This is a genomic window from Rhodoplanes sp. (genome assembly GCF_013377085.1).
In the GTDB taxonomy this organism is placed as follows: domain Bacteria; phylum Pseudomonadota; class Alphaproteobacteria; order Rhizobiales; family Xanthobacteraceae; genus Rhodoplanes.
Genome location: NZ_JACAAX010000034.1, coordinates 1 through 55533 on the forward strand (window position 1 = coordinate 1; position 55533 = coordinate 55533).

Consider the following 55533-nt stretch of genomic DNA (forward strand, 5'->3'; position numbering starts at 1 on the left):
TCCTGAGCGCCGCCGGCCAGCTCGCCGGCGAGAGCAACCGCCTGCGGCTCGAGGTGGGGAAGTTCCTCGCGACCGTCCGGGCCGCCTGACACCGGCCCTCACTGGCTTCGCCCCCTCGCATCATGGCCGGGCTTGACCGGCCATCCATCAAGCTACTGAAAATAGTTATTCTAGAGATGGATACGCGGGTCGAGCCCGCGTATGACGAGTCGGAGCATGTGACGGCTGGTACGGCACGGCACATCAGCACACCTGCACATCAGTCGTCGACGCGCGGTCCGGTCACCCGGGGCCGCGCGCATCGCGTCGGGCGCGTCTCGGACCTCGGTCGTCTGACGAAAGGCGCAAGGACACCGGCGGCTGCGCAGCGGGGCTCTCGTCTCGCGAGGGCTCGGAGCGCTTCAAGCGGAACGCACATCGGTTCGCGTGACGAATGCGCTCTGCTTCTGAGCTCCCGCAGCACGTTCGAGGGCAGTCGTGACACCACGTTTGCTGAACGCGTTCTAGTGCTTCGGAGCGAGGCGCGTCGGAAAGGCTTAGCAGCGATTACGGATGTGACCGAAATATCGATATTCTTTTAGTGTAATTAAGACTTCTCCCGGATCCTGTTGACCGTATTTCCGACCGTCCGCTCGCCTGTTCACCGATGCTTCTGCCGACGCCGGATCCGGCATGGCCGAAGCGTAGATCGACTGATCTCGCGTCCGGTCTCAGCAGACCTGGACGACGCGGGTGGCGGTATTCATCGAACCGGAGGCGACATGATGCTCGCGCGACTCCATATGACGATCGGTCTACGGATCTATGTGCTCCTCGGCCTGGCCTTCCTCGGTCTGCTCGGCGTCTCGCTTCTCGACTCGCAGGAGCTGGCCGCGAGCCTGAAGCAGCAGAAGCAGATCGAGCTCCGTCATCTGACCGAGCTCGCGGTCGGCATCGTCAAGGAGGAGCACGCGGCCGTGGCGTCGGGCGGAGTGGCCGTCGAGGAGGCGCAGAAGCGGGCGCTCGGCCGCGTCGCGGCGCTGCGCTACGGCGGCAACGAGTACTTCTTCATCCAGGATCTGAAGGGCCGCATGCTGATGCATCCGGTGGCGGCGCAACTGGTCGGCCGGGACGTGACCGACACCAAGGATCCGAACGGCAAGATGATCACGATCGCGATGCTCGACGCGGTCAAGCGCGACGGCAGCGGGTTCGTCGATTATGTCTGGGCCAAGCCAGGTGCCGACAAGCCGCAGCCGAAGCTGTCCTACGTGGCCAGCTTCGCGCCGTGGGGGTGGATGCTGGCGACAGGAGTCTACATCGACGACCTCGACGCACAGACCTGGATGTCGACCCAGCGCTCGCTGATCGCGGCGGCGCTGGTGCTGCTGATCACGCTCGCCGTGTCGATCGTCATGGCGCGGCGCATCACCAAGCCGATCAAGGCCATGACGGCGACCATGGGCGAGCTCGCTCATGGCAAGCTCGATGTCGCCATCCCGGGTGTCGGCCGGCACGACGAGATCGGCGAGATGGCCGAGGCGGTCGTGGTGTTCAAGACAAACGCGGTCGAGCGGGTTCGCCTCGAGGCCGAGCAGAAGGCGGCCGAGCTTCGCACCGCCACGCAGCGCAAGGCCGACATGGTGCGGCTGGCCGACCAGTTCGAGTCGGCGGTCGGCGGCATCATCGGCACGGTGTCGTCGGCGGCGACCGAGCTGGAGGCGACCGCGACCACGCTGACCCGCACGGCCGACACGACCCAGCAGATGTCGGCGACCGTCAGCGCCGCATCGGAGGAGGCCTCGACCAACGTCCAGGCCGTCGCGGCGGCGACCAACGAGATGACGTCGTCGGTGCACGAGATCGGCCGCCAGGTGCAGGCGTCGAGCCGCATCGCCGACGCGGCGGTGAGCCAGGCGGCCAAGACCGATGCGCGCGTCGGCGCGCTGTCGGTGGCGGCCAACAAGATCGGCGACGTGGTCAAGCTGATCACGGCGATCGCCGAGCAGACCAACCTGCTGGCGCTCAACGCCACCATCGAGGCGGCGCGCGCCGGCGAGGCCGGCCGCGGCTTCGCCGTGGTGGCCAACGAGGTGAAGGCGCTGGCCGCTCAGACCGGCAAGGCGACCGGCGAGATCGGCGCCCAGATCTCCGGCATGCAGGCGGCGACCCAGGAGTCGGTCGCGGCCATCAAGGAGATCAGCGGCACCATCGGCCAGATCGCCGAGATCGCCTCGGCGATCGCGGCGGCCGTCGAGGAGCAGGGCGCGGCGACGTCCGAGATCTCGCGCAACATCCAGCAGGCCGCCGCCGGCACCACGCAGGTGGCCGAGAACATCACCGAGGTGAGCCGCGGCGCCGAGGAAACCGGCGCAGCCTCGGGCGAGGTCCTGAGCGCGGCCGGCCAGCTCGCCGGCGAGAGCAACCGCTTGCGCGCCGAGGTGGAGAAGTTCCTCGCGACCGTGCGGGCGGCGTGAGGCGTGTCGCTGGGCTCACAGGCCGCCTGAACCGCCGAGTCGCCCGAAGACCGGCACGGGCGGTCGCGGCCCCAAAACGAAAAACCCGCCTCTCGGGCGGGTCAACGCAGGCCTAAGTCTTTGAAAGAGTTGGCTCCCCGGGCCGGATTCGAACCAGCGACCAACCGGTTAACAGCCGGTTGCTCTACCACTGAGCTACCGGGGAACACCGCCTCACGGCTCAGGCAGGTCGGCGTATAACAAAACCCAGGGCGAATTGCCAAGCCGAATTCGGGGTCGAAGCCGGCAACGACATCCGCGGGGCAGGACAGGGCGCCAGCTTGCCGGTGCGATCGCACGCTGGGCGCTGCCGGCTTACCGCCCTTCACTGGGCGCGAGCGCCAGACGTTGGCGCTTGGATCGCCTGGGCCCATAGGCCCGGGCGCGGCCGCCGGAGGGCGGCCGCAACGCCGAGATCAGCGATTCCAGCCCTTCACGGCGATGCGCGGCAGATCGGCGCGGGTCAGCCCGAGGGCGGACAACTGGCGGTCGGTCTTCATCGCCAGCATCTTGTAGCGCGACACCAACTCCAGACCTTCGCGGACCGCAGCCGCGCATTCGCGCAGGAACGACAAAGCACCATGCCGGGCGGATTGCCCGGCCGAGTACGAATTCGACATGATCTCACCTCTGAATCTCTGTTGGTCTTGATATAGCTCGATTATCGCCCTCGACCCAGGGGGTGTGCTGCATAGCAGCATAACGCTCAGGCATGGCAGACCCGGTCTGCGTTATCGGTCTGTTTACCAGCCCTTGCGCGTGGGCGTGCTCCGCACGGCCCGATGGCGCCAACGAAATCGTCGCCTTTCTGGCGCGTATCGATGACCATGCGCGCCGGGTAGCCCGCCAGCGGTCTCGCCTCGCGAAACGTCGAATCGGGATGTCGGGGAAAGATGAGGGGAAGCGGCAGCCGGACTTGAACCGACGGCTTTTCCCGAGAGCAACAGCTTGACGACCACGGTCCGGCGCCGCCGGCCGGCGGCACTCGGCGGCGCATGGATGCACGGCGGGCCGCGTGACGACCGGGGGGTCGTTCGGCTGTCGTGACCTGGGGCCGATCAGAGTGCCCCGTACCCCGTTTTTCTCTCTTCCTGAAGCGCGCGCCCAAGTGCTTCGATCGTCGACTGCACCGTGACGAACTGCACTCTCAGGCCCTCCGCGCCTTCGGCCTGCTCGGTATTCGCGAGCGCGACGACCATCTCGCGCCGTTCGTCGACAAGCTGCTTGATCGCCTTCTGGATGGCAGTGACGTGTTGGCTCAAGGCTCGCTCCTGCTCGGTGATGCGGCCTGATGTCCGCACGCGCAGCGGCGCACCAGCGTCACGCCGGCGCAGTGTGCTGCGCGGCCCGGCCTGCCGACCTTACGACGCACCGCCTTTCCAGGTCGTGCAGTCGCAGACGAAAACGACGGGGCAGATCGGCCGGGACAGTCGCCGAAGAATTCTGCCGACGAGGAAGAATTCTCCCGCGTCAGGCTGCAGGACGCCGCAGAGGGCGGCGACCTCGGCCGCACTCCTGATTCCGGCTCGGTAATGATTCGTTAACCACGCCGCGCCATCATATGGCTCTAGATCGTGCCCCGCGGACGAACGCCTCCGGCTCGGCCCTGTATGCTCGCCGGAGGCGTCTTTTTGTCTGCAGCGCCATCGGCCTCCGGATTGCGATTGCGGGCTCCGCGAAAAGGCGGAGCTGCCTCTCAGTTCAACCGGACGACCTCGACGCGCCGGTTCTTGGCGCGTCCATCCTCCGAGGTGTTGGGCGCGGTGGGCGATACCATTCCCACTCCTGCGCTCTTGAGCCGGTCGGCCGCGACCTGAAAGCGCTTGACCAGCGTCGCCACGACGGCCGCGGCGCGGCGCTTGGAGAGGTCGATGTTGTAGTCGAACGCGCCGACATTGTCGGTGTGGCCGACGATCACCACCGCGAGCCCGGGATGCGACTTCAGCAGCGCCCCGATCTCCGTCAATGCCGCATCGGACTCCGGCTTCAGCTCGGCCTTGTCGGTATCGAACAGGATGCCGTAGAGCGCGACACGTCCGGCGGTGTCGATCACCTTGGCCATCTCCTCGGCCCTGACGACCACCATCTTCTTGTCGCGCGCCTTCGGCTCGATCACGTGGACGATGGCCACCGTGCGGTTGGTGAAGGCGTTGCAATATGGACCGCCGTTCGCGATCGTGAACGTCTGGACCGCGACGTGGGCGTCGCCGCCGTCGACCGGCAGGCGGCCCGAGAAATAGCGCTGGTCGGCAATGGTCGAGGTCACGGCGCAGGCCCCGTTGGAGAAGGCGGGGTCCTTGAGCGTCTTCTCGGTGAAGAAGTGCATGGTCAGGCTGGTCTCGCCACCGCCGCCCGCCGCGGACCGCCGCGACGAGCCGCCGCAGTCGTCGCCCTTGCACTGCCAGAGCACCTCGCCGCCGGCCTTGGTCACGGCGTCCTGATAGTTGCGCAGCACCTCGAGCGGAGACCGGCTCTCGGGCAGAAGATAGACGAGACGTGTGAGCTGTCCCTCCAGGTCGCGCGAGGTCTTCGGCGCGAACACGTAATTGTTGGAGGCGTCGAGCCTGTCGGTCTTCTCCAGGATCGACAGCGGGAGGTTGAAGTCGGTGAACTGCTGGTGCTCGTAGCCGACGATGAACGAGCCCTGGTAACGCGGCAGCAGGCGGCTGTCAGCCGCGCCCTTGACGTCATTGGTCGGACTTGTCGCATCCGCCGCGGCGAGCGAACAGGTCAGCAGCAGACCGCCGATCGCGACCCCTATGATTTTCCGAAAACGCATTCGAGATCCCTCATTGGAAGGCACGACAGATCGCCCGCCCGTAAGCCGCGGGCCACCGTGACCACGACGTCGGCCCCGCGGAGATTCAGCCGTGAATGTGCCGGAAATCAAGCCGGCCGGCGGCGACGACTGCCTCTCCCCGAATCCCGCGCGCGGCGGGCTGGCCGCCCACTCGCCCTTGCTCATGTCTTCTTGAGGAATTCTGTTTTCAGCACGAGGCCTTTGACCTGCTTGGTGTTGCATTCGACCTCACCAGGATTTCCGGTCAATCGGATGCCTTTCACCGGCGTGCCACGCTTGATCGTCTCCGACGTGCCTTTGACTTTCAGATCCTTGATCACCGTCACCGAGTCGCCGTCTTTGAGCTGATTGCCGTCGCTGTCTCTCACGATGTCTTCGCTCATGGTAGTTCTTTCTCGATCTCGCCCCGGCATGCCGCCGTTCTCGGGGATGAATTCCACGTCGGCCGATTCAAGGGCGGCCTCACCTGGCGCGACTATCGCTTCGGCTTCGTGCCTCGCAGATCGCGGAACTCTTCGGGACCCTTGAGCAGCCGATGCTTGCGCCGCTGCCGGTCTTCGGTTGTCGCCGATGGATCGACGAGACGCTCGATCTGACGTTCCGCAAGCTCGGCGGCTTTCTCGACCTTTTTCTTGCTGAACCGCCGCGCGGACGATGTCGAGGCGAGCCCGAGCTCGACGAGTCGGCGAATCGCTTCGGGGCGCGACGGCGCGTCGTCCTGCCGCTTGATCCAGGAAACGACTGCGGCGAGGAGATCCGGAAGGAGTCGGACGCCAATCAGCGTGCCGGTTCCGGTGGACGTCGGACGCCCGCGCTTTTTATTGTTATCAGTAATTTTTTTCGGCATAGATTAATGATAACACGATAGCGGCCCGGCGAAAAGGTGCGAAAGCCGCGGTCTTTGACGTATCGGGTGGGGGGAGCGGCGAGGCGAGGCGAGGCGAGGAGAGGAGAGGCGAGGTTCATCAGACGCCCAGCCAATGCCTGCGTGCTCTCCATCACAGATCGGGTGCGAGACTTACGGCATGTCTTGATCACTTCCGATGGTCGGAAGGTTCAGGAAAGGCCGCGTCATGATCCGCTCCGTTCTCATTCGTGCCGTTGTCGTCGCAGCGACGCTCGGCATCGTCTCGACCTCGGCAAGCGCCGCATGCAAGTATGTGAAGATCGATCCGAAGTGTTGGGGCGATGTGTGTCCCACGAAAAAGGTCTGTAATCCGTTCGATAATCCCGTCGCGATCAAAAAGCAGCAGTGCTCCTTCTCTCGCCGCTGCTGACGAGCGGCAAGGGATCGACGCGACGCCCCGGTGACCGCCTCGCTCATCATTTCCACCGGACGCGGTAACGCCGCACCCTCTGCGGGCATCACCCCGCCGCTCGTCGCGGACCGGCGCATCGGTCAATACAGCTCAGTCTTTCCATGACGATGTGTGCATTCTGGCTTCACGGACACGCCGAATGTCCGGCTTTTCCTCCTTTTGACCTTGGCGCCGCCCTCGTGAGGCGGCGTTTTTTTGGGCGATTGCAGTGCGCCTCTGCGAGCGCGGCTCATCGCGTCCGCCGCATGCGTGTCGGATCGAACGGCCCGGCCGTCTCCACACGATACCGGAACGCGGCCTTCGTATCGTCCGGCGTCTCGGCGTCGCCGCGGTCGGCGGTCGAGGTCGGGAACAGGTGGACGGACCAGCACCATCGCCACGCATTGCCGGCGAGTGAATGACCGGTCGGGATCTCGGTGCGGCGGAGGGCGAATTTCGTGGGCGAGATTCGTGGACGAGACTCTTGGGTTCGTCTTGAAGGGCCGGATCACTGATCCCGGCGTGACGAACGTGCGGACCATGAAGTCGCCGCACTGGCGCCGGTAGGTTCTGCGAGGCGAACCGGTGCGTCGTGCATTTCACGTCGTTTTCGGAATACGAGACCACGCAGGGTCGACCCGTGGAGGCGCGGTGTCGCCGGCTGTTGCGGAAGGACCACACGCCCGCTTCTCGTCCATAACCTAGGCTAATTACTGACTACATCCGGTCGTGGGGATGGTACCTTGCGACCGTAAGGTGAGGAAACGACAAGGATGCAGCGTTAGCTCGGACTGTGCCCGAGTTCACTGTTGAACGAAAACGAATTGAAGGTTGCGCCGTCCGAACCGATCCGAGCCCGCCCGTGCGGGTTCCGTTCCGGCTACGGGCGGCGTTTTCGTTTGAGAATTCACGCCACGCGAACGCCGGCACCGGCACGGTGGCTCGCCAATGGTCGACCGGCCGCACCGCCTCGTGGTGGCAGACCTCGCACGTCACCGACAGCGACCGCTCGCCGGGGTCATCGCCACATCGCAGCGCTCGAAAAAACCATGTCGATGGAGGCAGCGTGTCCGCCCATGTCCAGGGACGCCGGCACCGCGAGGTCGGTGGTGGTGACCGTCCTCGTCGACGCCGGAGACGAGAGCGGCGCGTCAAGAGCGACGCCGCCGATGAGTGCGATGATCGCGGTGTAGCCGATCTTCCTCATGGGGACCTCCCGCCGAAGGGCCGAGGCCCGCTCTCGAAAAGAACAATGCCGGGGATGCCTGTTGGCCGATGTGAGCCGGGTCACACCGGGCGAGCCGCAGGCGGGAGGGCGGAGGCGGGGGCGCCAGCGGCGGTGTCCCCAGGGTGTCCCCAAGGGCCATTTCACACCTGGATCTTCTGATCCTTGAGCCGCTGCTAAGTCTTTGAAAAGGTGAGTGGAGGCCACGGCCGGAATTGAACCGGCGTAAACGGTTTTGCAGACCGCTGCGTAACCACTCCGCCACGTGGCCTTTTGGCCGGGATCCCCGGCTTGCCGAAATCCGGACCGGCCGGGTTGCGGCCGGCTGGTCCCGGGCGAGCCGGATTCGGCGAGCGCATGTTTAGCGCCACCGGCCGAACATGCAACCGCAAACGCGGGGCGGCGATTCGCATCCCGGCCACCCCCGGGGGGGCGGGCAAGGCTCGGCCCGTGCCGCGGCGGCGGACCGGCGCAGGGGTCGGCTCCCGGGGAAATTCACTCGGTCCTGCCGCGCCCTTGACCATCGCGGCGGGGGCGGGCCACACTCCGTAGAAATGCCGATACGGCGGATCGCGTCGGCGCGTCGACACGTCGCGCGTCGGACACGGCGCACGCCTGACATGATGCGCACCCGCCAGATCGCGACCAACTCGCTCGAGGAGGTAGAATGCCTGCCGTTTCAATGACGGTGAACGGGAAAGCCGTCCGCGCCGAGGTCGATTCTCGCACCCTGCTGGTGCAGTTCCTGCGCGAGACGCTGCGCCTCACCGGGACGCATGTGGGGTGCGACACCTCGCAATGCGGCGCCTGCGTCGTCCATGTCGATGGTGTCGCGGTGAAGAGCTGCGCCATGCTGGCCGTGCAGGCCGAGGGCGCCGAGGTTTTGACCATCGAGGGCGTCGCCACCGGCGAGGCGCTGCACCCGATGCAGGAGGCGTTCCGCCAGAACCACGGCCTGCAGTGCGGCTACTGCACGCCCGGCATGATCATGACGGCGCTCGATATCGTGCGCCGCAAGGGCCACGAGCTCGACGACCAGACGATCCGCGAGGAGCTGGAAGGCAATCTGTGCCGCTGCACCGGCTACCACAACATCGTGAAGTCGATCGCGGCCGGTGCCCGCGCCATGGCCTCGGGCGATCCCGCCCTGAAGGCGGCCGAGTAGCGACGGGCGGCTGAGAGACCGCCGGCGCAACGGCGCCGGCGCGAGGGACATCCTGCTCTCGGAGGACGCGCATGAGCGTGACGGGAATCGGCGCCCCGGTGCGGCGCAAGGAGGACTTCCGCTTCATCACGGGTGCCGGTCGGTATACGGCCGACATCGGCTTGCCCGGCCAGGTGCATCTGCACTTCCTGCGCTCGACCCATGCGCATGCCCGCATCACCCGCATCCAGGCCGGCCACGCCTCGCGCATGCCGGGCGTGCTCGCCATCCTCACCGGGGCCGACATCGCCGCCGACAAGCTCGGCCCGCTGGTGTGCGGTTGGATGATCCACTCGACCGACGGCTCGCCCATGAAGATGGCGCCGCATCCGACGCTGCCGATCGACACGGTGCGCTATGTCGGCGAGCCCGTGGTGGCCGTGATCGCCGAGCGCCCCGACCAGGCGCGCGACGCCGCCGAGGCCGTGGTGATCGACTACGAGGAGCTGCCTGCCGTGGTCGATCCGGCGACCGCGCAACGGGACGGCGCGCCGCAGATCCACGAGATCGCGCCCAGGAACGCGATCTTCCACTGGCAGCTCGGCGATGCGGCCGCGGTCGATGCCGCGTTCAAGCAGGCCGCCAGCGTCACCAGCCTCGACATCGTCAACAACCGGCTGGTGCCGAACGCCATCGAGCCGCGCGCCGCGATCGCCGAATACGATCCCGGCACCGAGAGCTACACGCTGTGGAACACGTCGCAGAACCCGCATGTGGCGCGCCTCGTGCTCTCGGCCTTTGTCGGCGTCGCGCCGGAGCATCGGCTGCGCGTGGTCGCGCCCGACGTCGGCGGCGGCTTCGGCTCGAAGATCTTCATCTATGCCGAGGAGGTGGTGACGCTGGTGGCGGCCCGCCGGGTGCACCGGCCGGTGCGCTGGATCGCCGACCGCTCCGAGGCGTTCGTCGCCGACGCGCACGGGCGCGACCATGTCACCAAGGCCGAGATGGCCCTCGACCGCGACGGAAAGATCCTCGGCCTGCGGGTGAAGACCATCGCCAATCTCGGCGCCTACATGTCGACCTTCTCGTCGTCGATCCCGACCTATCTGTACGCGACGCTCTTGTCCGGCCAGTACGCGATTCCGGCGATCCATTGCGCGGTCGATGCCGTCTACACCAACACGGTGCCGGTCGACGCCTATCGGGGCGCCGGGCGGCCCGAGGCGACCTACGTGGTCGAGCGGCTGATGGAGGTCTCGGCACGGCGCCTGGGCATCGACCCGGCCGAGCTGCGGCGGCGGAATTTCATCACGAGCTTTCCGCACCAGACGCCCGTGATCATGTCCTACGACTGCGGCAACTACGCCGCCTCGCTCGACAAGGCGCTGGCGCTCGCCGACTACGCCGGCTTCGGAGCCCGCAAGCGCGAGTCGGAGGCGCGCGGAAAGCTGCGCGGCATCGGGCTGTCGGCCTATATCGAGGCGTGCGGCATCGCGCCGAGCCAGGCGGTCGGCTCGCTCGGCGCCGGCGTCGGCCTGTGGGAGTCGGCCGAGGTGCGGGTGAACCCGACCGGCTCCGTCGAGGTGCTGACCGGCAGCCACAGCCATGGGCAGGGCCACGAGACGACGTTCGCGCAGCTCGTCTCCGGGCGGCTCGGCATTCCGATCGAGAGCATCTCGATCGTGCACGGCGACACCGACAAGGTGCAGTTCGGCATGGGGACATACGGCTCGCGCTCGGGCGCGGTCGGCATGTCGGCGATCGTCAAGGCGCTCGACAAGGTCGAGGCCAAGGCCAAGAAGGTGGCGGCGCATCTGCTCGAGGCGGCCGAGACCGACATCGTGTTCGAGAACGGCAAGTTCACGGTGGCCGGAACCGACAAGTCGGCGACCTTCGGCGAGGTGGCGCTCAACGCCTATCTCGCCCACAAGTTCGTGGGCGCCGACCTCGAGCCAGGCCTCAAGGAGGGCGCCTTCTACGATCCGGTGAACTTCACCTTCCCGGCCGGCTGCCATGTCTGCGAGGTCGAGATCGATCCCGAGACCGGCCGTGTCACGGTCGCGCGGTTCACGGCCGTGGACGACTTCGGCGTGGTCATCAATCCGATGATCGTCGAGGGCCAGGTGCATGGCGGCATCGCGCAAGGGATCGGCCAGGCCCTGATGGAGCAGGTCGTCTACGACGAGGGTGGCCAGCTCGTCACCGGCTCCTACAACGACTATGTGATGCCGCGCGCCGCCGACTTCCCGTTGCTCGCCGTCGACACCACCGTGACGCCGTGCCCGGGCAATCCGCTTGGTATAAAAGGCTGCGGCGAGGCGGGCGCCATCGCGGCGCCGGCCGCCGTGATGAACGCCGTGACGGACGCGCTCGGAACCGAGGACGTGCCGATGCCGGCCAACCAGCTCACGGTGTGGACGGTGCTGCAGCGCGCGGCGCGGCAGCAGGCGGCGGAGTAGCGATGCTTTGATGCGCCGCGCGAGGCGCGTCGACTCTCTCTCCCCGCACGCGGGGAGAGGGTCGGGGTGAGGGGCTGCCAGTTGCAGATCGAGGCGCCCCCTCACCCGACGTCCGCTGGACGCGGACGTCGACCTCTCCCCGCCAGCGGGGAGAGGTGAAGGGCGGCAAAGGCGCGTCGCGAGGCGAGTGAACGGAGACGAGGGATGTACGAATTCACCTATCACCGCGCGAGCGGCCTGCGCCAGGCGACCAATCTGCTCGGCAAGCACGAGGAGGCGAAGCTCATCGCCGGCGGGCAGAGCCTGCTGCCGATGATGAAGTTCCGGCTCGCCTCGCCGTCCGATCTGGTCGACCTCAACAAGATCGAGGGGCTGAACGGCATCGAATTGACCAGCCGCGCTCTGGTGATCGGCGCGCTGGCGCGGCATGCCGAGGTGCATGTGTCGCCGGAGGTGCAGCAGGGCATTCCGGCGCTCGCCGCACTCGCCGGGCTGATCGGCGATCCGGCGGTGCGCCACCGCGGCACGCTCGGCGGATCGTTGGCCAACAACGACCCGACCGCCGACTATCCGGCCGCGGCGCTCGCTCTCGGCGCCACCATCGTCACCACCAAGCGCAAGATCCCGGCGGACGAGTTCTTTGCCGGCCTGTTCGAGACCGTGCTCGAGGCCGACGAGATCATCACCAAGGTGAGCTTCCCGCTCCCCAAGAAGGCGGCCTACCAGAAGTTCCGCAACCCGGCGTCGCGCTACGCCATCGTCGGCGTGTTCGTGGCCAAGCGTCCCTCCGAGGTGCGCGTCGCCGTCACGGGCGCCGGGGCGTCGGGCGCGTTCCGCGTGCCGGAATTCGAGGCGGCGCTGCAGAAGCGCTTCTCACCGAAGGCGCTCGACGGCCTCAGTGTGCCGGCCGAGGGCTTGGCGAGCGACATCCATGCCAGTGCCGAATACCGCGCCCACCTCGTCGGTGTGATGGCCCGCCGCGCCGTGGCTGCGGCGAACGGATAGGGTATATTCGTCATTCCGGGGCGCCGCGCAGCGGCGAGCCCGGAATCCATACTCCCAGACAGGGATGGGTTCCGGACAGCCTCGTTTCACGCGGCTTCCGGAACGACGGCGCTGCGGCGAGGGCTGACGCCCCGCAACAAAGGACGGTCCTTTGACCAAGCTCCCCGCGTCCATCGACGCGACTCTCGAACTCCTCGCACAGGCCGACTATCTCGCCGACCGCTCGCTGGCGACCGTGCTGTTCCTGGCGCTGCGCATGGGGCGGCCGATTTTTCTGGAAGGCGAGGCCGGCGTCGGCAAGACCGAGATCGCCAAGGTCTTGGCGGCGACGCTCGGCCGAAAGCTGATCCGGCTGCAGTGCTACGAGGGGCTGGACGTCGCCAGCGCCGTCTACGAGTGGAACTACGCGGCCCAGATGATCGCCATCCGGCTCGCCGAGGCGGAGGGCCATGTCGACCGCTCGCGGCTCACCCACGACATCTTCTCGGAAGAATTCCTGATCAAGCGACCGCTGCTGCAGGCCCTCGAACCGGACACCGGCGGCGCGCCCGTGCTGCTGATCGACGAGCTGGACCGCACCGACGAGGCTTTCGAGGCGTTCCTGCTGGAGGTCCTGGCGGACTTCCAGGTCACGATTCCCGAAATGGGCACCGTGAAGGCCGCGCATCCCCCGATCGTGGTGATCACGTCGAACCGCACCCGCGAGATCCACGATGCGCTGAAGCGCCGCTGCCTCTACCACTGGGTCGACTATCCCACCGCCGAGCGCGAGACCGCGATCGTGCGCACCAAGGTGCCGGGCATCTCGGCACGGCTCTCCGACGAGATCGTGCGCTTCGTCCAGGCGCTGCGCCGCGAGGACCTGTTCAAGTCGCCCGGCGTCGCCGAGACGCTCGACTGGGCCGGCGCGCTGACCGAGCTCGACGCCGTGGCGCTCGATCCGGCCACCGTCTCGGACACACTCGGTGTTTTATTGAAGTACCAGGACGACATCGCCCGCCTGCAAGGCTCGCGCGCCGGCGAGCTGATTGATCGCCTGCGCGCCGACATGAAGGCGGCGGAGTGATCGCCTCGGGATCGCCAATCATGCGTTCGTGGCTCACCCCCCTCCCTGTCCCTCCCCCACAAGGGGGGAGGGAACGCCGGAGCCGCTATACCGGTGAGTTCAGCCGGTCCGCTGGTCGCGCGGCGCTTGCGCCTGTTGCTGGGTCCTGGAGTGCCCGCTTGCCGCAGCCTGCTCCCTCCCCCCTTGTGGGGGAGGGTTGGGGAGGGGGGTACAGCGCCCGATGACCGACGAGCGGCGCGCCGATGGAGAAGACGGGCAAACCGGCCGGCTCGCCGACAACATCGTCTATTTCGCCCGGGCGCTGCGGCGCGCCGGGTTGCCGGTGGGGCCGGGCGCCGTGATCGATGCGGTCGAGGCGCTGCAGACGGCGGGCGTCGGCACCCGCGAGGATTTCTACTGGACCCTGCACGCCGTTCTGGTGAAGCGGCACGAGCACGCGCTGGTGTTCGACCAGGCGTTCCGGATCTTTTTCCGCCGGCGCGGCTATCTCGAGCAGCTCATGAGCCTGATGATGCCGCAGGCGCCCGGCGCGCCGGAGGCGCCCAAGCCGGCCTCGGCGCGCGTCCACGATGCGCTGTTCGATGCGCTCAAGGACAAGCTGCGGCGCGAGGAGCGCGAGACCGAGATCGTCGCCAAGCTGACGGCGAGCGACGCCGAGCTCCTGCAGAAGAAAGACTTCGCCCAGATGAGCGCCGACGAGATCGCCGCCGCCCGCGCCGCGATCCGCCGCATGGTGCTGCCGCTCGACACCGTGAGGACACGCCGTCTGGTGCCGGACCGGCGCGGCCGCCGCATCGATCTCAGGCGCACCCTGCGGGCCAGCATGAGCGCCGGCGGCGACCTCATCGACCTGAAGACGCTCGGACCCGGAACGAAGATGCCGCCGCTGGTGGCGCTGCTCGATGTGTCCGGCTCGATGGGCGAGTACACGCGGCTGTTCCTGCATTTCCTCCATGCGGTCACGGATGCGAGGAAGCGTGTGCACTCGTTCCTGTTCGGCACGAGGCTCACCAATGTGACGCGGGCTTTGCGGACCAAGGATCCGGACGAGGCGTTGGCCGCCTGCTCGGCCGCGGTGCCGGACTGGTCGGGCGGCACCCGCATCGCCACCTCGCTCGCCGCCTTCAACAAGCAGTGGGCGCGCCGCGTGCTGGGGCAGGGCGCCGTCGTTCTACTGATCACCGACGGGCTCGAGCGCGACACCGATGCGCGGCTCGCCGCCGAGATGGATCGGCTCCACCGCTCCTGCCGGCGGCTCGTGTGGCTCAACCCGCTGTTGCGGTTCGACGGCTTCGAGCCGAAGGCGCGCGGCATCAAGACCATGATGCCGCATGTTGACGAATTCCGTCCGATCCACAATCTCGACAGCATGGCGGCGCTGGTGCGGGCCCTGTCGGAGCGCGGCGATACTCGCGCCCGGCGGGGCGCCCTGCCACGGCAGGGTCGGGCGGCCTGACCGCGACGAACAACGGAGCACAACAATGCTGGCGCGCGACGAGGACATATTGAAAGCCGCCGAGGACTGGCGGGCGCAGGGCAAGGGCGTGGCGCTCGCCACCGTGGTCGAGACCTGGGGCTCGGCGCCGCGGCCGGTGGGCTCGAACCTGGTGATCGACCAGGACGGGCTGTTTCTCGGCTCGGTCTCGGGCGGCTGCGTCGAGGGTGCCGTGGTGTCCGAGGCGCTCGACGTCATCGCCAGCGGCGAGCCCAAGATGCTGGAGTTCGGCGTCGCCGACGAGGCCGCCTGGAAGGTCGGCCTCTCCTGCGGCGGCACCATCCGGGTGTTTGTGGAGAAGGTGGAGTAGGTGGAGTAGGGCGGCAGTCCCGTTGCCGGGGCTACCCCCCACCCTGTCCCTCCCCCACAAGGGGGGAGGGAACGCGAGAACCGCAACGCTGTCCGTTCAGTCGAGCGCTTGGCATCGTAACGAACAGCTCTATGAGTCTCGGACAATGATGCTTGCCGCAGCCTGCTCCCTCCCCCCTTGTGGGGGAGGGTAGGGGAGGGGGGTAACAGCCCGAGCGACAACCCGAGACCTGACAGGACACGCCCGTGAAACTCGACATCCTCAAATCCCTCAATGCCGAGCGGGCAGCGCGGCGCGCCGCGATCGTGGTGACGGACGTCGCCAGCGGTGCGCAGCGCCTCGTTCGCGCCGAGGAGGCTGCGGGTGATCCGCTGGCCGAGCTGCTGGCCCACCATCTGCGCACCGGCAAGAGCGGCATGGTGGAGACGCCGCAGGGCCGCGTCTTCCTTACCGTCCACGTGCCGCCCCCGAAGCTCGTCGTCACTGGCGCCGTGCATATCAGCCAGGCACTCGCCCCGATGGCGAAGATGGCCGGCTACGACGTCACCATCGTGGATCCGCGCACGGCCTTCGCCAGCCCCGAGCGCTTCCCCGACGTGCCGCTGATCGCCGAGTGGCCCGACGTGGCGCTGCCGCCGCTCGGCATCGACCGCTACACGGCTTTCGTGGCGCTCACCCACGACCCCAAGATCGACGACCCCGCGCTCCTCCATGCGCTCGCCCGCGACTGCTTCTATGTGGGCGCGCTCGGGTCCAAGAAGACCCATGCGCGCCGGGTCGAGCGGCTGAAGGCCCAGGGCCTCGACGATGCCACCATCGCCCGCATCCATGCGCCGATCGGCCTTCCCATCGGGGCCGTGTCGCCGCCCGAGATCGCCGTGTCGATCCTGGCCGAGATCACGGCGCGGCTGCGGCTGCCGGCGAAATCCGAGGCTGCGAAGGCGGCGTCATGAAATTCGGTTCGGTTCCGGCTGCCCAGGCCGAGGGCGCCATCGTGGTGCACACGATCCGCCGCGACGGCTTCGTGCTCAAGAAGGGCACTCTGGTCGGCGCCGCCGAAATCGCGGCTCTCCAGGCGGCCGGCATCGACACCGTCACGGTCGCCCGGCTCGAGCCCGGCGACGTGCCGGAGGACACGGCGGCGGCCGAGATCGCAGCCGCGGCGGCGGGACCGGGCGTGAGAGTCGACCGCGCCTTCACGGGCCGGGCCAATCTGTTCGCGGAAGGCGCCGGCGTCCTGGTGGTCGACCGCGCCGGCGTCGACTGCCTCAATGCCGTCGATCCCGACATCACCTTCGCGACGCTCCAGGCCTACGCGCCCGTGGCGGTCGGCACCATGGTGGCGACCGCGAAGATCATTCCGTTCGCGGTGGCCGGTGCGGCGCGCGATGCGGCGCTCGCCGTGGCGTCGCGGCTGGTGCGCATTGCGCCCTATCGGGTGAAGAAGGTCGCCGTCGTCTCGACCCTGCTGCCCGGCCTCGCCGACAAAGTGATCGAGAAGACCCTTCGGGTGACGGCGGACCGCTTGGCGCCGGCCGGCGCCCGCATCGTGGCGGAACGGCGGGTGCCGCACGACAGCGCGGCAGTCGCCCGCGCCGTGCAGGAAACGCTGGGCGAGGGCGCCGAGCTGGTCATCGTGTTCGGCGCCTCGGCGATCGCCGACCGGCGCGACGTCATCCCGGCGGCCGTCGAGCAGGCGGGCGGCCGCATCGAGCGCTTCGGCATGCCGGTCGATCCCGGCAACCTGCTGATGATCGGCTCGGTCGACAACCGCCCCGTCCTCGGTGCGCCGGGCTGCGCCCGCAGCCCCAAGGAGAACGGCTTCGACTGGGTTCTGGCGCGCCTCCTGTGCGGGCTGCCGGTGACCGACGGCGACGTGGCTGGCATGGGAGTGGGCGGCCTGCTGATGGAGATCGTCACCCGGCCGCAGCCGCGCGACGAGGCACCCGCTGCCGCGCCGGCTACGGCCGAGAAGCCCAGCCCGCGCATCGCCGCGGTGGTGTTGGCCGCCGGCCGCTCCACCCGCATGGGCGGCCCCAACAAGCTCTTGGCCGAGATTTCCGGTCGGCCGTTGGTGCGCATCGCGGTCGAGGAGGTGCTGGGCTCGCGCGCCGGCCCCGTCATCGTCGTCACGGGCCACCAGCGCGACCGCATCCAGGCGGCATTGGCAAATCTGCCGGTGAGCTTCGTCCACAATCCCGACTACGCCGAGGGCCTGTCGACCTCGGTGAAGACCGGCATCGCCGCCGTCCCGGCCGATGCCGACGGCGCCATCGTCTGCCTCGGCGATATGCCGCAGGTCGACCGCGGCCTGATCGACCGGCTGCTCGCCGGCTTCGATCCCGAACGTGGGGCCCTGATCGTCATCCCGACGGTCGCGGGCAAGCGCGGTAATCCGGTGGTGTGGTCGCGCCGCTTCTTCGGCGAGCTTTTGGGCCTCTCCGGCGATGTCGGTGCCCGCAATCTGATCGCCGCCTATCAGGAGGCGGTCGCCGAGGTGCCGGCGGCGGCCGCCGCCGCGACCGACGTCGACACGCCCGACGCCCTCGCCGCCGTCAAGGCCGAGATCGAGCAGGCGTGAGTTGGGTAGGGTCTCTCCACCGTCATCGTCCGCGCAGGCGGACGATCCAGGAACCGCCGGGCTGCTTGCTTCGACGAGACGTCACAGCGTACTGGGTGCCCCGCCTGCGCGGGGCACGACGGTGGATGCGACGAAGTGTCGGGCAGAACAGACCATCGATCGCCCTCGCTCCGGCGCCGTTTTCACCTCCCGGAAACCATTCCTCCAATAACGTCGGAAGAATCCTCTGGGGGAGGGAAACATGGCTTCGATCTTGCGCCGGGCCGCCGGCGCGGCACTTTCAGGCGCGCGCCTCGTCGGGATCGCAGCGCTGCTGGGCGCCGGCGTCGTGCCGGCTCAGGCGGCCGGCGCCATCGCTATCGGGGCCTGCGGCACCTACGGCTATGCCTACGATTACAAGACGCTGGCGCTGGCCCAGACGGCCGCGCTGCAAAAATGCGGCGACCGCTCGTGCCGGCTGGTGGCGACGGTGCGGCGCGCCTGCGCCGCCTTCGCGGTCGACGCCAAGGATCTCTGCGGGTCGCACGGCTACGCGGTGGCGCCGCGGCTCGCCCGGGCCCAGAACACGGCGCTGCAGCAGTGCTACCATCACGGCGGCAAGACCTGCGTGATCCGTGCCTTCGCCTGCGACGCCAAGAGCTGAGCGTCCGCGACAAGTGATCAGTTCGGTTTCGGTGCGGCGACTCGGCGGCGCGTCTCATCATGTGAGAAGTCTGCACGACTTGTTGCGGGACAGGAGATGTTTCGCGAGCGCGCGGAGCAGTCTGTTAATTGATTCAAATCAATTGCATCGGCTGCGACCGCGCGACCGTATCATCTGCGCGCTGCAATCGCGTATCACCGGCACACATTCAGCCCGTCATAGTCGCAGGAAGGACGCCCCATGCTCTCGCGCCTGACCCGTACTGGAGTTTCGGCTCTCGTCACGACGTCGCTGATCGCCATGCCGGTCGTGACGGCGAATGCCTGCACGTCCGTGCTCCTGCCGGCCAAGGACGGCGGTTTCGTCTATGGGCGCACGCTCGAGTTCGGACTGCAGCTCGAGTCGCAGATCATCGTGGTGCCGCGCGGCATCACGGTGACGGGCACGGGCCCCGAGGGGGCCATCGGGCAGGGCGGCCTCGCCTGGACCACCAAATACGCGGCGACCGGCACCAACGCGCTCGGTCTCGCCATGATCCTCGACGGCGTCAACGAGCGTGGCCTGTCGGGCGGCCTGTTCAACTTCCCGGGCTATGCGGATTTCCAAAAGGTTCCACTTGGAAAAGGCGACCGTTCGATCGCCTCGTTCGAGATCCTGACCTGGATCCTGACGAGCTTCGCCACCGTGGAGGAGGTCAAGGCGGCCCTGCCGACCATCTATGTCTCGGCCGTCAAGGTGAAGACCTTCAACGACATGGTGCCGCCCATCCATGTCTCGGTGCACGACGCCTCCGGCAAGAGCCTGGTGATCGAGTACACCGACGGCGGCACGCTGCACATGTACGACAACCCCGCGCATGTGCTCACCAATGCACCCGACTTTCCGTTCCACCTGAAAAACCTGTCGCAGTATCAGTACGTCACGGCCAACGTGCTGCCGCCCCTCAAGGTCGGCACCGTCGGGCTGAGCGCGGCGAGTTCGGGCGACGGCATGAACGGGCTGCCCGGCGGCTTCCTCGCGCCGGCCCGCTTCGTGCGCGCCTTCTTTGCCCAGGCGAACGCGCCCGTGCCGGCGACGTCGGCCGAAGCCGTCGGCCTGAGCTTCCACATCATGAACGCCTTCGATCTGCCGCCCGGCTCGATCGGCACGTCGGCGAGCGCCGGCGGCGAGGGCGGCGGCGTCAGCGGCTACGAGACCACCGAGTGGATCGCCGCCTCGGACATGAAGAACCTGCGCTACTACGTGCGGACCTACGAGAATCCCACCATCCAGGTCATCGATCTCGCGAAGGCGGCGAAGGACCTCAAGGCGATCAAGTACATTCCGCTCGACCGGAAGCCGACCATGAAGGAGCTGACGCCGTGAGGCGCAGCTGATTCAATCGTTTGATCAGGTGCAGGTCGTTCCGGGGCGCGGGCGTCAGCCCGCGAACCCGGAATCCAGCCGGAACATTCGGAGCGTGTCGCTGGATTTCGACTTCGCACGGGAGCCTGCACTCGCACGGCGCGAGCGCCGATCCGGCCGAGACTGTCCTCGCCGCGTCCGCTTCACCACCAGCGGTGCGGCCAGTCGTAGCGCCTGACCGTGAGATGCCAGACGAACGCGAAGGCCGCGAGCAGCACGGCGCCGGCGCCGACCGGCACCAGCAGAAAGGTCCACGACAGATTGTTGGCGACCACCAGCAGCGGGTCGATGCCGGCCGGCGGATGGAACGTGTCGGTGACCTGCATGGCGACGATGGCGAGCCCGACCGCCAGGGCCGCGGCCCACGGGCCAGGGCCGGCGACGGTCAGCACCGCGAAGCCGACCAGGGTCGACACCAGATGACCGCCGACCAGCGCACGCGGCTGCGCCGGAGCGGCATCCGGCGAGCCCATCACCAGCACGATCGAGGTGGCGAACGGCACGGCGAACAGCGGGAAGGCGGCGCTGGCCGCGAACGCCTCCATCAGGCCGATGGCGACGGCGCCGCCGGCGGCGCCGGCCAGCATCGCCAGGATGGTCGGCTTGTCGGTCATGCCCCCGGTCCTCGACTCTCGCCCGAACGTCGTCAGTCGGGCATGGTTGGGCCTTAGCACGAAGCATGCCGCTCCACGAGGCGGCCGGCCGTGATGCCGCAATGCCGCAGGCGCACGCGGGTGCCGAATTCCGGCGGTCGAGACGCCGCCACGATCATCGGCTAGACAGTCCGGGCGAATGCCGCAGACGCGGCCCTCCACCCCGAAGAGGCCCCATGGCGCTGACGCTCTATCACATCGTTCCGTCGCGTTCCTCGATCGTCCGCTGGATGCTCGAGGAGATCGGCGAGCCCTACGATCTCCACGTGCTGGACTCGTCGAAAGGCGAGAACCGCTCGCCCGACTACCTCGCCGTCAATCCGATGGGCAAGGTGCCGGCGCTCGACCACGACGGCGTGGTGATCACCGAGACGTCGGCGATCTGCTGCTATCTGGCCGATGCGTTTCCCAAGGCCGGCCTCGCGCCGGCGATCGGCGACAAGCGGCGCGGGCCGTACCTCAAATGGCTGTTCTTCGGGCCGAGCTGCATCGAGCCGGCCATCATGGACCGCGCCTACAAGCGGGCCCAGGAGGCGCCGCGCGCCGCGCTCGGCTACGGCGACTTCGACACCGTGATGGACGTGGTGTCGGCTGCCGTGAGGACGGGACCTTATCTGCTCGGCGACCAGTTCACGGCGGCCGACGTCGTCATCGGATCGAACCTGCGCTGGGGCATGATGTTCAAGCTGATGCCCGATCGCCCCGAGTTCGTCGCCTACGTGGAGCGGCTGAACGCCCGCCCGGCGCTGCAGCGTGCCACCGGGCTCGACGCCGAGCTGAAAGCAAAGGTCGGTTGAGGGCGAAGCGACCCGCGCCGGCCGGGTGGAGATCGCCATGGACGCGCTGACGCCGCCGAACCAGCCGACCGTGCCGGTCGTGGATCTGCGCCAGGGCGGACCGCTGCGCCACGCCACCCTCGATCCCGGCCGGGCGCGGGCGCTGCGCGACGACTGCCTCGCCTTCTTCCCGGCCGGCGTGTCGCTGCTGATGCCGGCCGGCGACGCGCTCACGCGCCGCTGGCTGCTGCGCTCGTCCTCGCCTTATGCCGACGAGATCGCCGCGATCGCGACCGCGCTCGGCTTCTCCGGCGTGTGGGTGCTCAACGGCTCCTATCAATGGTCCTGCACGACGCTCGCCCGCGACGAGGACGGGGCGCCGTGGCTCGCCCGCACGCTCGACTGGCCGTTCGCCGGGCTCGGCCGCCACGTCACGGTGGCGCGCCTCGCTGGACCGGCCGGCGACTTCTTCAGCGCCACCTGGCCGGGATTCGTCGGCGTGCTCACCGCGATGGCGCCGGGGCGCTTCGCCGCCTCGATCAACCAGGCGCCGATGCGCCGGCGCACCCGGCATCCCTGGCTGCGGCTGTGGGACATGGCGGCGAATGCGCTCGCCGCCTGGCGGACGCGCCACACGCCGCCCGACCATCTGCTGCGCCTCGCCTTCGAGACCTGCCCGGACTACGCCGCCGCCAAGGCGATGCTGGAGAGGACGCCGCTGGCCCGGCCCGTGATCTACGCGCTGGTCGGTTGCGCGCCTGGCGAACGCTGCGTCATCGAGCGCACCGAGACGGACGCGGCGGTGCGCACCGACGACACCACGGCGGCGAACGACTGGCTGCCGGGCCGGCTCGCCTGGGAGGCCCGCATGCCTGCCTTCGAACTGCTGACGCGCTCGTTCGACGACGCGGCCGCGGCGAGCCGCAGCCGTCAGGATCTGCTCGCGGCGTTCGACGGGCCGGTGTCGCAAAACTTCGACTGGGTGGTGCCGCCGGTGCTCAATCCCTATACGCGGCTCGCCGTGGCAATGTCGCCCGCCGCGGGCGTGCTGCGCGTCGTCGGCTGGGAGGCGGACGAGCGCGGATCGCTGCCGCGGCCCGTCACGGCGGTGTGCGAGGTCATCGCTGCAGAGGCGGCATAAGATTTCGCTCCGTCATTCCGGGGCGCGGACGAAGTCCGCGAGCCCGGAATCCATACGCACAGACAGGGGATATGGATTCCGGGCTCGCCGCGGAGCCTGTCATCGGGCGGCGCGAAGCGCCGGCCCGGTGGCGGCGCCCCGGAATGACGAAAGAGAAGCGATGCTTGGGCGGCGTCTTCACTCCAGCGCCCCGACGATCTCCTCCATCCTCTCGAACACCAGGTCCGGCTTTTTCGCCCGGAGTGCCGTGGCATCCGCATAGCCCCAGGCGACCGCGCCGCAGGCGATGCCGACCGTGCGGGCCGCCTCGATGTCGCGGACCTCGTCGCCGATGGCGATGGCCTCCGACGCCGGCACACAGGCCCGGCGCAGCACCGCGCGGAATTTCGGCGGCTTGCCGAACAGCGAGGCGCCGCAGCCGAAGTGGGCGATCAGCTTCGCGTTTGCCGGCCCGAGGGCGCGGCGCACGTTCGCCTCGGTGTCCGACGACACCACCGCGAGCACGGCGCCGCGGGCGAACAGCGTCGCCAGCAGGGCGTCGACGCCGGGAAAGAGCGGGATCTGGTCGAGGTCCTGCGTTTTGAGCGCCCGCATGTGGCGGACGATCAGCGGCAGCTTCCAGCGCGGCACCGCGAGGCGCTCGAGGATCTCGGCGGCGCCCGCATTGCGCATGGCCACCACCTCGTCGGGCGCCGTGCGGCGGAAGCCGAACCGGTCGGCGACGCCGTTGAGCACCGCCAAGAACCACGGGAAGCTGTCGGCGAGCGTGCCGTCGATGTCGAAGATGACCAGCCGGTATTTCATGCTCGGAGTTCTGGTCGCGTCGGCCGGCGTCGTCCAGCTCCCAAACTCTCAGCGCGCCGCGCCGGCCGTCAGTGCGGCGACCTTGCGGACATGCGCGACGGCGGCCTGCGCGCCGGATGTCTTGGTGAGCAGGTCGGAGCTCTCCTCGTCGTCCGGCACCGCCGTGATGGCCTGGTCCGTGTACGTCTTGGCCGTCGCGCTGCGGGAGATCATCGTCGCCACCACGGTCCAGCGGACGATGGCGCCGATCAGCCGGGCCTGGCGACCGATGGTGCCGAGCACGAAGGCGGGCCAGAAGCGCCAGGCCGGCACGCGCGGCAGGCCCGGCCGCCGCTCGGTCGGGTGCTTGAGTCGCAACAGGCCGCCCTGCAACGGGTGCACGTTGTCGAGCCGCACCGCCATGGCGAACATGATCAGGATCTTGACCAGGCTGCCCACCGGGCCGCCGGTCGCCGCGGTGCGGCGCAGCAGCGTCGCCATGTGGGCCGGCGTGTAATAGAGGGTCCACGCCTCGCGGTAGATCGCCTCCCATTCGGCGCGGCTCATCTTGCCGTGGGCCGTGCAGACATGCTCGGTGTCGTAGGCGTTGAGGTCCGGTTCCATCGCGGTGCCGGCGCGCCACAGCACCTGGTGATCCTCGGAGCCGGGCAGGGGCGTCAGGCAGAAGAACTCCAGGATGTCGAGCGGCAGTTCGTTCTGGATGATGGCGATGTCGCGCCTGATGCTCTCCGGCGTGTCGGCCGGGAAGCCGAGGATGTAGCCGGCCAGCGTCAGGATCCCCTCCGTCTTCCAGGCCAGCAGCATCTTGCGGTATTCGGTGATCTTGTTCTGCCGCTTCTTGGCGCCGGCGAGATTGTCCGGATTGATGTTCTCCAGCCCGATGAACACCCGCGTCACGCCGGCCCGCTTCGCCTTGACGATGAAGTTCGGGATCTTGTGGCAGAGCGTGTCGACCTGGATCATCAGGCCGAGCGGAATGTTCTCGCACTCGCGCAGCGCGATCAGCCGGTCGAAGATGTCTTCCCAGGCCTTGTTGCGGGCGAAGTTGTCGTCGGTGATGAAGAACTTGCAGATGCCCTGCGCCCAGTTCATCCGGACGATCCGCTCGATGTCGTCGGCGGTGCGGAAGCGCGAGGTGCGGCCCTGCACGTTGATGATCGTGCAGAAGGAGCACTGGTAGGGGCAGCCGCGGCCGGCGTCGAAGCTGGTGGAGAGGCCGAGCGTGCGGCTGACCGACTCGCGCGGCAGCAGCGGCACCGGCGTACCGGCCATGTCGGGCAGGTCGTCCATGTACGTGTAGAGCGGCGCGAGGCGGCCGTCGGCGGCGTCGCGCAGCACCGTGTCGAGGCGGCCCTCGGCTTCGCCGGCGAACATCGACAGGCCGATGTCGCGGCAGGCATCGAGCCCGACCGCGTGACCGTCGAGCATCGCCAGGCTGCCGGACACGTGGAACCCGCCGATCATCATCGGGACACCGGCGGCGCGCAGCGGCCGGGCGATGTCGAGCGCGCGCGGGAACTGGTTCGACTGCACGCCGACCAGCGCGACCAGGCCGAAATTGCCGTTCTGGGCGAACCGGGCGATCAGCTTCGCGATGTCGATGCGCGTATTGGTCTCGTCCACCGCCTCGATATCGACGCCGATTCCGGGGCCCAGCACCTCGCGTGCGGCGCAATCGGCGGCGATGCCGTACATGGCGGCGAGCGTGTTGGACGGGATCGTCGCCCGCCACCAGCGGATCACATAGCCGTCGTCGTCGTAATGCGACGGCTTGATCAGCACGAGGAGAAACCGTCGAGGGTCGTGGACGGGGTAGCTCGGCACGCTTTTCTCCGGAATTGTTCGTGCCTAGGCCTATCATGACCCTGGCCTTGGAGCACGTTGTTTCGGCGGGCCGGTCCAAACGAGCCGGTGGGCCTTTTATGTCGCGACGTTACTGGTCGAGGCTCTTGAGGAACTCGCCGGGCGTCTGGCCGAATTGGCGCTTGTAGGCGGCGATGAAGGCGGACAGCGAATCGTAGCCGCAATCGAACGCCGTCTGGGTGACGTTGCGGCTTTCCTCGAGCGATTCGATCGAGATCATCAGCTTGAGCCGCACCCGCCAGTCGCGGAACGAGATGCCGGTTTCGCGCAGGAACACCCGCGCCATGGTGCGCTCCGACATGCCGGTCGCCTTGGCGATGGCGCCGACCGAGCGGTGGTCGTCGGGATGGCGCAACAGCTCCGCGCAGGTGTCGAGGAGGGTCGGGCTGGTCGGCATCGGCAGCGAGAAGCTCGCCTCGGGCAGCATCACGAGCTGGTCGAGAAACACCTGGGCGAGGCGCCCGTCCGGCCCGTCCTCGTCGTATTCTACCGGCAGCGCGGCGACGACCCGGATCAGCTCGCGCATGAAGGGCGTCACGTCGAGCACCCGGCAAGCATCCGACGTCCAGGCGACGCGGCCCGGGTCGATGAAGAAGTTGCGCCGCTCGGTGCGAACCGAGGTGATCACCTCGTGCTCGATCCCGGGGGGAATCCACACGGCCCATTGCGGCGGCGCCAGGAACGTGCCGTGCAGGGTCCGCACCATCAGCACGCCCTTGCTCGCATAGGTGAGCTGACCCCACGGATGGACGTGCCACGGCTTCCGGGCGCCGCCGGGCAGCGTCTTCACGCGGGCGTAGACGGGTCTCGGCAGGCCCTCCACGGACGACACCTCTGTCCGGACGAATACGGTGTGGCGGATCGACGATACCGAATGGCGGGTCGCGGTTAGCTCGGCGTATCGCGCCGGGACTATTGTTTCAAGTGAGGGAAGTTCTTAGCCCGTCCGGTTCCCGGTTGCGAGAGGGACGATCCAATGTCACGCAAATTCAAAGCCTTAGTTCTCGGCGACGCGATGATCCGCGGCGACGCATTCGCGGTGTCCGCAAAGCAGATTCTCGGCGATCACCTGAGCGACCTCGCGGTCGGCGAGTGGGAGAGCGACGCCGGCAAGTTGCAGGCCCGCCGACTGGCGGTCGAGAAGCAGGGTCCGGAGATCGAGATCGTCGATCCGCTGATCGAAACGCAGGGGCGCGACGCCGCCCTGCTGGCCGGCCTGTTCGTGCCGATCTCGTCCAAGGTCATGGACGCGATGCCGAACCTGCGCATCGCCGGCGTCGCCCGCGCCGGCGTCGAGAACGTCAACGTCAAGGCGGCGACCGAGCGCGGCGTGCTCGTCTTCAACGTGATGGGCCGCAATGCGGAGGCGGTCTCCGACTTCGCGGTCGGCCTGATTCTGGCCGAGTGCCGCAACATCGCCCGCTCACATATGGGCATCAAGAACGGCGAGTGGCGCAAGAAGTTCGTGAATTCCGAATGGACCCCCGAGCTGAAGGGCAAGACCGTCGGCCTGGTCGGCTTCGGCTTCATCGGCAGCCTGGTCGCCCAGAAGCTGTCCGGCTTCGGCGTGAAGCTTCTGGTGCACGACACCTGGGTCGATCCGAGCGTGATCACGGCGGCGGGCGGCAGGTCGGTGGACAAGGAGACGTTGTTCCGCGAAAGCGACTTCATCTCCCTGCACGCCCGCCTGCTGCCCGGCGGTGCCAAGCTGGTCGGCGCGGCCGAGTTCGCGCTGATGAAGCCGACCGCCTATCTGATCAACACGGCCCGCGCCGGCCTGGTCGACGAGACGGCCCTGATCGCCGCCCTCAAGACCAACAAGATCGCCGGCGCCGGCCTCGACGTGCACTCCTCCGAGCCGATCGCGCCCGGTAGCGAAATTCTCACGCTCGACAACGTCACCCTGACCAGCCACATCGCCGGCACCACCCGCGAGGCGCTGACCCGCTCGCCCGACCTCTTGTTCGGCGACATCGCCAAGCTGTTCACCGGCGGCACGCCGAACGGCATCGCCAATCCCGAGGTGCTGAAGGATCCGCGCTTCACCGCATGGCTCGCGGAGGTCAAGTCATGATGGTCTCGTTCTCCGACATGCTGACGACCGCGCGGCGCGAGCGCTATGCGGTCGGCTCGTTCAACGTCTACAACTACGAGACCATCCGGGGCGTCATCGAGTCCGGTCGCGAGACCAGGACGCCCGTGATCGTCGCCTTCGGGGCCGGTTATCTGCCCAACATGGAGGTCGACGAGGTCGGCGCGCTGGTGCGCACCATGGCGGCGGCGTCCGACACCCCGGTCGCCCTCCATCTCGACCACTGCAAGTCGTTCGATGTGATCGTGCGGGCCGTCAAGGCCGGCTTCTCGTCGGTGATGTACGACGGCTCGGCGCTGCCCTTCGAGGAGAACATGCGGCAGACCGCCCGGGTCGTCGAGGTGGCGCACGCGGCCGGCGTCGGCGTCGAGGCGGAGCTCGGTGCGCTCGCCCGCGGCGAGCACTCCAACGAGGAGGACGCCAGCGAGATCTACACGTCCCCCGACGAGGCGAAGGTCTTCGCTCAGAGCACCAAGGTCGACGCGCTCGCGGTGTCGATCGGCACCGTGCACGGCATGTACAAGGGCGTGCCCAAGGTCGATGTCGGCGTGCTGAAGAAGATCGCCGCCGTGGTCGACATCCCGCTGGTGCTGCACGGCGGCTCCGGTACGCCGGAGGCGATCATCCGCGAGTGCATCGCCAACGGCATCGCCAAGATCAACGTCAACACCGAGATCTCGGTCAACGCGGTGGACAAGATCCGCGCGCTGCTCGCTTCGGGCAAGGGCTGGCACCTCTCGGAGATCAGCCGGGAGGAGGTCGGGTTCGTCAAGGAGATCGTCAAGAAGTACATGGCGCTGTTCCGCGCCGCGTAACGGCGGCGTCGACGCCGCGCCAGGGCGGCGACCGCGCCGCCTCGGCACGGCCGCAGGCAAACAAGCGGCGAGGCCGCGAGCGAAACGCGGTCCGCCGGCCGACGAATTTCGCTCGAGAGGCGACACCAATGGAAAACATCCTCGTCGTCGACGTAGGCACGTCCAGCCTCAAGGCCATGCTCTATACCCGGGCCGGGCATCTGCTTCATTCGGCCGCACGGCCTTACGACTCCGAGTTCGGCCGCAAGCCGAACTACGTGGAGCAGGACTGCCAGACCTGGAAGTCGGCGCTGCTCGAGACCCTGAAGGATGCCGGCGACCATGTCGCCGTGAAGGGCCTCGACGTGGCGGCGATCGCCGTCACGTCGCAGCGTGCCTCGGTGATCCCGGTCGACAGCGAGGGCGTGCCGCTTCACAAGGCCCTCATGTGGCAGGACAAGCGCAGCATCCCGCAATGCGAGGCGCTGCTCGGCGAGCTGCCGCTCCAGGAAATGTACAAGCGCACCGGGTTGCGGGTGAATCCGTATTTCTCGGTGCCCAAGATGATGTGGCTGAAGGAGCATCGGCCGCACGTCTACGAAGGCGCCCACAAGCTGATCGGCGTCCAGGACTACGTCGCCCATCTGCTCACCGGCCGCTTCGTCACCGACGCCTCCCAGGCCTGCCGGACCATGTTGATGAACATCAACACGTTCACCTGGGACGAGGAGATGCTGGGCATCTCCGGAATCGACCGCGCGCTGCTGCCGGATCTGGTTCCGCCGGGCGCCCTGGTCGGCGAGCTGACCAAGGCCCTCGCCGAGCACAGCGGGCTGAAGGCCGGCATCCCGGTCATCCTCGGCGGCGGCGACCAGCAATGCGCCGCGCTGTCGCTCGACGTGCTCAAGCCCGGCGACGCCGAGGCCAACACCGGCACCGGCTCCTTCGTCATCGCCTATTCGGACGAGCCGCGCTTCCACCCGGAATGCCGGACGCTGTGCAGCGCCTCCGCGGTGCCGGGCAAATGGATCGTCGAGGCCGGTATCTTCACCACCGGGCTGATCCATCGCTGGTTCAAGGAGCAGTTCTATCCCGCAGGCGACAGCTACGCGGTGATGAACGCCGAGGCGCAGAGCTCGCCTCCCGGCGCCAAGGGCGTGCTGCTGATCCCGCATTTCGAGGGCAGCGCCGCGCCGTACTGGAATCCGCTCGCCCGCGGCATGTTCTTCAACCTCACCATGGCGACCACGCGGGCCGACATGGCGCGCGCCGTGGTCGAAGGGATCGCGTTCGAGATCGCCAAGAACCTCAACCTGCTCGAGGGGCTCGGCGTGCCGATCGAATCCGTCCGGGTCGCCGGCGGTCTCACCACGCTCGATTTGTTCAACCAGATCCAGGCCGACGCCTTCGCCAAGCCGGTGCTGCGCCACGACAACAACGAGGCGTCGTCGCTCGGCGCGCTGATCAGCGCCGGCGTCACGCTCGGACTCTTCGCGGATCACCAGGAGGCGTTCCGCACCATCATGTCGACCGATCCACGACGCTACGAGCCGGAGGACGCGGTGACGCGCCGTTACCGGACGATCCTGCAACGAAAGGACGCGCTCTACGACGCGCTCAACAGCAACGGCATCTACGACACGTTCAATCAGGTTCTGGACTAGGTGAATCCGGCGGACGCGTGATCCCGCGAAAGCGCGGGCCGCCGTAAGGGGGATACCGAGATGAGCAGTGCCTTCGCTTTGTCGATTCTCGGGCTGTCGGTCTTGATCATCATCGTGATGTGCGTGCGATTCAAGATCAACGCCTTTCTCGCCCTGATGTTCGCCTGTTTCTTCATCGGAATCGCGACCGGCATGCCGCTCGGCAATATCGGCAAGTCGCTCGAGACCGGCATGGGAAACACGCTGGGCTTCCTGGCACCGATCCTCGCCTTCGGTGCCATCATCGGAAAGCTGATGGAGATATCCGGCGGCGCCGAGCGTCTCGCGCGGTCGCTGATCAACGTCCTCGGGAAATCGCAGGCCCACTGGGCGATGCTCATCGTGGGCTTCATCTGCGGCATTCCGGTGTTCTTCCAGGTCGGCCTGGTGCTCCTGATCGCGCTGATGTTCAGCGTCGTGAAGGAGTCGAAGCTGCCCGTCCTGCAGGTCGGGCTGTCGATGGTGGCGGCGCTCCTCACCGTGCACTGCATCGTGCCGCCGCATCCCGCCGCCATGGCGATCGCGCTGTCGTTGAAGGCCGATGTCGGCAAGGTGATCTTCTACGGGCTGCTGGTCGGCTTCCCGGCCGCCGCGGTCGCCGGCCCGATCTTCGGCAAGTTCATCTCGCGCTACTACGTGGTCGAGCCGGCCGGCGCGTTCGCCTCGACGGAGTCGCGGCCCGAGTCCGAGCTGCCGCCCTTCGGCATCACGCTGTTCACCATCCTGTTCCCGCTGCTGCTGATGATGAACAAGACGTTCTTCGACCTGCTCGCCCCGAAGGACGCCTTCTACATGCCGTTCGTCAGCTTCATCGGCAACCCGATGGTCGCGCTGTTCATCTCCGCGATCCTGACCTATGCGGTGCTCGGCCTCGGCCGTGGCTTCTCGCTCGAGGAGCTCGGCAAGAAGACCGAAGCGAGCTTCGGCCCGATGGCATCCATCATCCTGGTGATCGGCGCCGCCGGCTCGTTCAACAAGATCATCATGGACTGCGGCATGGGCGACGTCCTCAAGGAGGTCCTCACCGCCATCCAGGTGAGCCCGCTGATCATGGCCTGGCTGATCGCCATCGTGATGCGCTTCGCCATCGGCAGCGCCACGGTCGCCATGATGACCGGCGTCGGCTTCATCATGCCGGTGCTGGCGAACTATCCGGGCCTCGACCCGGCGCTCGTCGCGGTCGCCACCGGCGCCGGCGCCATCGGCGCCTCGCACGTCACCGACTCGGGCTTCTGGTTCGTCAAGGAATGCCTCGGCATCCCGATGCGGGCCATGTACGCAACCTTCACGGCGTCCACCACCATTGCGGCGGTGGTCGGCCTGATCGGCGTGCTGATCCTCGCCCAGTTCGTCTGATCCGCCCCTGATCCGGATCGGACGTCGCGGCGGACGGCCGGAGCGCAAGCTCCGGCCGTTTCGCATGTGTCGGGTCGAAGCCGTGGTTCTGGTCTCCGCTCATTCCCGCGCAAGCGGGAATCCAGGGTTGGCGTCTGGGTCCCCGCTTTCGCGGGGACGAGCGGAAAGCATCACCCCGGCCGCCAGCACGGCGAGCCAGATCAGCCGGCTCTGGTAGCGGTCGTTGGGGTTGGAGAAGACGCCGCACACGGCGGCGTTGCCCAATAGCGCGAGCAGCACGGCGCCGCACAGGAGGCGGGTCGGCACCGGCACGCGGCGGCGCCCTCCGGCGATGCCGTAGAGCGTCACCATCACGGCCAGCACGGCGGCCGGAACGTGGACGAGGTTGAGCGCAGCGACGTCGGGCTTTTCGCGCTGCTGGCGGGCGTCGTGGAAGCGGGCGAGCGCGTCGGGCGGCAGCAGGCGCCCGAGAGCATCCAGCGCGTCGGCATTGTCGCCCGGGCTCACGGCGAGCGTGGTGCGGAACAGCACGAGCTGCCCGGCGGTGGCGCGGGCGGCGGCGGCGAGGTGGTCGAGCGGATAAAGCCGCAGGGTCGCGGCGGCGATGCGGGCCGACTCGTCGCCGTAGCCCTGCCAATTGCCCAGCCGGTAGAGCGGGCTCGCATGGGTCCACAGCCATTCGTCGGCGGTCGCCGGCAGCTTGTCGCGATAGGGGCAGAGCGAGATCGCCGGATCCGGGCAATGCTGGTCGAGATAGCGGCCGACGATGCCGTCCTGCACCAGCCGGCCGAACAGGAAGCTCGACCCGCCCGGCGTGAAGGCGAAATGCCCGGTGAGGGCGAGGTTCGACAGCGGCGCCAGCAGCAGGCCCGCCGCCACGGCCGCCGCCGCGGTGCCGAGCTTTGGCCGGGGCAGGGGGACGGTCCGGCGGACGAGGTGGGCGGCCACCCCATAGGCCGTCACGCAACCCAGCAGGCCGATGCACAGGGCCAGCGTTCCCATATGGGCCGCGATGGCGACCGCCACCACGGCGGCGAGCAGCACCGCCTGCCATCGGGGCAGCGCGTCGGGCCGGACCACGAGCAGGACCAGCGCCAGCACGGCCCAGCCGGCCATCACGTCGGGCATGAGCTGGGCGGCGTACCAGGGCAGCGCCGTCAGGATCGCGAGCGCCAGCCCGACCAGCACGGCAGCGAGCGGACGCGCGCCGGCGATGAGGCGCATCACCGTGACGATCAGCCAGGCCGTGATGCCGGCCTGGACGATCACGACGGGCCAGAAGTCGAGCGGCATCCCGGCCAGCAGAAACGAGCCGTAGAGGGCGGAGCGGCCGATCGACAGCGTGCCGGTGACGGGCCGCATCAGATAGCCGCCGGTGTCGGCATAGATCAGCGGAAAGCCGTTCCACAGCGCCGGCCACAGCATCAGCCCAGTGACGACGGCCCAGGCGGCGAGCCAAGCGAGCCTATCCGTCGGCGCGACGCGCGTCGCGGCGCGATCGGCGGCCGTCCTGTCCGGCGCAGAAGAATGCGGCACGTCCGGGGATCTCGGGGCGGCCGCACTCATCGGTCCATGCTCAGGCCGATCCGGCAGGCATAGCGGGATCGGCCGAAACCGGCGCCGGACCGGGCGGGCGCCAGTCGTAGATCCAGTCGTGCTGCGCCAGCACCAGGTCGCCGCCGAGCGCCAGCCGCAGCACCAGGTCGCGCCCGAGCGCCGCCGGCCCGCCGAGGTGATAGACGCGGTCGTTGCGCCGCGCCGCCCGCTGCACGTCGGTGGTGCGCTCCCGGCGCTGGTGCTCGTAGTCGCGGAACGCCTGTGCCGGATCGGTCGGCTGCCGCGCCAGCGCGTCGGCCAGCACGGCGGCGTCCTCGATCGCCATGGCGGCGCCCTGGGCCATGAAGGGCAGCATCGGATGGACGGCGTCGCCGAGCAGCGTCACCGGACCGCGGCTCCAATGCCGCAGCGGCGGGCGGTCGTAGAGGGTCCAGCGCAGCCAACGCTCGGGCCTCTTCAGCAGCGCCCGTGCCGGGGCCGCCCAGTCCGGTTCCGGATAGTGCCGCAGCACCTCCTCGGCATTGCCCGGGGCGCTCCAGCCCGTGACGGTGTCGGCGTCGGCCGCGATCGCCACGACGTTGATCAGCGCACCGGCCCGCACCGGATAGTGGACCAGATGGGCGCCGCGCCCGAGCCAGAGATTGACGGTGGCGGCGCGGAACTCGGGGTCGACCAGATGGGCCGGCAGCAGGGTGCGCCAGGCGGTCCGGCCGGCCGGGCGGGGCGGCGCGTCGCCGATCATCCGGGCCCGCACCCGCGACCACAGGCCGTCGGCGCCGACCAGAGCGAGGCCGGAAAAATCGGCGGAACCGCCCGGTCCCGCGCAGGCGACCGTGACACCGTTCGGGTGGACGGCGTATTCGTCGACCCGGGCGCCGAGCACCAGCGAAATGTCGGGCCGCTCCTTCGCCAGCGCCAGCAGCACGGCCTGCAGGTCGCCGCGATGGACGACCCAGTAGGGCGCTCCGTAGGCGCTCGGCGAGCGGCCGATCGGGATGCGGACGAGGTCGCGCCCGCCTGCATTGCGAACCCGCACGCTGTCGGGGGCGACCGCCACGGATTTCAACCGCTCGGCGGCGCCGAGGCCGATCAGCACGCGGGCGCAATTGGGGGAAATCTGCAGGCCGGCCCCGGTCGCCTCGAGCTGCGGCGACTGCTCCAGCACGACCGCCCGAAAGCCGCGGTCGGCGAGTGCGAGGGCGAGCGTCAGCCCACCGATGCCGGCGCCGGCGACCAGGATGGTCCGCGAGGCCGCCACGCGCGGCGGTCAGGCCGCCTGGGTTTCCTCGAGGGCGCATTCGGGCGGGCGGGCCTCGAACCCGTGCAGGGCCGAGTCGTGCTTGTAGAGGGTAGAACAGTAGGGGCAGACGATCTCGATCTCGTCACCCATATCTAGGAACACGTGCGGATGATCGAAGGGCGGGGTCGCCCCGATGCACATGAACTTCTTGGCGCCGATGGCGATCACCGGGACGCCCGGATCGTTATGGAAGTGGGGTACGATCTTGTCCGCCATGATTCCACCTTTGCGGCAACGTCTTCTAGATGATCCGGGTGTATCGGGACGCCTGCCGCCGCCGGCCTCCCGTCGGCGCGGACCATAGCGGGCCTGTCATGGTTTTCCTAGTGCGGTCAGATCGATCCACACGCCGGGCCGAGCGGCGCCGCGAGGTGGCGCTGCCGCTCCTCTGTGCGGCGACGCTCGCCGGCGCGCTCGTGCTGGCGGCGCCGCGGGCGATCGATTCGGCCGGGTTGCTGCTCGACCAGAACGATCCGGTGGCGCTCGCCGACCGGGTGGTGGCGCAGCGCCTCGATGCCGAGGTCGCCCGCCAGGAGATCGAGGCGGCGCTCGCCGCCGGCGACGCCGAGCTCGCCCAGAGCTTCGTCGAGCTGGCGCAGTCGCGTGCCGTCCCGCTCGACCCGGGCTTGGCGGCCAAGGTGGCCGATGCCAACACGGCGGCGGCCGGCGCGATGCGGGCCGGGAAAAGCTTCGGCCGCGGCCTGATCACGGGCGAGCCGGACGACGCCGCCTCGGTGGCCGGCACGCTGCTCGGCGACCTGTTCGTGTTCGGCGACGTGCGCGACGCGGTCCGCGAGGGCACGCGGCTCGCCAGCGGCGCCGAGGCGGACGAGCTGGTGCTCGGCCTCGCCTGCGTCGGCCTCGCCGTCACGGCCGGCACCTATGTGTCGCTCGGCGTGGCGGCGCCGGCCCGCGCCGGCGTCTCGCTGGTCAAGGCCGCCTGGAAGACCGGCAAGATGGGGGCGGGGCTCGCCATGTGGACGGCCCGGTCGTTGCGGGGAGTCGTCGACGTGGCGGCGGCCCGGCGGGCCGTGGCGGGTGGCTGGCTGCAGCCGGCGGCCGCTGCGCGTGGTCTTCGCGAGGCAGTGAAGCTGGAGAAGGCCGAGCCGCTGGTCGACCTCGTCCGCGACGCCGGGCGGGTGCAGGCGAAGGCCGGCACCCGCGCCGCCCTCGACGGGCTGAAGCTTGCCGAGGGGCCCAAGGATCTCGCCCGCGTCGCAAAAATCGCCGAGAAGAACGGCGGCAAGACGAGGGCGATCCTCAAGCTCGGTGGCCGCGCCGCCATCGCGCTCACGGTCGGCGCCATGACGCTCGCCCAGTGGTCGTTCAGCGCGCTCCTGTGGCTGATCTGGCTGGTGGCGCTGGTGAAGAGCCTGACCGAGCGGACCACCCGTCGCTGCCTCGCCGCCAGCAAGCGCCGCCGGGCGCGCCGCGCCGCCCGCGCTGCCAAAGCCACCGTGCGGGCTTCGACACCTCTCCCCGCCATCCCGGAAGCAGCCTCTTGTCCGGTCTGAACCAGAATCTTCAACACACTGCCAGGTCAATGCTTTCCTTCAAGAACGGTCCCGTCGAAATCGCCTATCTGGACAAGGGCGAGGGCGAGCCCATCGTGCTCGTCCACGGCTTCGCCTCCAGCAAGGAGGCCAACTGGGTGCATCCGCGCTGGGTCCACACCCTGACCCACGCCGGCCGCCGCGTGATCGCCCCCGACATGCGCGGCCATGGTGCCTCGTCAAAACTCTACGATCCGGCCGCCTACCACGCCGGCGCCATGGCGGACGACGTGCGGGCGCTGCTCGACCATCTCGGCGTCGGCCGTGCCGACGTCATGGGCTACTCGATGGGGGCGCGCGTCACCGCGTTCCTGGCGCTCGCCCATCCCGAGCGGGTGCGCTCGGTCGTGCTGGGCGGTCTCGGCTATCACCTGGTCGACGGGGTGGGGCTCCCCGACACGGTCGCCGACGCCATGGAGGCGCCGTCGCTCGCCGACGTCCACGACCGTCAGGGGCGGACCTTCCGCTCCTTCGCCGAGCGAACCAAGTCGGACCTCGAGGCGCTGGCGGCCTGCATCCGCGGCTCGCGCCAGACCCTGACGCCGGTCGAGATCGGCCGGTTGGAGCCGCCCGTGCTGATCGCCATCGGCACCAAGGACGACGTCGCCGGCCCGCCGCAGGCGCTGGCCGACCTCATTCCGGGGGCGAGGCTGGTGGACATCCCCGATCGTGACCACATGCTGGCGGTGGGCGACCGGGTCTACAAGGCGGCCGTCCTGGAGTTTCTGAAGGACCGGCCGTGACGGACGACGCCGACGGGATCGCCGGCCGGTTCATGAAATCCGGCCGGATTCAGGGTATTGTGCATGGGCACTGATGCCGCGACTGAAGTGCCGGATGCGACCGAAGCGCGGGAGGACGCCATGCCTCATGGTCGGACGACGGCCCGGCCGCTCGAACGCGTCGACCCGGTCTGGGACCGTATCCGCGTCGAGGCGGAGGCGGTGATGCGGCACGAGCCGGAGCTCGCCTCCTTCGTCTACGCGACGGTGCTGCACCACGACCGGCTGGAGGACTCGATCGTCCATCGCGTCGCGGCGCGGCTCCATCACCCGGATCTCGACGCCGAGCTGATTCGCCAAGCCTATCTGGACGCCCTCGACGCCGAGACCGACATCGCCGAGGCGTTCCGGGCCGACATCGTCGCCGTGGTCGACCGCGACCCGGCGACCAGCCGCTTCCTCGAGCCGCTGCTCTACTACAAGGGCTTCCACGCCATCCAGGCGCACCGGCTAGCGCATTTTCTGTGGACCCGCGGCCGGCGCGACTTCGCCCTCTATCTGCAGAGCCGCTCCTCGGCCGCCTTCTCGACCGACATCCATCCGGCCGCCCGCATCGGCCGCGGCGTCTTCCTCGACCACGCGACCGGCCTGGTGGTGGGCGAGACCGCCGTGATCGAGGACGACGTGTCGATATTGCACCACGTCACCCTCGGCGGCACCGGCAACGAGACCGGCGACCGCCATCCGAAAATCCGGCACGGCGTGATGATCGGGGCGGGGGCGAAAATCCTCGGCAATATCGAGGTCGGCCACTGCGCCCGCATCGCGGCCGGCTCGGTGGTGCTGCGGCCGGTGCCGCACAACACCACGGTCGCCGGCGTGCCGGCCAAGATCGTCGGCGACGCCGGCTGCGCCGAGCCGTCGCATGTCATGGACCAGATGCTGCGCGACCTGGGGTTGTGATAGCCACCACAGGCCGCCGGCGGACCCCCGATGCACCGGCACGGGTTGCGCGAGGCCGCCGCCCCCCGCTATGGACTTGGCCTCGTTTTCCCGGGCCGGCCCCTCAGGGCGCCGCCCGCAAGCCCTGAGCGGAGAGGAACCGACCGTGGACGCGCTGGAAATCAGGAAACTCGAAGGCTATCTCCGCCGGCTGTTCGGCAATGCGCGGCTGCGCGTAGTGCCGCGGCCCAAGAAGGACGATTCGGCCGAGGTCTATATCGGCGAGGAGTTCATCGGCGTGCTGTTCGTCGACGACGAGGACGACGAGCGCTCCTACAACTTCCAGATGGCCATCCTGGGCAGCGATCTGGAGTAGCGCCGGCGGCGCCGCCGCGAGGCCCGGCGTCCGGCCGCCCTCGCGGCCGGAGCGGCCGTGCCGTTCAGCCCTTGCGGGCGTGGCGGCGGTCGAATTCCCACACCGCCTCGAAGCCGACGACGCGGGTCAACTGGTCGAACGCGTAGAGCCGGTCCTTGATCGCCAGCGTCGTGCCGTTCCGCTTCAGCTCGCGATACGCGGTGTCGATGGCGCTCGCCGCTGCCAGCAGGCCGGAGACCGGGTAGATCGCCATGGCGTAGCCGAGCCGGGCGAGGGCGGCCGGCGGCAGAACGGGTGTCCGGCCGCCCTCCACCATGTTGGCGAGCAGCGGCTTGCCGGCGAACGCCTTGCCGATCGCCGCCATCTCGGCCTCGGTCTCGGGCGATTCGACGAACAGGATGTCGGCCCCGGCGTCGAGATAGAGGGCGCCGCGGCGGATCGCCTCGTCGAGCCCGAGCGGGGTGCGGGCGTCGGTGCGGGCGACGATCAGGAACTCCGGGCTCGACCGGCTCTCCACCGCGACCTTGATCTTCTCGACCATGTCCTCCGCCGGGACCACCCGCCGGCCGGGGGTGTGGCCGCACTTCTTCGGGTACTCCTGGTCCTCGAGCTGGATCGCGGCTGCGCCGGCCTTCTCGTAGCCGCGCACCGTGTGCTGGACGTTCAAGAGGCCGCCGTAGCCGGTGTCGCCGTCGGCCACCAGCGGCGTCGTGGTGCCGCCGGCCATCGTGGCGACCCGGTCCACCATGTCGCGGTAGCTGGCGAGCCCGGCATCCGGCAGGCCGAGATGGGACGCCACGGTGCCGAACCCGGTCATGTAGAGCACATCGAAGCCGATCCGGTCGGCGAAGCGGGCCGACAGCATGTCGTAGACGCCGGGTGCGATCAGCACGGTGCCGGCCGGTCGCTGCTGCAGCTTCTCACGCAGGGTAGTCATCAAGTCTGGTCCTTCTCGACAGATTCGAAACGCGTTCCGTACCATCGGATCGGAACGCGTCCCGCTCGTTCACGCACGGGGGCGTCCGGCCCGGCGACGCGATTTCCGCGTCGCCGGGACAGGCGCTCAGGCGTGCTTGGGGGTGAGCTTCTCCAGCGACCGCTTGTTGGTCTCGATGCCGAAGGTGGCGACGACGGCGGCCTGCACCAGCAGCATTCCGACCAGCAGGGTCAGCACCATGGTGATTCCACCCGAGGCGTGCAGGGACACCACGGCATACGGGACGATGACGGACGATACCCGGCCGACCGTCGTGCTCAGGCCGGCGCCGCGCATGCGGAACTCGGTCGGGAACAGCTCCGGGACGTAGGCGGCGTAGATGAACGCCACCAGCAGATAGATGCAGGTGAACAGGGCGAAACCGATCGCGGTCGCCATCCACTGGGACGTGGCGAAGGCGTAGGCCGTGCCCAGCGCCGCGGCGATCAGCGACACGATGACGATGCCGCGCTTGCGTCCCAAGCGGTCCGACAGGACGATGCCGAAGATGGCGCCGACCGGGCCGCCGAGCGACATGAACACCGTGTAGCCGATCGAGGCGCTCACGCTGAGCCCCTGCTTGACCAGGAAGCTCGGCACCCAGGCCACGAACCCGTAGATCACGCTGTTGATGACGATGTTCAGCAGCATTGCGAGAAGGGTGCGCCGGATGACGGTCGGCTTGAACAGTTCCCACACCTTCACCGGCTCGTGCTTCTCGGTTGCCGGCGGGACGGCTTGCACGGCCGGCAGCGGACCGGAGTCCGCCGTCACCTCTGCCTCGATGGTCTGCAGGCAGCGCTCGGCTTCCTCGAGGCGTCCGGCGGACTCCAGCCAGCGCGGCGACTCCGGTAGCATGCGCTGGAAATACCAGGCGACCATCGAGCCCGCGAAAGCGATGCCGAACATCCAGCGCCAGCCGAGCGTCGGCACGATGACGTAGCCGAGCAGGGTCGAGGCGAACAACGCCGAGTTGGTGATCAGCGACAAGAGCGCGCCCCAGCGGCCGCGCTGCGCCGGCGGTACGAACTCCGTCATGGTGGCGTAGCCGATGACGATCTCGGCGGCGAGCCCGATGCCCATGATCAGGCGCCAGCCGATCAGCCACTCCATGGTGGGGGACAGCGCGGCGCCCAGCGAAGCGAGGGCGAAGATCAGCAGGTTGAAGCGGAAGTTGAAGCGCCGGCCGAAGCGGTCGCCGAGGAACGCGGCCGCGAAGGAGCCGATGATCATGCCGACGAAGGTCATCGAGATGAAGGTCGCGTTCATCCCCATGTCGGACCAGCCGCTGTGCAGGAGCGCCCCCAGCACGGCACCGGCCAGGTAGATGTCGAAGCTGTCGAAGAACATGCCGGCGCCGATCAGGCAGAGAATGCGCCGATGGAATTTTCCGACCGGCAGACGGTCCATGCGTGGGCCCGCGTTGACTGTGGCTGTGATCATTCTTTTCCACCTTCCGCCCGCCGAGACAGTTGTCGGTTCGGCTCCGGCGCCTGCTCGGCAACCCCCGTGCCAAGCCGGAAGAACCCTCGGAAGTATCGGGAAAGTCGAAAGAACTCGATAGGGCTCGGCGGCGGCCGGCGCCGGCGTGAAACGACGATCGTTCCATCGTCTGTTTCAACGGCGTTACAGGACGTTTCATCCGCGCGGGCGCCCGAGGCCGGCCGAAGCTCCCCCGCAGCAGACTCAGCCGGGGTCGGTCCCGGCGGCCTCCTGCAGCTTGCGCCAGAGCGTGGTGCGGCTGATGCCGAGCGCCCGCGCCGCCTTGGCCTTGTTGCCCTCGGCGTTCGCCAGCGCCCGGCGGATGCGGTCGAGCTCGGTGTCGCTGCCGGATCGTTCCTCGCGCTCGCCGAGGATCTCGCGCACCAGCCGGTCGACGTCGGTGCGGTCGTTGCAGCGCACCGCGAAACGCTCGACGATGTTGCGGAGCTCACGGACATTGCCCGACCAGGGACAGCGGCGGAAGCCCGGGTGGGCGGCGACCGTCTCGATCAGCGGCTGCGGCAGGTCGGCTCGATAATGGCGGAGGAAACGGGCCACCAGGGCCGGCACGTCCTCGGAGCGGCGGCGCAGCGGCGGGATGTGCAGCTCGAGCACGCACAGCCGATAATAGAGGTCCTGGCGGAACCGGCCCTGCTTGACCATGTCCCACAGGTTCTTGTTGGTCGCGGCGACGACCCGCAGATCGACCGGCACGATGCGCTCGCCGCCGATGCGCAGCACCTCGTGCTCCTGCAGCACCCGCAGCAGCCGCGACTGGATGGTCTTGGGAACCTCGCCGATCTCGTCGAGGAAGATCGTGCCGCCGTGGCTGAGCTCGAACACGCCGGGCTTGCCGCCCTTTTTGGCGCCCGTGAAGGCGCCGTCCTCGTAGCCGAACAGCTCGCTCTCCAGCAGGCTGGCCGGCAGGGCGGCGCAGTTGATGGCGACGAAGGGCTTCTTGCGGCGACCGCTCTCGTTGTGGATGGCCTGGGCGAAGATCTCCTTGCCGGTGCCGGACTCGCCGAAGATGACGACGGCCGAGTTGGTGCGGGCGTATTGCCGCGCCTCCTTGATGGTGTCGGCCATCAGGGGGCCGGCGTGGACGATGTCGGCGAATGTGTGCTTCGCCAGGAATCCCCGCTCCGACAGCCGGATCCGGATTTTCGTCTCGGCCTCGCGGACGCTGTCGACGTCCTGGAAGGTGGCGACCGCGCCGGTGACCTCGCCCTGGGTGACGATCGGCACCCGGTTGGTCAGCACCTTGGTGTGGCCGAAGACCTGGATCTGGTTCAGCTCGGGCTCGCCCTGCCGCAGGATGTCGTGCAGATGCGTGCCGGGGATGCAGTCCTTGGCCGGCCGGCCGATCACCTCCTGCCGGGCGATGCGGGTGATCTTCTCGGCGCTCGGATTGAACACCGTGACGGTGCCGTTGCGGTCCGTCGCGATGATGCCCTCGTGCGCGAAGCTGATGATGGTGTGCAGCTCCTCGGCCTTCTCGGCTTCCTTCTGCTTGGTCGCGCCGACCTTCACGGCAGTATCGAGCGCCCGCTGCACGCCGTCCTCGGAATACATGAACACCGCATGCATGTCGCGCTGACGCGCCTTCTCGACCACCAGGCTGCCGCCCAGCACGGTACGGATGCCGCGGCCGATCAGGTCGTCGAGAACGACGTCGAGGTCGTTGACGTCGTCGAAGGTCGTCTGCAGCAGCTCGATCGCGAGGACGCCGAGCACGCGGTCCAGGTAGGGGAGCCGGTTCCGATAGCTGACGACGCCCACCGGTCCGCGCGTCTTCACCTTGGCGAGCGCCAGCAGCAGGTCGAAGCCGGTCACCGAGATGCCGACCAGCGGCGTCTTCAGGTGCGGCGCGATGGTGGCGAGGTTGGCGCCGGCCGACAGGAAGATGTCGACCTCGCCGTTCGCCTCCATGGCCTTGGCCGCCGTCAGCGCGTCGCCGAGCAGCTTCTCGACGATGCAGATCTCGATGCCGTCCGGCGCCCGGTAGTTCATTCGGCGGATGACGCCGCTGAGCTCCTTGTAGCTCATGATGGCGATCTTGACGGCCATGGCAGCCCTCGTGGCGGCGACAGAGTCCGGAGCGCCGCGGCCGGGGCGGGAGCCGGCGTCCGACCGGCGGATCATCCCCCAACGGGAGGTCGATTTCCAGGCCGCGGCACGCAGGCCGGCGCGGCGGCCGACGGGCGGCTCACCCGGCCTTGGGCGGGCGGACCATCGCGACCAGGCGGGCGAAGCCGGCGGCGACGCTGCGCCAGTCGTTGAGCCAGTCGCGCGGGAACCGCATCGTCACCACGGCGCCGCCGAGCAGGCGCTCGGCCAGGCAGGTGGCGGGCGGACGCGACGGCGCCGGCCGCTCGCAGCGGGCCAGGAATCGTTCCGGGGCGTTCTCCTCCCAGGCGAGATCCTCGCCCTGATAGGGCGTGCCGTCGCGGAACTCGACCAGCGCCAGGCCTTCCGGCGCCGGGCTCAGGGTCTCGCGGGTGTAGCGCAGCCAGATCACCCGCAACCGCTCGGCCGGGTCGAGCGCGCCGGCGGCGGGCACCAGCGTCACATAGACCCGGTCGGTCGTCGGCGGGGCCGAGACGCCCGGCTCGACGGGCCGGGGCGGGGTCAGGTCCGGCCAGACATAGACGAGGTCGACGCGCTCCTGCGGGCCGGGGCGGCGCTGCATCGCCATGCGGATCGCCGCCGGCGCCACCGTGAAGGTCTCGCCGGCGACCACGACGGGCACGTGTGGCGCCTCCGGGGCGGCGAGCGCCGGCGTCGCCGGCCAGCGCGACCACAGCGACCAAAGGCCGGCCGTCACGGCGAGGGCACCGAGCGCCAGGAAGCCGAGGAACGCCAGCACGGCGCGGCGGCTGTGCCGGCGTCGTGCCGGCCTCCCGTGTTCTCCGCTCGCCTGCTCCGCCATCCGCCACGCCTTCCCGAATCAGCCGCGGAGTATGCCATGCGGTCCGTGACGGCCAACCGGCGGTGGGAGACCGAACCGGCGGGACAGCGGGCCGCTCACAGGCCGCTGAACCAGTTGTAGCCGTAGGTCTCCCAGTAGCCGCCCGTAAATTCATCGCCGACCTCGATCGCGACAATGTGCTTGGGGTTCTTGAAGCCGAGCTTGGTCGGCACCCGCAGCTTCATCGGGAACCCGTAGTCGCGCGGCAGCGTCGCGCCGTCGAACCAGAAGGTGAGCTGGGTCTGCGGATGGCGCGCCGTCGCCATGTCGATCGAGGTGACGTAGTTGTCGGCGCAGCGGAACGTCACGTAGCGGGCGCGGGCGTCGGCGCCGATGCGGTCGAGAAAATCAGAGAAGCGCGCGCCCTCCCAGTGGCCGATGGCGCTCCAGCCCTCGATGCAGATATGGCGCGTGATCTGCGATACGCGGGGCAGGGCGCGCAGGCGGTCGAGCGTCCACGGCGGCGCCTCCTGCACGCGCCCGGCGACCTCCAGCGTGAAGCCGCCCGGATCGACCTCGGGCGAGCCGCCGCGGCGATAGAAGGCGTTGAACGGGAACGGCCGGGTGATCTCGGAGGCCTGGTACTCGCGGGCGAGCCGGCCGGGGCCGAACAGCCAGGCCTGGACCCGGTCGTTGAAGTCCGACATGGCGTCGAGTGCGCGCTCGGCCGAGGTGCCGTCGACGACGTCGCAGCCGGCGAGCAGCGTCAGCGTGCCGAGCCCGGCGGCCCGGCGCAGGAACAGCCGGCGGGTGGGAGCGTCGAGGCGGCCCGCGGCCTCGCGCAGGATCACGGGCGTGTCGGGATGCGGCGGACGGGACGGCATGGGAGTCCTCCGGTGGGGTGCGGCGCGGTCAGCGTCCGACCACCATGGCCTTGAGCGAGCGGGGCACCAGCAGCGCCATGGCGACATGCACGAGCAGGAACGTGACGATCGCGGCCATGGCGGCGAAATGGACCAGCCGGGCATTGTCGAAGTCGCCCATCAGCGCGGTCAGTCCGCCGAGCTGCACCGGCTTCCAGATCGCCAGGCCCGACAGGACGGCGAGCAGGCCGGCCAAAATCACGCCGAGATAGAGCAGCCGCTGCACGGCGTTGTAGACCGACAGATCGGCGTGGCCGAGCCGGCCGGACAGCGCATCGCGCAGATCGGCGAGCACGGCGCGCGGCGTGATCGGCAAGAGCTTCCTGCGGAACCGGCCCGAGACGATGCCGTAGGCCAGATAGACGAGGCCGTTGCCGGCGAGGAGCCACATCGCCGCGAAGTGCCAGCGCGTCGCGCCGCCGAGCCAGCCGCCGAGCGTGAGCGCGTCGGGGATCGCCACCGGCAGGATCGGATAGGCATTGTGGATGGCGAGGCCGCTCATGATCATCACCGTCATGGCGAGGGCGTTGATCCAGTGCGTGACCCGCACGGTCAGCGGATGGATCGCGGGTCTGTGTCGCGCCGGGATCTCGATCAGGGCCGTCGACATGCGCGGGTCTCCTTCGTGATCAGGACTTCGTGATCAAGATGGTTCGTGATCGGGACGGGAACCGCGGACGAGTGTCCGCGGTCCCGCTGACGAACGGCCGTGCTCACATGGGCATCAGAACCGTGTCGACGACGTGGATGACGCCGTTCGACTGGTTGACGTCGGCGATCGTGATGGTCGCCTTGTTGCCCTTGGCGTCGGTCACCTGCAGCTTGTTGCGGCCGGCTTCCGTGACGGTGAGCTCGCCGCCCTGGACGGTCTTCAGCTCGGCCTTGCCGCCGTTGCGCTCGACCATGTCCATCAGCGCCTTGGCCGAGTAGTTTCCGGCGACGACGTGATAGGTGAGGACGCCGGTCAGCGTGCCCTTGTTCTCGGGCTTGAGCAGGGTCGGCACGGTGCCGGAGGGCAGCGCGTCGAAGGCCTTGTTCACCGGCGCGAACACGGTGAAAGGGCCCTTGCTCTGCAGCGTGTCGACGAGGCCGGCGGCCTTCACGGCGGCGACCAGGGTGGTGTGGTCCTTGGAGTTTACCGCGTTCTGCACGATGTTCTTCGAGGGATACATCGGCGCGCCGCCGACCTCGACGGTCTTCTCCATGGGAGCCGCCGAGACGGCGAGGGTGGCGAGCGACGTACCGGCGAGCGCAAGGCCCACCGCGGCGGCGAACGCCGCGATCCGAATGGTCATGACTGATCTCCTGAAGCTTCGATGGCGCCGAGGCTGGCTCGGCGGCGGCCGGCGTGTCCGGCTCGCATCGGCATATACCGGGGCAGCCCGCGGATGGTTTCACGTCGTCTCGAAAAAAGTCGTCGATCGTGATCGAGAGCCGAAGCAATCGGCGACGGCACGCGACGGCATGCGACGGCACGGCGTCGCACGGACGCCGCCGGACGTGATCGAACAAGATGATCGTGAGAGCGTCGGTGCCGGATCAGGCCGCCAGATAGCGGATGTAGAGAAGGCCGCCGGTGCGGGTCTGCATCTGCGAATGCGTCCCGCCGGCGTGGGCGACCGTGAAGTCACCCGGCCCGAGCACATGCCCCTCGTGGACGAGGTCGCCCTCGATGATCAGGCATTCCTCGATGCGGTCGTGATGATGTTCGGGCACGATGGTGCCGGGTTGCATGCGCATCAGGAAGGATTCCGGCTCGCCACGGCCGTCGCGCGTCAGGATCTTCACCTCGAGCCCGGGCGCCCACGGCTCCCAGCCGCGATGATCGAAGCGGATCACCCGCAGATCGCTCGCCGATCCGTCCGGCTTGTCCATCGCGGCCGAAATCTTGTCCCACAGGCCGGGCGGCGGCGCCGCCTCCGGCGCCGAGAGCGCCAGCGGCGCGACGCGCCGCTCCCAGGTCTCGATCTCCTGGTCGAGCGCGGCATCGCGGCGGCGACGGCGATCGATCGCCTCGCGGTCCGCCGCGTCGAGCGCGCCGAGGGCATAGAGGACGATGTCGAGATCGGCCGGCATGGGGTTCATTGCTCGAGGCATGTCTTCAGCCGCGCAGCGCCGCGTCGCGCCCAGGACTTCACGGTTCCGGCCGGCACGCGCATCGAGGCCGCGATCTCGTCATGCGTGAATCCGTGCAGGAAGCCGAGCAGAACCACCTTTAGTTGCGATTTGCTGAGCGTGCCGATGCAGCGCATCAGATCGGTTCGCTCGTTGAGCGTCGCCGCGGTAGCGGCCAGCGCGTCGGCATGCTCGGTGATGTCCTCGTGGGTGACGCGATCGCGATGATAGCGGTCGATCGCCACATTGCGCAGGATCTGCACCAGCCACGGCATCGGCGGCCCGCGCTCGGGATCGTACAGGCGGGCCTTGCTCCAGATGCGGAGATAGGCCTCCTGCAGGGCGTCCTCGGCGGCGTCGCGGCGCTTGAGCAGCAGCAGCGCGATGCCGAACAGCTTCGGGCTGGTCGCGTCGTAGAGAGCCTTGAAGGCGATCTGATCGCCGGCGGCGGTGGCGACCAGAAGCGCGCCGAAATCGGGCGCCGCGGTCGATTGCCGTGCGCCGGCAGGCGTTCCTTGGCTCGGCGCGACTCGTGCGGCCGCCAGCGGGGTGTTGGAGTTGGCTGCGCTCACCGCCCCTCCATGGGACCGCAAACACCGAGCGCCGGAACCGCCTCGGTGGTCGATCGAAAGAGCGCGCATCCATATCATGGCACTTCCGTCATGTCATCGGCAGCACGGCGTCGGCGCCGGTTGCCGAGCGGGGGCGACCCAGGAGCGTCACAAAATTCGCATCACCATCCCTTCCAATACCGGCTGGGGCGGCACTTGGATGCAGCCGTTGGCAAAAAATGCAGGGCGCCGGCCGACTGGTCAACGGGGCGCCCGGATGGACGGGCTCCGGACGGAAGCCGTCGAGCCGCGTGGACGTCGCGGTCCGCGAGGCGGCGGCAGGCGAGCGCGAAGCCGTCGTGGACCGTCGGCCGTATCGGCTCGTCGCCGCCGTGCGGCGCGGTCCCGTGCAATCAGGGTATTGCGTCGAACAGCAGGTGGTTGGTGTTGATGACGGACATCTGCGCGATGTCGTCCTCCTTGACGCCGCGCTTGCCCAGCTCGCCGAAGAACTCGCGCAGCGCCTCGCCGACCGGCGGGGAGAAGATCTGGCCGACATCGGTCGATAGGATCACGCCTTGCGGACCGACCGCCTCGATGACGCCGAGATACTGCTCGTAGGTGAGGTGGTCCATCGCCAGGTTGACGAAGGCGAGCTCGCTGTAGGCGCCGTACTCTTTCCACATGCGCGCCATCGTCGCCGGATCGAGCTCGGTCGATTGGAACAGCGGGTGGGTGAGGATGATGCGGCGCACGCCGGCTTTTCGCGCGGCCTTGACGACGATCTCGGTCTCGTTGCGGTCGAGATGCCCGGTCGCCAGCACGAGATCGTTGTCGGCGATCACCTTCAGGGCGCGCTCGACGGCGGCCATCTTGTCGGCGTCGTCGGCCCGCAGCGTATAGCCGGTGCCTTCGGCGTAGAATCGGGTGTGCTCGGCCTTGACGCCCCAGGCGGTCGACAGATCGCGCCGGCCGTAGCAGCGCAGATGCGCCTCGCAGCACAAGGTCGGCATCCACACCACGAAGCGGTCCTTGTCGGGGTCGGCTGCGGTGACGTCCTTCTTCCAGCCCGACAACGCGGCGCGCACGCCATGATCGTCGACGCCACCGCAACCGAAGTTGAGCGCCACCGAGCCGACCAGCGCCACCTCGTCGTCGTCGCGTCGCAACTGGCTGACCTGCCCGGTGGTCGGCTGGAAGTGGTTCTTCATCACCACGCCGAACCCCTCGCGACGCGCCTCCTCGGCGAGCGTGCCCGCGCTGTATTTGCGGCGCAGGAATTCCGGGCCGATATGCACATGCATGTCGATCACGCGTTTCGATCCGACACGGGGCAGCGCTTTCATCTCGCATCCTTTCACGGCCACGCCGGCCGTCAGTCGATCAGGCACTCGGCTCTGATTTCAATGGCGATCCCGAACCACAGTTCGGCGACGCTGGCCGTGCGTGCTGCACGCGTTCCGATCCCGAACCGAACAGCGCCAGGATGAGCACCGGGACATCCGGAGGCGCGGGCGGGACCGCGCCGAGCTCCTGCAGGCCGGCCTCGATGGTCACAAACGGCTGATCCGATCAGACGGGACAATGTATGACATGCTTAGTCGGCGGTCTTGACCGCTGTCAATCGACGGTCCGACGTGGCGCCTATGCCGCCGTGAAGGTCGCGCGCGCATCGCGGACATGTTGAATGAAAGCGCCGGACGGCCGGGCGGCCAGGTCGGTCGCGATATGTGATAGATCGGCACGAGCGTTGCATCGGCGATCGTCGTCCATTCGACGTGCGGCGTCGAGCATTGTGCGCGCGGGTTGTGGTCCGCAGGGGCGGGCGACCCAGTAGGGCGGACGAAAAGGGGGGATCGACATGGTGGATCAGGCAGGAGCCGTGCCGGCCGCGGCGCAGCCGCGCGAGGTGGACGACTACGCGCGCAAGGCGTTGGTCGCATCGACCGTCGGTTACGCGATGGACGGTTTCGATCTCATGATTCTGAGTTTCATGCTGCCCGCGGTGATCGTGGGCCTGCATCTGACTGCGTCGGAGGCCGGGTCACTGGTGACGTGGACGCTGATCGGCGCCGTCATCGGCGGGCTCGTCGTCGGCGCGCTCAGCGATCGCTTCGGCCGCATCCGCGTCCTGTCGTGGACGATCCTCCTGTTCGCCGTCTTCACCGGCCTGTGCGCCCTGGCGCAGGGCTATTGGGACCTGCTCGTCTATCGAACCGTCGCCGGCATCGGACTCGGCGGCGAGTTCGGCATCGGCATGGCCCTGGTCGCCGAGGCATGGCCGGCACACAAGCGCGCACGCGCGTCATCCTATGTCGCGCTCGGCTGGCAGGCCGGCGTTCTGACGGCGGCGTTGTCGACGCCCTTGCTGCTGCCGGTGATAGGCTGGCGAGGCATGTTCTTGCTCGGCCTCTTGCCGGCCCTCGTCGCCTTCGTGCTGCGGCGCGTCCTCCACGAGCCGGAATTGTTTGTTCGAGCCGCGCAAAAGACGTCCGGCTCGCCCTATCGTTATCTGTTCGCCGACCGGGATGCGACGCGTTCGACGATCGGCATCGCCATCATGACCTCGATCCAGAACTTCGGCTACTACGGCACGATGATCTGGCTGCCGTCCTACCTGTCGACGCAACTCGGCTTTTCGTTGACCCGCACGGCGCTGTGGACCGCCGTGACCGTCAGCGGCGGCGCCTTCGGCATGTTCATCTTCGGCCATCTCGCCGACCGCTTCGGTCGCAAGCCGATGTTCATCCTGTTCCAGATCAGTGCCATGGCGATGGCCTTCATCTACCCGCAGATCACGGATCCGACCATGTTGGCGGTCGCCGGCTTCGCCACCGGCATCACCCTGAGCGGGATGATCGGCGGGTATGGCGCGCTTATTTCGGAGAGCTACCCGACCCAGGCGCGGGCCACCGCGCAGAACATCCTGTTCAACTTCGGCCGCGGTGTCGGCGGCTTCGGTCCGTTGGTGATCGGCTGGCTCGCCACCAAGTATTCGTTGCCGGCGGCGTTGTCGTTCCTGGTGGTGATCTGGGCGATCGACATCGTCGTCACGCTCACCATGATCAAGGAGCGTCGCGGCGAGCCGCTCACCTGAAGCGAGATCGCCGGATCGAGGGGGCGGCCGCGCTCGCCGCGGGCGCCCCTTCTCGGGTGTGCGCACCGGCGTCGCGGATTCGGCAAGGCCAGCCGATGCGCAGTGCCGTTCACGTCCGTTCCGAGGACGAGACGACGCTCGAGTGGACCGGAGGGGCGCGCTGCCGCAGCGGGGGACGGCCATCAGCGATCGTCACCGAGGCGCCGGTGACGTTTGGGCCTCGCGCGCTCATGCGCGCCACGACCGCGGCCACGGCCACGCGGCTCGGCTCGTGGGCCCAGGCCAATACCCAAGACGAAACAAGCAGATCGGGAGCCGGAGCGATGACGCGCCTGCGAACGCGGCAATGGTCCCCAACGACATCGATGGTCGGAAATTAACCCTTCTTTAACGATGTCGTGGCGGGCGACGCCGAGATGCGGCACACCTAGGCGCGTAGAAGCCGCGCGGAGAGCCGCCATGTCGCCCGAATCCATCCAGTCGTTCCTGGCGCTCGCCATCGGGTTCGCCTTCGCCGGCGTCATCGCCACCGGCTACCAGATGTGGGCGCAGCGCCCCGCCTCGTTCCGGCTGCTCGAGCAGGGCGCCTCGCCGTCGAGCTTCGCGGCCGTGCCCTTCCTGGTGTTCGCGGCGCCCTTCATCATCATGCGCAACACCGTGCGGGGCCGTATCATCGAGCGCCGCCGCGTCGAGTTCGTGATGATCGCGACCGTCATCGCCGGCCTGTGGAGCCTGATGTCCGGCACCATCGTGGTGATGACCGTGCAGGTCGTGGCCGACGGCGTCGCCCGCCTGTTCGGCTGAGCGGACGCGCAGCGGATCGCGCGGCGCTTCACAGGACGGCAGTCCCCGGGGTAGTCGTGACGGCACCGCAAGGCGTGCCGCAGCCGGAGATCCCAACATGCCGATCTACGCCCTCGACGACCTCACCCCGGAGTTGCCGCCCGCCGGCCGCTTCTGGGTCGCCGACACGGCCGTGGTGATCGGCCGCGTACGGCTGCTCGACGAGGCGAGCGTGTGGTGGAACGCGGTGCTGCGCGGCGACAACGAGTGGATCGAGATCGGGCTGCGCTCGCAGGTGCAGGACAATGCCACGCTGCACACCGATCTGGGCTTCCCGCTGACCATCGGGGCCGATTGCGTGATCGGCCACAACGTCATCATGCATGGCTGCACGGTCGCCTCGAACTGCCTGATCGGCATGGGCGCGATCGTCATGAACGGCGCCAAGATCGCCGAGGGCTCGATCGTCGGCGCCGGCGCCGTGGTGCCGGAGGGCAAGGAGTATCCGCCGAACTCGCTGATCGTCGGCGCGCCCGCCCGGGTGGTGCGCAGCCTCGACGAGACGGCGATCGCCCGGATCAGGGCCGGGGCCGACGGCTATGTGCGGCGGTCGAGGCGGTATGCGGCCGGCCTGAAGCGGCTCGGCTGACCCGTTTCGAGGCGGTGCGACGGCGCGCCGAGGCGGCGCCCGCCGTCCTGTATCAGGTGGCGAAGTCGGCGAGCCCGAGGCCGGGGCCGAGCAGGCGGCGACCGCGCACCAGCGTGGCGCGGGCCGCGCGGGCGTCGAGTGCGGTGCGCATCAGGGCGGGCAGCTCGCGCGGCTGCCGCATCACCTGGCGAACCATGGCGAGAATGTCGGTGGTGCCGTTCGGCCGCATGGCGGCGAGCGCCGCCTTCGGCAGCGCGCGCGCCGCCGGATCGGTGATCACCCGGATGGCGGCGACCGGCAGGCCGTGCGCGGCGCCGATCTCGGCAACGATGTGGGATTCCATGTCGACCGCCAGCGCGCCGGTGCGCGCCCGCAGGGCCCGCTTCGCATCGGTGTGGGCGACCGGGGTCGGCACGCCGACGATGGTGCCGCAGACCGCGTCCGGGATGGTGCTGGCGAGCTTGTGCGACCACTCGATGTCGGTGGGAATACGAACCAGGCCGGACAGGATCTCGGAGGCGACGACACAGGTTCCGGGCTCGAGGCTCGGATCGAGGCCGCCGGCGACGCCGAAGCTGAGCAGGCCGCCGCACTCGGCATCGATGGCCCGCGTCAGCGAGGCGGCGAGATTGCGGCCGTCACCACTGCAGATCACACGCATTCCCGCGTCCGCGACGATTTTCGCCTCGAACGCCAGTCCAACGACGACGATCAAGCCTCACCCCCCCCCACGACGCTCCGTCGGCCCCCGCCGAACGACGTCCCCGATTCCGAAGCGTCTAAATTGCCGACCCGAAGCCGCTTTGTACAGGCTGGGAATGTGGCCGCGGAAGCACGCCTGTGCGCCCCAAAGCGTTGCCAGGAGTCCGGTGCGTTGTCGTAAAACCGTTCAGAGTCAGTGATATAGGTCCTTATTGCCGGAGGCCCATGCGGCTTCTCGGCAACGCGTGCAAAATGCAACAGTGCGAAAAATTCCCGACACATCGGGTTGTGACAGGCAACCGTAAGTGCGGCGGAAGACAGCGCACGCCGGAATGGCGGCGTGTGTCTTGGCCTCAGCGCAAGCCGTCGTTGATGACGTCGAGCGCCTCCGAGCCGGGGCAGAGGTCCCGTTCCGACAGGGTGTTGAGCGGTGCCTCGACGGTGTCGAGATGGCGGTGCAGGTCCTCGGGCTCGCGGTCGACATAGAGGAGCCCGGTGACGATGTGGCCGAGCGCCGAATGGGTCTGGAGGTAGTTCATCGCGGCGAGCCGGTCGGTCACGTCGTAGTCGGCGGCGAGCTTTTCGAGCGCGATCCGCGAGCCGTCGTGCTGCTCGACGATCTCGACCGTGCCGGGCGCGTACTGCACCGCGATGGGCGCGCGCGGCGACACGAAGTCGAGGCGGTTCACCGCCTCGTTGTGGGCCCGCACATGGTCGAAGCTCTTGGTCGAGCCGGCGTGGTTGTTGAAGGCGATGCACGGCGAGACCACGTCGATGAAGGCGGCGCCCTCGTGCTCGATCGCCGCCTTGATCAGCGGCACGAGCTGCTCCTTGTCGCCCGAGAAGGAACGCGCCACGAAGGTGGCGCCGAGCTGCAGGGCAATGGCGACCAGGTCGATCGGCGCGTCGCGGTTGACCGAGCCGCGCTTCGACTTCGACCCGCGGTCGGCGGTCGCCGAGAACTGGCCCTTGGTGAGGCCGTAAACGCCGTTGTTCTCGACGATGTACACCATGCGCACGCCGCGCCGGATCGCGTGCGCGAACTGGCCGAAGCCGATCGAGGCACTGTCGCCGTCGCCCGACACGCCGAGATAGATCAGCTCGCGGTTGGCGAGATTGGCGCCGGTCAGCACCGAGGGCATGCGGCCGTGCACCGAGTTGAAGCCGTGAGACTGGCCGAGAAAGTAAGTCGGCGTCTTCGACGAGCAGCCGATGCCCGACAGCTTCGCCACCCGGTGCGGCGCGATGGCGAGCTCGAAGCAGGCCTCGATGATGGCCGACGAGATCGAGTCGTGGCCGCAGCCGGCACACAGCGTCGAGATCGCGCCCTCGTAGTCGCGATGCGTGTAGCCGAGCGCGTTCTTCGGCAGCGCGGGGTGGTGGAACTTCGGCTTGGCCAGATACGTCATCGGCGTGATCTCGTCCGTGTGATCTCGTCAGCGCGATCGCGCGAGCATCTCGTGGCTGTTGGGCTATACTCACCACGGGGCGCGCCCGAGTGACTGGAGGAAGCGATGGTAAGAGCTTTGGAACAGGCCATTGCCGAGCTCGCTCGGCTGCCTGCGACCGAGCAGGAAAGAATTGCGGGCGAGTTGCTCGCCCACCTAGACAAGGTCAAGTCGCTGCGCGCCGACATCGAGGCGGGACTGCGCTCGCTGGACGCCGGAGAAGGGCGTGAGCTGAGCATCGACGACCTCATCGATCAGGCTCGGTCACGGAATGGCGACCAGTAGGCTGAAGCTCCTCTGGTCTCCCGAAGCGGAGCGGGATCTCGGCGACGCCTACGACTACGTCGCGATCACGGGCTCTCCGGGGGGCGCAGCCAACCTGCTTCGATCGCTCGAGCAGGGATGCAGGTCGCTTCTCGATTACCCTCACAAGGGCAGACCCCGGAGCGAACTCACTTCCGGCCTGCGGTCCATGGTCATTCATCCCTATGTCGTTTTCTATCGGCTCTCCGAAACGGCAGTCGAGGTCGTTCGCGTCCTTCATGGGCGCCGCGACATCGATGCGATTTTCGGCGCGGACTAAATCCATCACGCGCCCACCTTGCGCAGCGGGGTCACCTTGCGGGCGTCGAGATGATTGCCGATGGCGCCGGCGATGTAGCGCGCCGTGATGGGCGTGCCGTCGTAGTGCAGCAGCGGGACGAGGCGGGCCGGATCGAGGCCGCATTCGGAGACCATCAGGGTGCGGAGCTGGCCGTCGCGGTTCTGCTCGACCACGAACACGGTGTCGTGCTCCATCACGAAGTCGACGACGTCGTGATGGAACGGGAAGGCGCGCACCCGCAGCCGGTCGAGCCGCATGCCGCCCGCTTCCAGGAGGAAGATCGCCTCGTCCATGGCCGGCGCCGTCGAGCCGTAATAGATCACGCCGTGGCGGGTCGGCTGGTCGGCGTTCTTGCGCACCGGGCGCGGCACCAGCGTCTTGGCCGTCTCGAACTTCTTCAGGAGCCGCTCCATGTTGTCGACATAGGGGCCGCCCTCCTCGGTATAGCGGGCATAGCGATCCCGCGACGTGCCGCGGGTGAAATAGGCGCCGCGGGTCGGATGCGTGCCCGGATAGGTGCGGTACGCAATGCCGTCGCCGTCGACGTCGAGATAGCGGCCGAAGTCGCGGCCGGCCTCGAGCTCGGTTTCCGTCATCACCTTGCCGCGGTCGTATTTGCGCGCATCGTCCCAGACGAAGGGGCGGCTCAGATGGCGGTTCATGCCGATGTCGAGGTCGAGCATCACGAAGATCGGCGTCTGCAGCCGGTCGGCGAGATCGAAGGCGTCGGCGCCGAAGTCGAAGGCTTCGGCCGGGTCGGCCGGCAGCAGCAGCACGTGCTTGGTGTCGCCGTGCGAGGCGTAGGCGCAGGAGACGAGATCCGACTGCTGCGTGCGGGTCGGCATGCCGGTCGACGGGCCGCCGCGCTGCACGTCGAACAGCACGGCCGGAATCTCGGCGAAATAGGCCAGCCCGATGAACTCCTGCATCAGCGAGATGCCGGGCCCCGAGGTCGCCGTGAAGGCGCGCGCGCCGTTCCACCCCGCGCCGATCACGATGCCGATCGAGGCGAGCTCGTCCTCGGCCTGGATGACCGCGTATTTCTTCTTGCCGGTCTCGGGATCGATCCGCAGCTTGCTGCAGTAGCGCGTGAAAGCGTCGGCGAGCGACGACGACGGCGTCAGCGGATACCAGGCGCACACCGTCGCGCCGCCGTAGACGGCGCCGAGTGCCGCCGCCGCATTGCCGTCGATGAAGATGCGGTCGCCGACCGCGTCGGCGCGGACGAGCCGCACGCCGAGCGGGCAGGGGATGTTTTCCAGTGTCCAGTCACGGCCGAGCTTCACGGCGCCGATATTGGGCGCGATCAGCTTCTCCTTGCCCTTGAACTGCTCCGAGATCAGCGTCTCGATCGCGCCCGGATCCATGTCGAGCAGCGCCGACAGCGCGCCGAGATAGACCATGTTCTTGAAGAGCTGGCGCAGTCGCGGCTCGGGCCAGCGCTGGTTGCACATCGCGGTCAGCGGCACGCCGATCACGGTGATGTCGGAGCGCAGCCGCGAGGAGGTGAGCGGCTTGGTCGAGTCGTAGACGAGGTAGCCGCCCGGCTCGATCGACGCGACATCCTTGTCGAAGGTCTGCGGGTTCATCGCGACCATCAGGTCGCAGCCGCCGCGCGCCCCGAGCCAGCCGGCCTGCGACACGCGCACCTCGTACCAGGTCGGCAGGCCCTGGATGTTGGACGGGAAGATGTTGCGGGCCGCGACGGGCACCCCCATCCGCAGCACCGCGCGGGCAA

Annotated in this window: 53 protein-coding genes and 2 tRNA genes (1 of these 55 only partly in view); 27 read left to right on the plus strand and 28 right to left on the minus strand. The window is 68.6% G+C overall.

Features of this window, described 5'->3' with window-relative positions:
- Window positions 1-764: 764 nt before the first annotated feature.
- Window positions 765-2456: a methyl-accepting chemotaxis protein gene (locus tag HXX10_RS20885; RefSeq protein ID WP_296525004.1), complete on the plus strand. Its 1692-nt coding sequence runs from the start codon at window positions 765-767 to the stop codon at window positions 2454-2456.
- A gap of 130 nt (window positions 2457-2586) precedes the next feature.
- Here HXX10_RS20885 and HXX10_RS20890 read toward each other — a convergent pair.
- The 6 genes from HXX10_RS20890 to HXX10_RS20915 all read right to left on the minus strand — a co-directional run bounded on the left by HXX10_RS20890 (window position 2587) and on the right by HXX10_RS20915 (window position 6142).
- Window positions 2587-2661, minus strand: a tRNA-Asn gene (locus tag HXX10_RS20890).
- 250 nt (window positions 2662-2911) lie between these two features.
- The gene (locus tag HXX10_RS20895) at window positions 2912-3115 is read right to left on the minus strand and encodes a hypothetical protein (protein WP_296524880.1); all 204 of its coding nucleotides are present in this window, start codon (window positions 3113-3115) and stop codon (window positions 2912-2914) included.
- 438 nt (window positions 3116-3553) lie between these two features.
- Window positions 3554-3757 (minus strand): hypothetical protein, encoded by a 204-nt coding sequence (locus HXX10_RS20900; RefSeq protein ID WP_296524882.1) that lies wholly within the window; start codon window positions 3755-3757, stop codon window positions 3554-3556.
- Between the two features lie 434 nt (window positions 3758-4191).
- Window positions 4192-5274, minus strand: a complete 1083-nt coding sequence (locus tag HXX10_RS20905; protein ID WP_296524884.1) for an OmpA family protein — start codon at window positions 5272-5274, stop codon at window positions 4192-4194.
- 182 nt (window positions 5275-5456) lie between these two features.
- On the minus strand, window positions 5457-5678 hold the full coding sequence (locus tag HXX10_RS20910) for an alkylphosphonate utilization protein (RefSeq protein WP_296524886.1): 222 nt from the start codon (window positions 5676-5678) through the stop codon (window positions 5457-5459).
- Window positions 5679-5770: 92 nt separating this feature from the next.
- Window positions 5771-6142, minus strand: coding sequence for a hypothetical protein (locus HXX10_RS20915; protein WP_296524888.1), 372 nt, complete (start codon window positions 6140-6142; stop codon window positions 5771-5773).
- A gap of 226 nt (window positions 6143-6368) precedes the next feature.
- Between HXX10_RS20915 and HXX10_RS20920 the strand changes: the two genes are divergently transcribed.
- Window positions 6369-6572, plus strand: a complete 204-nt coding sequence (locus HXX10_RS20920) for a hypothetical protein (protein ID WP_296524890.1) — start codon at window positions 6369-6371, stop codon at window positions 6570-6572.
- 1039 nt (window positions 6573-7611) lie between these two features.
- Here the strand turns inward: HXX10_RS20920 and HXX10_RS20925 are convergent.
- Together HXX10_RS20925 and HXX10_RS20930 are read right to left on the minus strand one after the other, a co-directional pair.
- A complete protein-coding gene (locus tag HXX10_RS20925) occupies window positions 7612-7800 on the minus strand; it encodes a hypothetical protein (RefSeq protein WP_296524891.1) in 189 nt (62 codons plus the stop codon).
- Window positions 7801-8015: 215 nt separating this feature from the next.
- Window positions 8016-8089 (minus strand) — tRNA-Cys (locus HXX10_RS20930).
- 396 nt (window positions 8090-8485) lie between these two features.
- On the opposite strand from HXX10_RS20930, the gene HXX10_RS20935 reads away from it, so the two are divergent.
- The 10 genes from HXX10_RS20935 to HXX10_RS20980 all read left to right on the plus strand — a co-directional run bounded on the left by HXX10_RS20935 (window position 8486) and on the right by HXX10_RS20980 (window position 19886).
- Window positions 8486-8983, plus strand: a complete 498-nt coding sequence (locus HXX10_RS20935; protein WP_296524893.1) for a (2Fe-2S)-binding protein — start codon at window positions 8486-8488, stop codon at window positions 8981-8983.
- A gap of 71 nt (window positions 8984-9054) precedes the next feature.
- Window positions 9055-11421 (plus strand): xanthine dehydrogenase family protein molybdopterin-binding subunit, encoded by a 2367-nt coding sequence (locus tag HXX10_RS20940; protein WP_296524894.1) that lies wholly within the window; start codon window positions 9055-9057, stop codon window positions 11419-11421.
- A 204-nt stretch (window positions 11422-11625) separates the two neighbouring features.
- Window positions 11626-12426, plus strand: coding sequence for a xanthine dehydrogenase family protein subunit M (locus tag HXX10_RS20945; protein ID WP_296524896.1), 801 nt, complete (start codon window positions 11626-11628; stop codon window positions 12424-12426).
- Window positions 12427-12577: 151 nt separating this feature from the next.
- Complete coding sequence (locus tag HXX10_RS20950) at window positions 12578-13492, plus strand: MoxR family ATPase (protein WP_296524898.1); 915 nt, start codon at window positions 12578-12580, stop codon at window positions 13490-13492.
- Between the two features lie 220 nt (window positions 13493-13712).
- The gene (locus HXX10_RS20955) at window positions 13713-14948 is read left to right on the plus strand and encodes a VWA domain-containing protein (protein ID WP_296524899.1); all 1236 of its coding nucleotides are present in this window, start codon (window positions 13713-13715) and stop codon (window positions 14946-14948) included.
- A 25-nt stretch (window positions 14949-14973) separates the two neighbouring features.
- Window positions 14974-15297: an XdhC family protein gene (locus HXX10_RS20960; RefSeq protein WP_296524900.1), complete on the plus strand. Its 324-nt coding sequence runs from the start codon at window positions 14974-14976 to the stop codon at window positions 15295-15297.
- A 245-nt stretch (window positions 15298-15542) separates the two neighbouring features.
- A complete protein-coding gene (locus tag HXX10_RS20965; RefSeq protein WP_296524901.1) occupies window positions 15543-16250 on the plus strand; it encodes an XdhC family protein in 708 nt (235 codons plus the stop codon).
- The gene (locus HXX10_RS20970) at window positions 16247-17878 is read left to right on the plus strand and encodes a molybdopterin-binding/glycosyltransferase family 2 protein (protein WP_296524903.1); all 1632 of its coding nucleotides are present in this window, start codon (window positions 16247-16249) and stop codon (window positions 17876-17878) included. Before HXX10_RS20965 ends, HXX10_RS20970 begins: the two co-directional genes overlap by 4 nt.
- A 241-nt stretch (window positions 17879-18119) precedes the next feature.
- Window positions 18120-18521: a DUF4189 domain-containing protein gene (locus tag HXX10_RS20975; RefSeq protein WP_296524905.1), complete on the plus strand. Its 402-nt coding sequence runs from the start codon at window positions 18120-18122 to the stop codon at window positions 18519-18521.
- 240 nt (window positions 18522-18761) lie between these two features.
- On the plus strand, window positions 18762-19886 hold the full coding sequence (locus tag HXX10_RS20980) for a choloylglycine hydrolase family protein (protein WP_296524906.1): 1125 nt from the start codon (window positions 18762-18764) through the stop codon (window positions 19884-19886).
- Between the two features lie 182 nt (window positions 19887-20068).
- Here HXX10_RS20980 and HXX10_RS20985 read toward each other — a convergent pair whose 3' ends face one another.
- Complete coding sequence (locus HXX10_RS20985; RefSeq protein ID WP_296524909.1) at window positions 20069-20539, minus strand: HPP family protein; 471 nt, start codon at window positions 20537-20539, stop codon at window positions 20069-20071.
- A 215-nt stretch (window positions 20540-20754) separates the two neighbouring features.
- Here HXX10_RS20985 and HXX10_RS20990 point away from each other — a divergent pair, with 215 nt between their 5' ends.
- Window positions 20755-21375 carry a glutathione S-transferase family protein gene (locus HXX10_RS20990; protein ID WP_296524911.1) on the plus strand — a complete coding sequence of 207 codons (621 nt, stop codon included), beginning with the start codon at window positions 20755-20757 and terminating at the stop codon, window positions 21373-21375.
- A gap of 37 nt (window positions 21376-21412) precedes the next feature.
- Entirely contained in the window at window positions 21413-22495 is a 1083-nt protein-coding gene (locus HXX10_RS20995) for a hypothetical protein (RefSeq protein WP_296524913.1), read from the plus strand.
- Window positions 22496-22672: 177 nt separating this feature from the next.
- On the opposite strand, the gene HXX10_RS21000 is transcribed toward HXX10_RS20995, so the two are convergent.
- From HXX10_RS21000 to HXX10_RS21010, 3 genes are all read right to left on the minus strand, one after another.
- Window positions 22673-23299 (minus strand): HAD hydrolase-like protein, encoded by a 627-nt coding sequence (locus tag HXX10_RS21000; RefSeq protein ID WP_296524916.1) that lies wholly within the window; start codon window positions 23297-23299, stop codon window positions 22673-22675.
- Between the two features lie 48 nt (window positions 23300-23347).
- Window positions 23348-25123 (minus strand): radical SAM protein, encoded by a 1776-nt coding sequence (locus HXX10_RS21005; protein WP_296524917.1) that lies wholly within the window; start codon window positions 25121-25123, stop codon window positions 23348-23350.
- Window positions 25124-25232: 109 nt separating this feature from the next.
- Entirely contained in the window at window positions 25233-25994 is a 762-nt protein-coding gene (locus HXX10_RS21010) for a helix-turn-helix transcriptional regulator (RefSeq protein ID WP_296524919.1), read from the minus strand.
- 144 nt (window positions 25995-26138) lie between these two features.
- On the opposite strand from HXX10_RS21010, the gene HXX10_RS21015 reads away from it, so the two are divergent.
- The 4 genes from HXX10_RS21015 (at window position 26139) to HXX10_RS21030 (ending at window position 31107) form a co-directional block, all read left to right on the plus strand.
- Entirely contained in the window at window positions 26139-27236 is a 1098-nt protein-coding gene (locus tag HXX10_RS21015; RefSeq protein ID WP_296524921.1) for a 2-hydroxyacid dehydrogenase, read from the plus strand.
- Window positions 27233-28069 carry a class II fructose-bisphosphate aldolase gene (locus tag HXX10_RS21020; protein ID WP_296524923.1) on the plus strand — a complete coding sequence of 279 codons (837 nt, stop codon included), beginning with the start codon at window positions 27233-27235 and terminating at the stop codon, window positions 28067-28069. The genes HXX10_RS21015 and HXX10_RS21020 overlap by 4 nt, the downstream gene beginning before the upstream one ends.
- Before the next feature lie 128 nt (window positions 28070-28197).
- Window positions 28198-29712, plus strand: coding sequence for an FGGY-family carbohydrate kinase (locus HXX10_RS21025; RefSeq protein ID WP_296524925.1), 1515 nt, complete (start codon window positions 28198-28200; stop codon window positions 29710-29712).
- A gap of 60 nt (window positions 29713-29772) precedes the next feature.
- Window positions 29773-31107 carry a gluconate:H+ symporter gene (locus HXX10_RS21030; protein WP_296524926.1) on the plus strand — a complete coding sequence of 445 codons (1335 nt, stop codon included), beginning with the start codon at window positions 29773-29775 and terminating at the stop codon, window positions 31105-31107.
- Between the two features lie 99 nt (window positions 31108-31206).
- Here HXX10_RS21030 and HXX10_RS21035 read toward each other — a convergent pair whose 3' ends face one another.
- Genes HXX10_RS21035 through HXX10_RS21045 form a run of 3 tightly spaced genes read right to left on the minus strand, consistent with a single transcriptional unit; the run spans window position 31207 to window position 34180 of the window.
- Window positions 31207-32643 carry a hypothetical protein gene (locus HXX10_RS21035; protein ID WP_296524928.1) on the minus strand — a complete coding sequence of 479 codons (1437 nt, stop codon included), beginning with the start codon at window positions 32641-32643 and terminating at the stop codon, window positions 31207-31209.
- Between the two features lie 40 nt (window positions 32644-32683).
- A complete protein-coding gene (locus tag HXX10_RS21040) occupies window positions 32684-33922 on the minus strand; it encodes an FAD-dependent monooxygenase (protein WP_296524930.1) in 1239 nt (412 codons plus the stop codon).
- A gap of 9 nt (window positions 33923-33931) precedes the next feature.
- Window positions 33932-34180 (minus strand): zinc-finger domain-containing protein, encoded by a 249-nt coding sequence (locus HXX10_RS21045; protein ID WP_296524932.1) that lies wholly within the window; start codon window positions 34178-34180, stop codon window positions 33932-33934.
- A 110-nt stretch (window positions 34181-34290) separates the two neighbouring features.
- Here HXX10_RS21045 and HXX10_RS21050 point away from each other — a divergent pair, with 110 nt between their 5' ends.
- The 4 genes from HXX10_RS21050 to HXX10_RS21065 all read left to right on the plus strand — a co-directional run bounded on the left by HXX10_RS21050 (window position 34291) and on the right by HXX10_RS21065 (window position 37557).
- Window positions 34291-35478 (plus strand): hypothetical protein, encoded by a 1188-nt coding sequence (locus HXX10_RS21050; protein ID WP_296524934.1) that lies wholly within the window; start codon window positions 34291-34293, stop codon window positions 35476-35478.
- Window positions 35479-35507: 29 nt separating this feature from the next.
- Window positions 35508-36260: an alpha/beta fold hydrolase gene (locus tag HXX10_RS21055; protein WP_296524936.1), complete on the plus strand. Its 753-nt coding sequence runs from the start codon at window positions 35508-35510 to the stop codon at window positions 36258-36260.
- A gap of 120 nt (window positions 36261-36380) precedes the next feature.
- Window positions 36381-37202: a serine O-acetyltransferase gene (gene cysE / locus HXX10_RS21060; RefSeq protein WP_296524938.1), complete on the plus strand. Its 822-nt coding sequence runs from the start codon at window positions 36381-36383 to the stop codon at window positions 37200-37202.
- 145 nt (window positions 37203-37347) lie between these two features.
- Window positions 37348-37557, plus strand: coding sequence for a DUF3126 family protein (locus HXX10_RS21065; RefSeq protein WP_296524941.1), 210 nt, complete (start codon window positions 37348-37350; stop codon window positions 37555-37557).
- 64 nt (window positions 37558-37621) lie between these two features.
- Here HXX10_RS21065 and HXX10_RS21070 read toward each other — a convergent pair whose 3' ends face one another.
- The 10 genes from HXX10_RS21070 to HXX10_RS21115 form a co-directional block, all read right to left on the minus strand.
- Window positions 37622-38494: an isocitrate lyase/PEP mutase family protein gene (locus HXX10_RS21070; RefSeq protein WP_296524943.1), complete on the minus strand. Its 873-nt coding sequence runs from the start codon at window positions 38492-38494 to the stop codon at window positions 37622-37624.
- Window positions 38495-38620: 126 nt separating this feature from the next.
- The gene (locus HXX10_RS21075; RefSeq protein WP_296524945.1) at window positions 38621-39976 is read right to left on the minus strand and encodes an MFS transporter; all 1356 of its coding nucleotides are present in this window, start codon (window positions 39974-39976) and stop codon (window positions 38621-38623) included.
- Window positions 39977-40219: 243 nt separating this feature from the next.
- The gene (locus HXX10_RS21080) at window positions 40220-42082 is read right to left on the minus strand and encodes a sigma 54-interacting transcriptional regulator (protein ID WP_296524946.1); all 1863 of its coding nucleotides are present in this window, start codon (window positions 42080-42082) and stop codon (window positions 40220-40222) included.
- Window positions 42083-42221: 139 nt separating this feature from the next.
- On the minus strand, window positions 42222-42944 hold the full coding sequence (locus HXX10_RS21085; RefSeq protein ID WP_296524948.1) for a hypothetical protein: 723 nt from the start codon (window positions 42942-42944) through the stop codon (window positions 42222-42224).
- A 95-nt stretch (window positions 42945-43039) separates the two neighbouring features.
- Entirely contained in the window at window positions 43040-43807 is a 768-nt protein-coding gene (locus tag HXX10_RS21090; protein WP_296524950.1) for a molybdopterin-dependent oxidoreductase, read from the minus strand.
- A gap of 28 nt (window positions 43808-43835) precedes the next feature.
- Complete coding sequence (locus tag HXX10_RS21095) at window positions 43836-44456, minus strand: cytochrome b/b6 domain-containing protein (RefSeq protein WP_296524952.1); 621 nt, start codon at window positions 44454-44456, stop codon at window positions 43836-43838.
- 103 nt (window positions 44457-44559) lie between these two features.
- Window positions 44560-45141 carry a fasciclin domain-containing protein gene (locus HXX10_RS21100; RefSeq protein ID WP_296524953.1) on the minus strand — a complete coding sequence of 194 codons (582 nt, stop codon included), beginning with the start codon at window positions 45139-45141 and terminating at the stop codon, window positions 44560-44562.
- 244 nt (window positions 45142-45385) lie between these two features.
- Window positions 45386-45931, minus strand: coding sequence for a cupin domain-containing protein (locus tag HXX10_RS21105; RefSeq protein WP_296524954.1), 546 nt, complete (start codon window positions 45929-45931; stop codon window positions 45386-45388).
- Window positions 45928-46533 (minus strand): sigma-70 family RNA polymerase sigma factor, encoded by a 606-nt coding sequence (locus tag HXX10_RS21110; RefSeq protein ID WP_296524956.1) that lies wholly within the window; start codon window positions 46531-46533, stop codon window positions 45928-45930. Before HXX10_RS21110 ends, HXX10_RS21105 begins: the two co-directional genes overlap by 4 nt.
- Window positions 46534-46925: 392 nt before the next feature.
- A complete protein-coding gene (locus tag HXX10_RS21115; protein ID WP_296524957.1) occupies window positions 46926-47858 on the minus strand; it encodes a DUF6282 family protein in 933 nt (310 codons plus the stop codon).
- 515 nt (window positions 47859-48373) lie between these two features.
- On the opposite strand from HXX10_RS21115, the gene HXX10_RS21120 reads away from it, so the two are divergent.
- The 3 genes from HXX10_RS21120 (at window position 48374) to HXX10_RS21130 (ending at window position 51041) form a co-directional block, all read left to right on the plus strand.
- Entirely contained in the window at window positions 48374-49609 is a 1236-nt protein-coding gene (locus HXX10_RS21120) for an MFS transporter (RefSeq protein WP_296524959.1), read from the plus strand.
- A gap of 459 nt (window positions 49610-50068) precedes the next feature.
- Window positions 50069-50413, plus strand: a complete 345-nt coding sequence (locus tag HXX10_RS21125) for a hypothetical protein (protein ID WP_296524961.1) — start codon at window positions 50069-50071, stop codon at window positions 50411-50413.
- 97 nt (window positions 50414-50510) lie between these two features.
- The gene (locus HXX10_RS21130; protein WP_296524963.1) at window positions 50511-51041 is read left to right on the plus strand and encodes a gamma carbonic anhydrase family protein; all 531 of its coding nucleotides are present in this window, start codon (window positions 50511-50513) and stop codon (window positions 51039-51041) included.
- A gap of 52 nt (window positions 51042-51093) precedes the next feature.
- Here the strand turns inward: HXX10_RS21130 and HXX10_RS21135 are convergent, their stop codons facing one another.
- Window positions 51094-51756, minus strand: a complete 663-nt coding sequence (locus HXX10_RS21135; RefSeq protein ID WP_296524964.1) for a phosphorylase — start codon at window positions 51754-51756, stop codon at window positions 51094-51096.
- A gap of 340 nt (window positions 51757-52096) precedes the next feature.
- Window positions 52097-53152: a 2-oxoacid:ferredoxin oxidoreductase subunit beta gene (locus HXX10_RS21140; RefSeq protein ID WP_296524966.1), complete on the minus strand. Its 1056-nt coding sequence runs from the start codon at window positions 53150-53152 to the stop codon at window positions 52097-52099.
- A gap of 105 nt (window positions 53153-53257) precedes the next feature.
- Here HXX10_RS21140 and HXX10_RS21145 point away from each other — a divergent pair, with 105 nt between their 5' ends.
- On the plus strand, window positions 53258-53476 hold the full coding sequence (locus HXX10_RS21145; RefSeq protein ID WP_296524969.1) for a hypothetical protein: 219 nt from the start codon (window positions 53258-53260) through the stop codon (window positions 53474-53476).
- On the plus strand, window positions 53463-53774 hold the full coding sequence (locus tag HXX10_RS29015) for a type II toxin-antitoxin system RelE/ParE family toxin (protein ID WP_367142009.1): 312 nt from the start codon (window positions 53463-53465) through the stop codon (window positions 53772-53774). Before HXX10_RS21145 ends, HXX10_RS29015 begins: the two co-directional genes overlap by 14 nt.
- Before the next feature lie 5 nt (window positions 53775-53779).
- Here the strand turns inward: HXX10_RS29015 and HXX10_RS21150 are convergent, their stop codons facing one another.
- A protein-coding gene (locus HXX10_RS21150) for a 2-oxoacid:acceptor oxidoreductase subunit alpha (protein WP_296524970.1) crosses the window boundary here: on the minus strand, window positions 53780-55533 show its 3' portion. It continues 94 nt past the right edge of the window; only the last 1754 of its 1848 coding nucleotides appear in the window; its start codon lies off the right edge, out of view; it ends in the stop codon at window positions 53780-53782.

What these genes read in the sequence shown, in the direction of transcription:
- HXX10_RS20885 (WP_296525004.1), top strand. Translation starts at nt 765, where the DNA reads ATGCTCGCGCGACTCCATATGACGATCGGTCTACGGATCTATGTGCTC.
- HXX10_RS20895 (WP_296524880.1), bottom strand. Translation starts at nt 3,115, where the DNA reads ATGTCGAATTCGTACTCGGCCGGGCAATCCGCCCGGCATGGTGCTTTG.
- HXX10_RS20905 (WP_296524884.1), bottom strand. Translation starts at nt 5,274, where the DNA reads ATGCGTTTTCGGAAAATCATAGGGGTCGCGATCGGCGGTCTGCTGCTG.
- HXX10_RS20910 (WP_296524886.1), bottom strand. Translation starts at nt 5,678, where the DNA reads ATGAGCGAAGACATCGTGAGAGACAGCGACGGCAATCAGCTCAAAGAC.
- HXX10_RS20915 (WP_296524888.1), bottom strand. Translation starts at nt 6,142, where the DNA reads ATGCCGAAAAAAATTACTGATAACAATAAAAAGCGCGGGCGTCCGACG.
- HXX10_RS20920 (WP_296524890.1), top strand. Translation starts at nt 6,369, where the DNA reads ATGATCCGCTCCGTTCTCATTCGTGCCGTTGTCGTCGCAGCGACGCTC.
- HXX10_RS20925 (WP_296524891.1), bottom strand. Translation starts at nt 7,800, where the DNA reads ATGAGGAAGATCGGCTACACCGCGATCATCGCACTCATCGGCGGCGTC.
- HXX10_RS20935 (WP_296524893.1), top strand. Translation starts at nt 8,486, where the DNA reads ATGCCTGCCGTTTCAATGACGGTGAACGGGAAAGCCGTCCGCGCCGAG.
- HXX10_RS20940 (WP_296524894.1), top strand. Translation starts at nt 9,055, where the DNA reads ATGAGCGTGACGGGAATCGGCGCCCCGGTGCGGCGCAAGGAGGACTTC.
- HXX10_RS20945 (WP_296524896.1), top strand. Translation starts at nt 11,626, where the DNA reads ATGTACGAATTCACCTATCACCGCGCGAGCGGCCTGCGCCAGGCGACC.
- HXX10_RS20955 (WP_296524899.1), top strand. Translation starts at nt 13,713, where the DNA reads ATGACCGACGAGCGGCGCGCCGATGGAGAAGACGGGCAAACCGGCCGG.
- HXX10_RS20960 (WP_296524900.1), top strand. Translation starts at nt 14,974, where the DNA reads ATGCTGGCGCGCGACGAGGACATATTGAAAGCCGCCGAGGACTGGCGG.
- HXX10_RS20970 (WP_296524903.1), top strand. Translation starts at nt 16,247, where the DNA reads ATGAAATTCGGTTCGGTTCCGGCTGCCCAGGCCGAGGGCGCCATCGTG.
- HXX10_RS20975 (WP_296524905.1), top strand. Translation starts at nt 18,120, where the DNA reads ATGGCTTCGATCTTGCGCCGGGCCGCCGGCGCGGCACTTTCAGGCGCG.
- HXX10_RS20980 (WP_296524906.1), top strand. Translation starts at nt 18,762, where the DNA reads ATGCTCTCGCGCCTGACCCGTACTGGAGTTTCGGCTCTCGTCACGACG.
- HXX10_RS20985 (WP_296524909.1), bottom strand. Translation starts at nt 20,539, where the DNA reads ATGACCGACAAGCCGACCATCCTGGCGATGCTGGCCGGCGCCGCCGGC.
- HXX10_RS20990 (WP_296524911.1), top strand. Translation starts at nt 20,755, where the DNA reads ATGGCGCTGACGCTCTATCACATCGTTCCGTCGCGTTCCTCGATCGTC.
- HXX10_RS20995 (WP_296524913.1), top strand. Translation starts at nt 21,413, where the DNA reads ATGGACGCGCTGACGCCGCCGAACCAGCCGACCGTGCCGGTCGTGGAT.
- HXX10_RS21000 (WP_296524916.1), bottom strand. Translation starts at nt 23,299, where the DNA reads ATGAAATACCGGCTGGTCATCTTCGACATCGACGGCACGCTCGCCGAC.
- HXX10_RS21015 (WP_296524921.1), top strand. Translation starts at nt 26,139, where the DNA reads ATGTCACGCAAATTCAAAGCCTTAGTTCTCGGCGACGCGATGATCCGC.
- HXX10_RS21020 (WP_296524923.1), top strand. Translation starts at nt 27,233, where the DNA reads ATGATGGTCTCGTTCTCCGACATGCTGACGACCGCGCGGCGCGAGCGC.
- HXX10_RS21025 (WP_296524925.1), top strand. Translation starts at nt 28,198, where the DNA reads ATGGAAAACATCCTCGTCGTCGACGTAGGCACGTCCAGCCTCAAGGCC.
- HXX10_RS21030 (WP_296524926.1), top strand. Translation starts at nt 29,773, where the DNA reads ATGAGCAGTGCCTTCGCTTTGTCGATTCTCGGGCTGTCGGTCTTGATC.
- HXX10_RS21045 (WP_296524932.1), bottom strand. Translation starts at nt 34,180, where the DNA reads ATGGCGGACAAGATCGTACCCCACTTCCATAACGATCCGGGCGTCCCG.
- HXX10_RS21055 (WP_296524936.1), top strand. Translation starts at nt 35,508, where the DNA reads ATGCTTTCCTTCAAGAACGGTCCCGTCGAAATCGCCTATCTGGACAAG.
- cysE (WP_296524938.1), top strand. Translation starts at nt 36,381, where the DNA reads ATGCCTCATGGTCGGACGACGGCCCGGCCGCTCGAACGCGTCGACCCG.
- HXX10_RS21070 (WP_296524943.1), bottom strand. Translation starts at nt 38,494, where the DNA reads ATGACTACCCTGCGTGAGAAGCTGCAGCAGCGACCGGCCGGCACCGTG.
- HXX10_RS21075 (WP_296524945.1), bottom strand. Translation starts at nt 39,976, where the DNA reads ATGATCACAGCCACAGTCAACGCGGGCCCACGCATGGACCGTCTGCCG.
- HXX10_RS21080 (WP_296524946.1), bottom strand. Translation starts at nt 42,082, where the DNA reads ATGGCCGTCAAGATCGCCATCATGAGCTACAAGGAGCTCAGCGGCGTC.
- HXX10_RS21085 (WP_296524948.1), bottom strand. Translation starts at nt 42,944, where the DNA reads ATGGCGGAGCAGGCGAGCGGAGAACACGGGAGGCCGGCACGACGCCGG.
- HXX10_RS21090 (WP_296524950.1), bottom strand. Translation starts at nt 43,807, where the DNA reads ATGCCGTCCCGTCCGCCGCATCCCGACACGCCCGTGATCCTGCGCGAG.
- HXX10_RS21095 (WP_296524952.1), bottom strand. Translation starts at nt 44,456, where the DNA reads ATGTCGACGGCCCTGATCGAGATCCCGGCGCGACACAGACCCGCGATC.
- HXX10_RS21100 (WP_296524953.1), bottom strand. Translation starts at nt 45,141, where the DNA reads ATGACCATTCGGATCGCGGCGTTCGCCGCCGCGGTGGGCCTTGCGCTC.
- HXX10_RS21105 (WP_296524954.1), bottom strand. Translation starts at nt 45,931, where the DNA reads ATGAACCCCATGCCGGCCGATCTCGACATCGTCCTCTATGCCCTCGGC.
- HXX10_RS21115 (WP_296524957.1), bottom strand. Translation starts at nt 47,858, where the DNA reads ATGAAAGCGCTGCCCCGTGTCGGATCGAAACGCGTGATCGACATGCAT.
- HXX10_RS21120 (WP_296524959.1), top strand. Translation starts at nt 48,374, where the DNA reads ATGGTGGATCAGGCAGGAGCCGTGCCGGCCGCGGCGCAGCCGCGCGAG.
- HXX10_RS21125 (WP_296524961.1), top strand. Translation starts at nt 50,069, where the DNA reads ATGTCGCCCGAATCCATCCAGTCGTTCCTGGCGCTCGCCATCGGGTTC.
- HXX10_RS21130 (WP_296524963.1), top strand. Translation starts at nt 50,511, where the DNA reads ATGCCGATCTACGCCCTCGACGACCTCACCCCGGAGTTGCCGCCCGCC.
- HXX10_RS21140 (WP_296524966.1), bottom strand. Translation starts at nt 53,152, where the DNA reads ATGACGTATCTGGCCAAGCCGAAGTTCCACCACCCCGCGCTGCCGAAG.
- HXX10_RS21145 (WP_296524969.1), top strand. Translation starts at nt 53,258, where the DNA reads ATGGTAAGAGCTTTGGAACAGGCCATTGCCGAGCTCGCTCGGCTGCCT.
- HXX10_RS29015 (WP_367142009.1), top strand. Translation starts at nt 53,463, where the DNA reads ATGGCGACCAGTAGGCTGAAGCTCCTCTGGTCTCCCGAAGCGGAGCGG.